The organism is Paenirhodobacter huangdaonensis (genome assembly GCF_004022465.1).
Lineage (GTDB): Bacteria > Pseudomonadota > Alphaproteobacteria > Rhodobacterales > Rhodobacteraceae > Rhodobacter > Rhodobacter huangdaonensis.
Map to the genome: position 1 here is coordinate 441,228 of NZ_SAVA01000002.1, position 55,801 is coordinate 497,028.

53 protein-coding genes and 2 tRNA genes (1 of these 55 running past the window's edge) are annotated in these 55,801 nt (G+C 65.2%); 32 read left to right on the forward strand and 23 right to left on the reverse strand.

Annotated features, from left to right (window positions below; translation table 11 throughout):
- The 10 genes from EOW66_RS05270 to EOW66_RS05315 form a co-directional block, all read left to right on the forward strand.
- A protein-coding gene (locus EOW66_RS05270) for a tyrosine-type recombinase/integrase (RefSeq protein ID WP_128155387.1) crosses the window boundary here: on the forward strand, window positions 1-224 show its end. 1,057 nt of this gene lie to the left of the window's left edge; only the last 224 of its 1,281 coding nucleotides appear in the window; its start codon lies off the left edge, out of view; it ends in the stop codon at window positions 222-224.
- On the forward strand, window positions 224-502 hold the full coding sequence (locus tag EOW66_RS05275; RefSeq protein ID WP_128155389.1) for a hypothetical protein: 279 nt from the start codon (window positions 224-226) through the stop codon (window positions 500-502). Before EOW66_RS05270 ends, EOW66_RS05275 begins: the two co-directional genes overlap by 1 nt.
- 104 nt (window positions 503-606) lie before the next feature.
- Window positions 607-834 (forward strand): helix-turn-helix transcriptional regulator, encoded by a 228-nt coding sequence (locus EOW66_RS05280; RefSeq protein ID WP_275402041.1) that lies wholly within the window; start codon window positions 607-609, stop codon window positions 832-834.
- A gap of 111 nt (window positions 835-945) precedes the next feature.
- Window positions 946-2,430 (forward strand): DUF3987 domain-containing protein, encoded by a 1,485-nt coding sequence (locus tag EOW66_RS05285; protein WP_128155392.1) that lies wholly within the window; start codon window positions 946-948, stop codon window positions 2,428-2,430.
- 282 nt (window positions 2,431-2,712) lie between these two features.
- Window positions 2,713-3,285, forward strand: coding sequence for a hypothetical protein (locus EOW66_RS05290; RefSeq protein WP_128155394.1), 573 nt, complete (start codon window positions 2,713-2,715; stop codon window positions 3,283-3,285).
- Between the two features lie 156 nt (window positions 3,286-3,441).
- Window positions 3,442-3,729 (forward strand): hypothetical protein, encoded by a 288-nt coding sequence (locus EOW66_RS05295; RefSeq protein ID WP_128155396.1) that lies wholly within the window; start codon window positions 3,442-3,444, stop codon window positions 3,727-3,729.
- Window positions 3,730-3,826: 97 nt separating this feature from the next.
- A complete protein-coding gene (locus EOW66_RS05300) occupies window positions 3,827-4,090 on the forward strand; it encodes a hypothetical protein (RefSeq protein WP_128155397.1) in 264 nt (87 codons plus the stop codon).
- Window positions 4,090-4,470, forward strand: coding sequence for a hypothetical protein (locus EOW66_RS05305; protein ID WP_128155398.1), 381 nt, complete (start codon window positions 4,090-4,092; stop codon window positions 4,468-4,470). Before EOW66_RS05300 ends, EOW66_RS05305 begins: the two co-directional genes overlap by 1 nt.
- Window positions 4,457-5,158, forward strand: a complete 702-nt coding sequence (locus EOW66_RS05310; RefSeq protein WP_128155399.1) for a hypothetical protein — start codon at window positions 4,457-4,459, stop codon at window positions 5,156-5,158. The genes EOW66_RS05305 and EOW66_RS05310 overlap by 14 nt, the downstream gene beginning before the upstream one ends.
- The gene (locus tag EOW66_RS05315) at window positions 5,158-5,631 is read left to right on the forward strand and encodes a hypothetical protein (protein WP_128155400.1); all 474 of its coding nucleotides are present in this window, start codon (window positions 5,158-5,160) and stop codon (window positions 5,629-5,631) included. Before EOW66_RS05310 ends, EOW66_RS05315 begins: the two co-directional genes overlap by 1 nt.
- A 104-nt stretch (window positions 5,632-5,735) precedes the next feature.
- Here EOW66_RS05315 and EOW66_RS20320 read toward each other — a convergent pair whose 3' ends face one another.
- From EOW66_RS20320 to EOW66_RS05330, 4 genes are all read right to left on the reverse strand, one after another.
- Window positions 5,736-5,912: a hypothetical protein gene (locus tag EOW66_RS20320; protein WP_164881030.1), complete on the reverse strand. Its 177-nt coding sequence runs from the start codon at window positions 5,910-5,912 to the stop codon at window positions 5,736-5,738.
- A 125-nt stretch (window positions 5,913-6,037) separates the two neighbouring features.
- The gene (locus tag EOW66_RS05320; protein ID WP_128155401.1) at window positions 6,038-6,619 is read right to left on the reverse strand and encodes a hypothetical protein; all 582 of its coding nucleotides are present in this window, start codon (window positions 6,617-6,619) and stop codon (window positions 6,038-6,040) included.
- Entirely contained in the window at window positions 6,619-7,524 is a 906-nt protein-coding gene (locus EOW66_RS05325) for a hypothetical protein (RefSeq protein WP_128155402.1), read from the reverse strand. The genes EOW66_RS05320 and EOW66_RS05325 overlap by 1 nt, the downstream gene beginning before the upstream one ends.
- Before the next feature lie 239 nt (window positions 7,525-7,763).
- Window positions 7,764-7,853, reverse strand: a tRNA-Ser gene (locus EOW66_RS05330).
- 189 nt (window positions 7,854-8,042) lie between these two features.
- Between EOW66_RS05330 and EOW66_RS05335 the strand changes: the two genes are divergently transcribed.
- From EOW66_RS05335 to EOW66_RS05350, 4 genes are all read left to right on the forward strand, one after another.
- Entirely contained in the window at window positions 8,043-8,882 is an 840-nt protein-coding gene (locus tag EOW66_RS05335) for a DUF2059 domain-containing protein (RefSeq protein ID WP_128155403.1), read from the forward strand.
- Window positions 8,883-9,146: 264 nt separating this feature from the next.
- Window positions 9,147-9,740, forward strand: a complete 594-nt coding sequence (locus EOW66_RS05340; RefSeq protein WP_128155404.1) for an outer membrane protein — start codon at window positions 9,147-9,149, stop codon at window positions 9,738-9,740.
- Between the two features lie 192 nt (window positions 9,741-9,932).
- On the forward strand, window positions 9,933-10,379 hold the full coding sequence (locus EOW66_RS05345; protein ID WP_239017502.1) for an Lrp/AsnC family transcriptional regulator: 447 nt from the start codon (window positions 9,933-9,935) through the stop codon (window positions 10,377-10,379).
- Window positions 10,380-10,381: 2 nt separating this feature from the next.
- Complete coding sequence (locus EOW66_RS05350) at window positions 10,382-10,993, forward strand: LysE family transporter (protein WP_128155405.1); 612 nt, start codon at window positions 10,382-10,384, stop codon at window positions 10,991-10,993.
- 81 nt (window positions 10,994-11,074) lie between these two features.
- Here the strand turns inward: EOW66_RS05350 and EOW66_RS05355 are convergent, their stop codons facing one another.
- From EOW66_RS05355 to EOW66_RS05380, 6 genes are all read right to left on the reverse strand, one after another.
- Complete coding sequence (locus EOW66_RS05355; protein ID WP_128155406.1) at window positions 11,075-12,247, reverse strand: pyridoxal phosphate-dependent aminotransferase; 1,173 nt, start codon at window positions 12,245-12,247, stop codon at window positions 11,075-11,077.
- A 14-nt stretch (window positions 12,248-12,261) separates the two neighbouring features.
- A complete protein-coding gene (locus EOW66_RS05360; protein ID WP_113901453.1) occupies window positions 12,262-12,879 on the reverse strand; it encodes a TetR/AcrR family transcriptional regulator in 618 nt (205 codons plus the stop codon).
- A complete protein-coding gene (ppk2, locus tag EOW66_RS05365; RefSeq protein WP_128155462.1) occupies window positions 12,872-13,810 on the reverse strand; it encodes a polyphosphate kinase 2 in 939 nt (312 codons plus the stop codon). Before ppk2 ends, EOW66_RS05360 begins: the two co-directional genes overlap by 8 nt.
- Before the next feature lie 88 nt (window positions 13,811-13,898).
- The gene (locus tag EOW66_RS05370; RefSeq protein WP_128155407.1) at window positions 13,899-14,819 is read right to left on the reverse strand and encodes a homoserine O-succinyltransferase; all 921 of its coding nucleotides are present in this window, start codon (window positions 14,817-14,819) and stop codon (window positions 13,899-13,901) included.
- 55 nt (window positions 14,820-14,874) lie between these two features.
- Window positions 14,875-15,735, reverse strand: a complete 861-nt coding sequence (locus tag EOW66_RS05375) for an ATPase (protein ID WP_128155408.1) — start codon at window positions 15,733-15,735, stop codon at window positions 14,875-14,877.
- Between the two features lie 137 nt (window positions 15,736-15,872).
- The gene (locus EOW66_RS05380) at window positions 15,873-16,982 is read right to left on the reverse strand and encodes an OmpP1/FadL family transporter (RefSeq protein WP_128155409.1); all 1,110 of its coding nucleotides are present in this window, start codon (window positions 16,980-16,982) and stop codon (window positions 15,873-15,875) included.
- A 527-nt stretch (window positions 16,983-17,509) separates the two neighbouring features.
- Between EOW66_RS05380 and EOW66_RS05385 the strand changes: the two genes are divergently transcribed.
- The 4 genes from EOW66_RS05385 to EOW66_RS05400 all read left to right on the forward strand — a co-directional run bounded on the left by EOW66_RS05385 (window position 17,510) and on the right by EOW66_RS05400 (window position 23,889).
- On the forward strand, window positions 17,510-18,475 hold the full coding sequence (locus EOW66_RS05385; RefSeq protein ID WP_128155410.1) for a TDT family transporter: 966 nt from the start codon (window positions 17,510-17,512) through the stop codon (window positions 18,473-18,475).
- Window positions 18,476-18,544: 69 nt separating this feature from the next.
- Window positions 18,545-19,993 carry an IMP dehydrogenase gene (guaB, locus tag EOW66_RS05390; RefSeq protein ID WP_128155411.1) on the forward strand — a complete coding sequence of 483 codons (1,449 nt, stop codon included), beginning with the start codon at window positions 18,545-18,547 and terminating at the stop codon, window positions 19,991-19,993.
- A gap of 319 nt (window positions 19,994-20,312) precedes the next feature.
- Window positions 20,313-21,485, forward strand: coding sequence for an RsmB/NOP family class I SAM-dependent RNA methyltransferase (locus EOW66_RS05395; RefSeq protein WP_128155412.1), 1,173 nt, complete (start codon window positions 20,313-20,315; stop codon window positions 21,483-21,485).
- Window positions 21,486-21,705: 220 nt separating this feature from the next.
- On the forward strand, window positions 21,706-23,889 hold the full coding sequence (locus EOW66_RS05400; protein ID WP_128155463.1) for an ATP-binding response regulator: 2,184 nt from the start codon (window positions 21,706-21,708) through the stop codon (window positions 23,887-23,889).
- Between the two features lie 15 nt (window positions 23,890-23,904).
- Here EOW66_RS05400 and EOW66_RS05405 read toward each other — a convergent pair whose 3' ends face one another.
- Window positions 23,905-24,498: a hypothetical protein gene (locus tag EOW66_RS05405; protein ID WP_128155413.1), complete on the reverse strand. Its 594-nt coding sequence runs from the start codon at window positions 24,496-24,498 to the stop codon at window positions 23,905-23,907.
- A gap of 193 nt (window positions 24,499-24,691) precedes the next feature.
- Here EOW66_RS05405 and recA point away from each other — a divergent pair, with 193 nt between their 5' ends.
- The 4 genes from recA to EOW66_RS05425 all read left to right on the forward strand — a co-directional run bounded on the left by recA (window position 24,692) and on the right by EOW66_RS05425 (window position 29,700).
- On the forward strand, window positions 24,692-25,759 hold the full coding sequence (gene recA, locus EOW66_RS05410) for a recombinase RecA (protein ID WP_113901444.1): 1,068 nt from the start codon (window positions 24,692-24,694) through the stop codon (window positions 25,757-25,759).
- Between the two features lie 114 nt (window positions 25,760-25,873).
- Window positions 25,874-28,531, forward strand: a complete 2,658-nt coding sequence (gene alaS / locus EOW66_RS05415) for an alanine--tRNA ligase (protein WP_128155414.1) — start codon at window positions 25,874-25,876, stop codon at window positions 28,529-28,531.
- Window positions 28,531-28,821 (forward strand): DUF1330 domain-containing protein, encoded by a 291-nt coding sequence (locus EOW66_RS05420; RefSeq protein ID WP_128155415.1) that lies wholly within the window; start codon window positions 28,531-28,533, stop codon window positions 28,819-28,821. Before alaS ends, EOW66_RS05420 begins: the two co-directional genes overlap by 1 nt.
- Before the next feature lie 84 nt (window positions 28,822-28,905).
- Window positions 28,906-29,700: a class II glutamine amidotransferase gene (locus tag EOW66_RS05425; RefSeq protein ID WP_113901441.1), complete on the forward strand. Its 795-nt coding sequence runs from the start codon at window positions 28,906-28,908 to the stop codon at window positions 29,698-29,700.
- A gap of 3 nt (window positions 29,701-29,703) precedes the next feature.
- Here the strand turns inward: EOW66_RS05425 and EOW66_RS05430 are convergent, their stop codons facing one another.
- Complete coding sequence (locus EOW66_RS05430) at window positions 29,704-30,648, reverse strand: alpha/beta hydrolase family protein (RefSeq protein WP_128155416.1); 945 nt, start codon at window positions 30,646-30,648, stop codon at window positions 29,704-29,706.
- 240 nt (window positions 30,649-30,888) lie between these two features.
- On the opposite strand from EOW66_RS05430, the gene cysS reads away from it, so the two are divergent.
- The 6 genes from cysS to EOW66_RS05460 all read left to right on the forward strand — a co-directional run bounded on the left by cysS (window position 30,889) and on the right by EOW66_RS05460 (window position 39,489).
- Window positions 30,889-32,277, forward strand: coding sequence for a cysteine--tRNA ligase (gene cysS / locus EOW66_RS05435; protein WP_128155417.1), 1,389 nt, complete (start codon window positions 30,889-30,891; stop codon window positions 32,275-32,277).
- Window positions 32,278-32,323: 46 nt separating this feature from the next.
- Entirely contained in the window at window positions 32,324-33,946 is a 1,623-nt protein-coding gene (gene cimA, locus EOW66_RS05440) for a citramalate synthase (protein WP_128155418.1), read from the forward strand.
- Window positions 33,943-34,716, forward strand: a complete 774-nt coding sequence (locus EOW66_RS05445; RefSeq protein WP_128155419.1) for a squalene/phytoene synthase family protein — start codon at window positions 33,943-33,945, stop codon at window positions 34,714-34,716. The genes cimA and EOW66_RS05445 overlap by 4 nt, the downstream gene beginning before the upstream one ends.
- A 117-nt stretch (window positions 34,717-34,833) precedes the next feature.
- Window positions 34,834-37,890: a methyl-accepting chemotaxis protein gene (locus tag EOW66_RS05450; protein ID WP_128155420.1), complete on the forward strand. Its 3,057-nt coding sequence runs from the start codon at window positions 34,834-34,836 to the stop codon at window positions 37,888-37,890.
- Between the two features lie 58 nt (window positions 37,891-37,948).
- Entirely contained in the window at window positions 37,949-38,956 is a 1,008-nt protein-coding gene (gene cheB, locus EOW66_RS05455) for a chemotaxis-specific protein-glutamate methyltransferase CheB (RefSeq protein ID WP_239017503.1), read from the forward strand.
- Between the two features lie 20 nt (window positions 38,957-38,976).
- Entirely contained in the window at window positions 38,977-39,489 is a 513-nt protein-coding gene (locus EOW66_RS05460) for a chemotaxis protein CheD (RefSeq protein WP_239017513.1), read from the forward strand.
- 23 nt (window positions 39,490-39,512) lie between these two features.
- On the opposite strand, the gene EOW66_RS05465 is transcribed toward EOW66_RS05460, so the two are convergent.
- The 5 genes from EOW66_RS05465 to EOW66_RS05485 are packed head-to-tail and all read right to left on the reverse strand — an operon-like array spanning window position 39,513 to window position 45,006.
- Window positions 39,513-40,517 carry an ABC transporter ATP-binding protein gene (locus EOW66_RS05465; RefSeq protein WP_128155422.1) on the reverse strand — a complete coding sequence of 335 codons (1,005 nt, stop codon included), beginning with the start codon at window positions 40,515-40,517 and terminating at the stop codon, window positions 39,513-39,515.
- Window positions 40,514-41,485 (reverse strand): oligopeptide/dipeptide ABC transporter ATP-binding protein, encoded by a 972-nt coding sequence (locus EOW66_RS05470; RefSeq protein ID WP_128155423.1) that lies wholly within the window; start codon window positions 41,483-41,485, stop codon window positions 40,514-40,516. Before EOW66_RS05470 ends, EOW66_RS05465 begins: the two co-directional genes overlap by 4 nt.
- A 1-nt stretch (window position 41,486) precedes the next feature.
- Entirely contained in the window at window positions 41,487-42,392 is a 906-nt protein-coding gene (locus tag EOW66_RS05475) for an ABC transporter permease subunit (RefSeq protein ID WP_239017504.1), read from the reverse strand.
- Between the two features lie 25 nt (window positions 42,393-42,417).
- Window positions 42,418-43,341 carry an oligopeptide ABC transporter permease OppB gene (gene oppB / locus EOW66_RS05480; RefSeq protein ID WP_128155425.1) on the reverse strand — a complete coding sequence of 308 codons (924 nt, stop codon included), beginning with the start codon at window positions 43,339-43,341 and terminating at the stop codon, window positions 42,418-42,420.
- Window positions 43,342-43,395: 54 nt separating this feature from the next.
- The gene (locus tag EOW66_RS05485; protein WP_128155426.1) at window positions 43,396-45,006 is read right to left on the reverse strand and encodes a peptide ABC transporter substrate-binding protein; all 1,611 of its coding nucleotides are present in this window, start codon (window positions 45,004-45,006) and stop codon (window positions 43,396-43,398) included.
- 256 nt (window positions 45,007-45,262) lie between these two features.
- Between EOW66_RS05485 and EOW66_RS05490 the strand changes: the two genes are divergently transcribed.
- From EOW66_RS05490 to EOW66_RS05500, 3 genes are all read left to right on the forward strand, one after another.
- Window positions 45,263-45,721: a GNAT family N-acetyltransferase gene (locus EOW66_RS05490; RefSeq protein WP_128155427.1), complete on the forward strand. Its 459-nt coding sequence runs from the start codon at window positions 45,263-45,265 to the stop codon at window positions 45,719-45,721.
- Between the two features lie 52 nt (window positions 45,722-45,773).
- Window positions 45,774-45,850 (forward strand) — tRNA-Arg (locus EOW66_RS05495).
- Between the two features lie 412 nt (window positions 45,851-46,262).
- A complete protein-coding gene (locus EOW66_RS05500; protein WP_128155428.1) occupies window positions 46,263-46,946 on the forward strand; it encodes a hypothetical protein in 684 nt (227 codons plus the stop codon).
- Window positions 46,947-47,172: 226 nt separating this feature from the next.
- Here EOW66_RS05500 and EOW66_RS05505 read toward each other — a convergent pair whose 3' ends face one another.
- The 5 genes from EOW66_RS05505 to EOW66_RS05525 are packed head-to-tail and all read right to left on the reverse strand — an operon-like array spanning window position 47,173 to window position 53,500.
- Window positions 47,173-49,197: a GAP1-N1 domain-containing protein gene (locus tag EOW66_RS05505; RefSeq protein ID WP_128155429.1), complete on the reverse strand. Its 2,025-nt coding sequence runs from the start codon at window positions 49,195-49,197 to the stop codon at window positions 47,173-47,175.
- Window positions 49,194-50,057, reverse strand: coding sequence for a TRAFAC clade GTPase domain-containing protein (locus EOW66_RS05510; protein WP_128155430.1), 864 nt, complete (start codon window positions 50,055-50,057; stop codon window positions 49,194-49,196). Before EOW66_RS05510 ends, EOW66_RS05505 begins: the two co-directional genes overlap by 4 nt.
- On the reverse strand, window positions 50,054-51,085 hold the full coding sequence (locus EOW66_RS05515) for a TRAFAC clade GTPase domain-containing protein (RefSeq protein ID WP_128155431.1): 1,032 nt from the start codon (window positions 51,083-51,085) through the stop codon (window positions 50,054-50,056). The genes EOW66_RS05510 and EOW66_RS05515 overlap by 4 nt, the downstream gene beginning before the upstream one ends.
- A gap of 4 nt (window positions 51,086-51,089) precedes the next feature.
- A complete protein-coding gene (locus EOW66_RS05520; RefSeq protein ID WP_128155432.1) occupies window positions 51,090-52,166 on the reverse strand; it encodes a GTPase-associated system all-helical protein GASH in 1,077 nt (358 codons plus the stop codon).
- A gap of 20 nt (window positions 52,167-52,186) precedes the next feature.
- Complete coding sequence (locus EOW66_RS05525; RefSeq protein WP_128155433.1) at window positions 52,187-53,500, reverse strand: metallophosphoesterase; 1,314 nt, start codon at window positions 53,498-53,500, stop codon at window positions 52,187-52,189.
- A gap of 456 nt (window positions 53,501-53,956) precedes the next feature.
- Here EOW66_RS05525 and EOW66_RS20915 point away from each other — a divergent pair, with 456 nt between their 5' ends.
- Window positions 53,957-54,070, forward strand: a complete 114-nt coding sequence (locus EOW66_RS20915) for a glycoside hydrolase family protein (RefSeq protein ID WP_380710179.1) — start codon at window positions 53,957-53,959, stop codon at window positions 54,068-54,070.
- A 230-nt stretch (window positions 54,071-54,300) separates the two neighbouring features.
- Here the strand turns inward: EOW66_RS20915 and EOW66_RS05535 are convergent, their stop codons facing one another.
- Complete coding sequence (locus EOW66_RS05535; protein WP_128155434.1) at window positions 54,301-54,972, reverse strand: DUF2726 domain-containing protein; 672 nt, start codon at window positions 54,970-54,972, stop codon at window positions 54,301-54,303.
- Window positions 54,973-55,801 lie beyond the last annotated feature (829 nt).

Consider the following 55,801-nt stretch of genomic DNA (forward strand, 5'->3'; position numbering starts at 1 on the left):
ACGGTTTGCGTTCGACCTTCCGCGACTGGACCGCCGAACGGGGCATTGAACGCGACATGGCCGAAATCAGCTTGGCGCATACTGTGGGCACCGAAGTTGAACGCGCTTACCGCCGTAGCGACATGCTGGAACGTCGCCGCGCTCTCATGGAAACTTGGGCCGCAGCTTGTCGCGGCGAAGCGCAAACCGGCGTTGTCGTGCCGATGAAGGCGGGGGCCGCGTGATGACCGAGTATCGTATCGCTTTGTTTTCGCCCGAAGTTATCGACATGATTGAACGCCGCCGCCCGGGTCGAAAAGCCGGGAAGCCCGGAAACACTGGCCCCCGAAACACCGACAAAAGCGAAGTCGCGAAATCCGCCGCAGCCGCAATCAAATCGGGGGCCTGTCCGAGCGTCGAAGAGGCCGCCGAAATGTTTGCCGAAGCGTATCTTGGACGGGCCGGAAGCTTGACCAAAGACCAACTTCGTTACTTCCGAAAGCGTATCAAAAACTTCCTCTAACTAGCTGACGAAGCTTTGTTCTTCACGCTCTGGTTTCTCGGGGCTGGCCTGTAGGTTCGGGGCAACAGATGCAGCCCCCTACAGGTGCCCACATGCAAATCCTTATGAAGACCCCCGATGTTTGCGCAGCGACCGGCATGAAACGCCCGACGCTTTACGAACACATGGCGAAGGGCTTGTTCCCGCGCCCGATCAAGCTTGCCCCGAAGCTGGCGACATGGCCCAAGGATGAAGTCGCGAAGATCAATGCGGCGCGGATTGCCGGGGCTGACGACGAAGCAATCAAAGCATTGGTCATCGAACTGACCGAAGCCCGTAAGTCGGCGGTTTGACCGCGTAAGGCTTACATAGCGGTCATGTGATCCGCCAAACATCATTGAAATCACTATCGAAAATCAAGCGAAGTAATTCGTAATGACTTCGTATTGCCAATAGGCCGAAAGATGCCCGTTCTACCCACAATATTCGATGCATCGAAGCACACGCCCTGGCTTGGCGATGCTGCAGTTTGGCATGACGTGTCGCCCTTCGCATACGATCTTTTGCCCGCCGAAGACATGCCGGACTTTCCCGAATGGCCGGTCGGTCTTATCGGCGAAGTTATGCGGTTCATCTTCGATTCCGCGCCGCACCCGATGCGCGAAGCTGCGATCATCGGCGGGCTTGGCTTTATCGCCGGGATTGTGGGCAGGGCATGGAACGTCGAAAGCTCGGGCTTGAACGACTACTTCACCCTAATCGCGCCTTCGGCGTCGGGGAAGAACGCGGCGACCGAAGCGCCCGAAAAGCTTATCAGCGAAGTCAGCAAGGTTTTGCCCGAAGCGACTGCGTTCATCGGTCCCGGCGACGTGTCTTCGAAGGCCGCTTTGGCGCGCTATCTGTCGAAGGCCGATCCGCCTAGCTTCGCCATGTTCATTCCCGAAATCGGCGAATGGCTGGAACCTATCGTTTCGCCGAAGGCCAGCGAAGCGCGGCAAAGCCTTCGTAAGATGCTTCTGGACCTGTCCGAAAAGGCCGGAAAGGGCAGGGTGCTGCGCAAGTCAGCCTATGCCGACAGCGCAAACAACATCGAAGACGTGAAGTCGCCCGCCGTCACTATCGTTGGCGACAGTAACCCGGCGACCTTCTTCGAAATCGTCACCGAACGGAACACCGCGAACGGCTTCTTCGCTCGCATCGTGATCTTGCAGAACTCGGGCCGGGTTGCCGACTTCAACGCCCATCATGCGAAGGTCAGCCCGTCCCGCCAGTTGATCGAAAACCTTGCATCGCTTTGCGCCCAATCGCTGAACCTGAACCACGCCGGGGCCGTCCAGAACGTCGAAATCTCTGACGACGCCGACGCCGAACTTTCCGACTTCCGCAACACCTGCGCCGAAGGTCGCGACCACTCCGAAGACGACTATAAGCGGGCGGTTTGGGGCCGGGCATATGTTCATGCGCTTCGGATTTCCGCCGTGCTGGCCGTCGGTCGCAACCCGTTCATGCCCACAATTTCTATCGGCGATGCGCGTTGGTCGATTTCGCTTGTGACATGCAGCGTCGAAAAGCTGTTGGGAAAGTTCGAAGACGGCGAAGTCGGCAACGTGTCGCAAAGCGAAGTCGCGCGATTGAACGAAGTCAGGCGGGTAATTCGTCGGTATATCAACGCCGCTTGGCCCGAAGTTGAAGCCTATGCAGGCGAGCGAAATTCAAACCTGCATAGCGCGAAGATCGTTCCGTATGGCTACATTCAAAGGTCGGTCTATAAATTGAAGCCGTTTAAAGATGCCGCATTCGGAAAATCATCGCTCGCCGTGCGCGATACGATCCGAATATTGATCGAATGTGGCGAACTGACCGCAATGTCAAAGGCGGTTTTGTCGAAAGATTACCGCTATTCGGGCGACGCTTACATGATCGAACGCCCGGAAGCGTTCTTGGAGTAGACGGGTAGACTTTTGCGGTAGATCGTAAGTGATTGATTTTGCTGAAAAGTAGAGCGGTAGAAAAAGTAGACAGGGTTCCCCTTTCCTTCATCTAATAGGTTGGAACGGTATTAAATAATACGCTGAAAACTTGCTTCTCCCCTTATGTCTACTTCTTCTACTTTTCTACTTCTTTAAAATAAGTAAGTAAAATCAGGATGTTAAAAAGTAGACCTGTCGATGCGGCGATTTCTACCCGTCTACTTCGACAATCGCCAATGTGGGAATGAAAGGAGCGTCGTAATGAGAGGCAAAATTGAACATCATACCTTCGACACGAAGGCCGATGTTGTAATCCGAGAAATTCGCAATCGTTGCGAAGACGATCTTGTTCGCAAGAACGTTTGCTGCATCGAAGATGCCGACGAATATTTGTGTCGCGATTACGTCAGGCAAGTTTCAAGCGTCGTTCAAGGTGCGCAGTCTTTCTTGCCAGGCGACGCCGTAACCGGGGCCGAAATCTTCCTGTCGCGAATGGTCGGCGATTACGGCATGGGGAAATATTGGCGGTTCTCGGAACGTTGCGGAAAACAACTGTCGCTTTATGCCGACTATTACTTCCGGTGCTACTATGAAGTTCTGTCCATGATGTATGTCGAAACCATGCAGGCGGCTGACGACAAGCAAATCATCGAACTTGCGCACAATGGGACAATCCTTCTCGCCGCCGCATCGCTTCCCGGTGTTGTCAACGAACTGCGTCGCGAGTTTCGCCGTAGGGGATTGAACTATGATCGTTTTCTTGTCGCGAACAAGGATTTGGACATGCGCTTGGGCGTCCAGCGGCGACGGCAAGGATTGATCGGGAAGGCATAGCCGCAGCGCCGCGCAGGACGGGCCTGTGGCGCGTGTCTCGGGGGCGGTTGGCACCGACGGCGCGGAAGGCAGAAAGCCGCTTCACGGCCCGGAAATCGGCCCCTGCGGCGATGCCTGATTCGATCGCCTGCGGGCTGGATATGTGGGAATGACGAAATGGACAAAGAAACTTTCAGCGAAGTTCGCATCGCGAATGCGTTCAAACCGAACGTCGAACTATCGGATCAGGATATTGCCGAAATGCGGCGTCGTATGGCTGCATCAAATCGCGAATGGAAGAAAAGAAAGAAGCGCGAAGAAATCGAAGGCGGTTTTGACCCGAAAGAAGCTGACCGTCAACGTCAATTTGCGGCATCGAAAAAGCGTCGTAATAACAAAGGAATGCGTCGCGATTTATCGGAATTGGAGATTGCGCAACTTAAATCGGCTTGGGTTGCTGAATAAGCTTGACGGATCAATATTCGCGCCCCTTATGCTGATTCGAGATTGCCGGTTAACTGGCAATATTCGACCTGTTATCCCCGGATAAGGAACCCCAAATATGGCAAATATTGCCACGCCAGCTTGGCCGAACTCGCCTAACCCCCCTATGGGTCAGCCCGAGAAGAAACGGGTTCGGGTCAAACTTGATACCGTGTCGGACATTAAAGCCGAAGCTGCGAAACTCTATCGGCTTTGCCGGTCTGGCGAAGTTGATCCGTCGGAAGCCGGTAAACTCGCCTATCTTCTGCAAATCGTCGCGAAGCTGACCGAAACTTCCGACCTTGAGGCGCGCCTTGCCGAACTGGAAACGGAACGAAGCTAATGGCCGTAGCTTCGTTGAAATCCCGCATCGCAAAGCTTGAAGCCAAGCGAAACATTGCCCCCGCCGAAATCTGCATCGTTGGCGGGCAGTATCTTGAACTTATCGTTGATCCCAACCGGCCCGGCCATTTGATCCAGCAAGAGCCGCCCGGCGGTTTTGCCGAATGGTGCCGCAAACAGCAAGACCGCCTGCAAGCGCAAATCGTCGAACTGTTGGCCGACATGGGCAACGAAGCCGAAGAACAACCCGCCCCTGTGGGCATCGCTGCCAACCGCAAACCGGACGGCTTTGTTTTCGAACACAACGGCGTCGATTTCGTCGTGGTCGAAGGCGAGGCGCAGCCCGTTCGCAACCGAAGGAAAAATCATGCCTCTCGTTAACACGCCCCGCGCCAAGCAATTCCTGTCGAACATGGGTATCGACGCAGGCCGTCGCGCCTATCTTGGCAACCCCGCAACGTTGCCCGCCGAACCGGCAACGGTTGTGACGAAACTTCACTACGTCGTCGCCGATGCCGTGAACCGCGTCAACAATCTCGAATTCGACAAGACCCGCACCCCGACGCAACAGCACGACGCAGGGCGGCAAATCGCCGAGGCCGTTGACGCCGAAATCACCAAGGCCCGCGCGTCGTTGAAGCGTTGGTCTGATCGCGCAACCGATGCCGCCATGACCGAAATCGAAACCGTTTTGGCGTCGGAAGCCGGGAATTCGGCGCTTATGTCGGAACTGCGCAGCTATCTGCGGTCGAAGGCGGGTGATGCTGAATTTCAAGCCAAGCTTCGCGGGTTGGTCGAAACCGATCTGCGCTTCGCCGCCGCTATCGGATCGGCTCCGGCGGAACTGTCGGGCCTTTCGTCGGACCGGGCTGCGCAACTTCGCGTCTATGCTGCGGCCAAGCACGCGCCGGAAGCTTCGGAACGGGTGCAGGTTGCGCAGGAAGTCGCCGCGCTGGACGCAAAACTTGCCTCTGCGCAGGCCGAAGTTGCCCCCGCGTTCTACAACGCGGGCGTTCAAGAGGGGATGCGAACCGCCGTTGATGTTTCCGCGCCGCTTGGGGGTGAATGATGCCCACAACTGCCGAAGACCAAATCGCCGAACTTACGGCTTGGCTTGCCGCGTCGTCGCGCAACGACGTTTCCCCCTGCGGTGATCCGATCAAGCGCGGGCCGTTCGCCGAGATTGTGGGCATCGGCCTTGATGATCCCGCGCCCGACCTGACGGCAGAAATCGCCCTGGGCTGCCTGCCGCTTCTGACGCCCGCCGATGTGCCTGCACCGGCCTTCGCAGAAGCGCAGGGGCAAGCTGTGGTGATGGACCGGGCCGCGCATGTGATCTGGAAGGCAGGCGCAGCCAAGGCGCGGCCCGAAGGCTTCCCTGCGGTCGCTGTGGTCGGGCTGGAAGCGGGGCAGACCATGCGCGACGCCTGCGCGGCTGCGGGTGTCGATCCTGACGCCGACCGGGCCGTGATCGGCCTGCCGCTTTACGCGATACTTCCCGGCGTTGCGCTGAAACTGCGCCCGATGTTGCCGGTGCGCTGACCTTCGAATTCGGGCGGCATGGCCTGTATGCCCGATGGCCGTTCGTTCTTCGGGATTGTTCCGAACGGCCTTGCCCCCGGCGCTTCACCGCGTCGGGGCTTTTTTCATTTAGTCACGGTTGCGACCACTTTTCTTGTCGTGTCTTCAATGATTTTTGCGGTGTCTGCGCTGTGGCAGATCAATCCAGAAGATGCAACTTTCTTCGTATCATCCAGAGATGCGCTCCAAGGTGTCGAACCGACTACCCGGCCACTTTCTGAATATTCGATGATATAAGACATTTCCATTTTACTCCATTTTTGACGCATCATGTCATGATAGTTTGAGGCTGGTAATCCAGATAAATTTCGCGCCGCTATTATTCCGGTCGCCTCGGGGGGGTAACGCGATTGGACGATACAGCAACCTATTCGACAGGCTGATCCGGTGCTTTGGAAGCGGGAATTTTATTGCTCTTAAAGCGCAATGGCTTTGCGTATTCCGCATCAAAAATTTCGTGAGCGCGTTTCAAGATCATTGCGACGGTGAGGAGAAAGTGAAGATAGACGGCGATAAGTATTGCAGCCTCAAGCCTATCGGGAACGGGTGCCGCGAAAAAAACAAGAAAGATCGTGACTGCCGCGCAAGATAGAAAGATAAGATATGAAACATTTGCATTTATTTCGCGAAGCAGTTCTCTGGTTTCCTCAGCGAGCTTTCTTTCCTCACCGTCAAGGATGCTGTCGCCCGTTGCCTTTCGGTCTGATCGAAAAACGCCATACATGGCCACTTGAACGCTAAAGAGAAGTGCCGAAAAGATAGCGAAAACCGAAATCGAGACAGAAAACACATCCTCAGAAAGATGAATGCACCAAAGCCAGCTTAGGAAACCTGCGATGATCGGAATTCCGAAGAAAAGTAGCATATCCCAAAGGCTTAAGCGTTCTTCGCCGAGGTTCTTCAGAGTTCCGAAATGGGCTTTGAGTATCGCAGTCAAGCTAACTTTCATTACCTCATCCCATACTGTGCGCGGAAGTTCTCGATCACATTAGCCGAAATTTCTGAAACTGACTGGAAAGTCGGATGCTGATCCGCGCCAAGTTGGACCTCTTCGGATATGTCGATTACACCGGCATTGTTCGAAGGACCGACGATACCAACTTTCATGTATGAATTTCCAATTGCGACCATCGCGCTTGCTTCATCAAACTCAATTCCATCGAAGACGAAGGCTGCGCCACCCCGCGCACCGCGAATTTGCGGAGCCACGTCGGAGAAGACGCCAAATAGTCCGTTTCTTCTCACTGAGAAAGAAAGCTCCACATTCAACTCATCTGGTGGCAGGTTTCTCAGAATTTCCGCACGGTCTTTCGGAACTCGTTTTTTTGAAAGTATAAGCTTTTTAACCTGAGCATTGCGATACATTTCATCAGCCGTCGGCATAACTTTTCTTGGTGTAAGGCGAATGTGGTTGTATCTGCGGTTGAACTCGCTGGTAAGTTCCCCAAGGACTTGGCTTACACAAGAACGGTCCCTGAAAGACTGTAGGGTAGCAAACCCGAAGTTGCCTGCGTCGGGGACCCAGAAGCGATAGTAGAGCGGAATTTCTTCAACATCAGTAGCATTTCTATTGAAGAGAACTTCGTTGTCATCTGGATTGATAATGTTTGAACTGTAACCGTAGGTGCCATAACGCACGATGCCGTGTCTGCTTCGGCCTTCGTCCTGCGCTGGCTCGAGTCTCCAACTGCGTTCGATGTTGTTGTTTTGTAACGCGGCGACCTTTCCACGAACAAACTGTGGAAGGAACTCGTAGAGTTCCGAGCCTATACCGGCGTTCGCGAGCGGAATTTGCTGGTAGTTTTGCGCGTTGAAGAGGCAAAGCTGATAGACGTAAAGGCCGATTTTGCTCATTTGTTTTCCGAAATTGCTTTTGTAGTTCGGAGCCTAAGACGTTCGTGATTAAGGTTCAACTTCGACGTGAACAGGTAAGAAGCTTCCATGTCGGGGCGAAAAGACGCAGGCTTCACGTTCCAGTGAACATATAAGCGCGAAACCCTTGTCGGCACCCCAAATCTACCGCGCGAAAACTGTCACTAGATCGGCAATAGATTTCCCTGATCGGGAAATTATTCAATGATTTCAAGGAAATATGGCGGAGAGACAGGGATTCGAACCCTGGGTGGGCGCAAACCCACAACGGTTTTCGAGACCGCCCCGTTCGACCGCTCCGGCACCTCTCCGCGTCGGTGGTCGTTTTGTGAGGGCGGATTTAGCCTGCCGCGCGGGGGCATGCAACCGCTTTTTTCATCTTTCTCGCAGCGATAGGCGGAAGCCGCGAAAACGCCTGTGCAGGCAGTGCGGCGGGGCCTTGGCAGCGGAGCCGGGCGGACTATGCTGCGCCTCGTTCCCCGCGCGAAAGGCCCGCGACGATGCTCCGATTCTTCCTCCCAGCCCCTCTCCTGCGCCGCGCGGCCCTCGGCCTTGCGCTTGTTCTCGCCGGGCAGGGGGCTTTTGCCGACCCCGCGCGAATCTCGCATCTGCTGCACACCGATGCGCTTTTCACCATCTTGCAGAAGGAAGGCGTCGCCTATGGCCGCGATCTTGCCGAGGAAATGACCGGCGAGGCCTCCGATCCCGGCTGGGTCGCCGAGGTCGAGGCGATCCATGCCCCGGCACGGCTGCGGCCGGGCTATGACAAGACCTTCGCCGATGCGCTGAAGGGCGCCGATCAGGCGGCGATCGAGCATTGGCTGGCCTCAGACACCGGCAAGCGGGTGGTCGAGCACGAGATCTCGGCGCGCGAGGCGCTGCTCGATCCCGAGGCCGAGGATGCCGCGATTGCGGCGGCCGAGACCGCGCAGGCGCGCGGTGACCATCGTTTCGCCGCCGTGCAGCGCATCATCGAGGCTGCCGGGCTGATCGAGCCGAACGTGGTCGGCGGGATGAACGCGAACCTCGCCTTCTACCGCGCCATGGCCGCGGGCGGCGCCTTCCCCTATGAGGTGACCGAAAGCGACATGCTCGCCGATGTCGCCTCGCAGGAAGAAGAGATCCGCGCGGATGTCACCAGCTGGATCGAGGGCTATCTGTTCCTCGCCTACAGCTCGCTTTCGGCCGGCGACCTCGAACGCATCGTGCGGTTTTCCGCCTCGGCGCCGGGACAGGCGCTGCTGCGCGCGCAATTCGAGGGATTCGATCTCGTCTACGAGGAAAGCTCTGCCGCGCTCGGGGCGGCACTTGCGCGGCGGATGACGGCGGCCGAACTCTAGGCACGGCGCGCACACGCGCTTTCAACTCGATGTGACGGCCGGGTGAACGCCGCCGCGTGCGAAACCCGCCGCGGGGGCGTTTCCGTACAAGGCACCAAGGCCTTGCGGCGGGTGGGGGAATTGGCCCCGGCTCACGCGTCGGCCGGGATTGGCCGATCGGACCGCGGCGGGGGATTGATTGTTTTCCAGGGACTTATAGCTCGGTGGTGCGGACAGAAGACCGCAACCAGATCCACGGGGGACAGCCCCGAAAGGAGGACGAAAATGAAACGCATCCTGATGGCTTCGAGCGCCTTTGCCGTGGTCGCCGGTTCCGCCTTCGCGGGTGGCTATACCGCGCCCGTGACCGAGGCCCCGGTTGTCGCGCCGGCGCCCGTCGTGACCAGCAATGTCGACTGGACCGGCTTCTACGCCGGTGGTCAGCTCGGCTATGGCAAGACCAACAGCGCTCTCGGTGTCGACGGCGCCTATGCGGGCGTGAACGCCGGCTACATGAAGGATTTCGGCAAATACGTGCTGGGCGGCGAGCTCGCCTATTCGGGCGCAAGCATGAAGTCGGGCTCGGGGGAAACCGAGCAGAAGGTGAAGGACTTCGCCGATCTCAAGCTGATCGCCGGCGTTCCCACCGGCAAGTGGCTGCCCTATGCCGGGCTCGGCGCTTCCCACGTCTCCGTCAAATCGGCCGGCACCGATTATTCGGACACCGTGCCGATGGCGCTCGTGGGGGTGAAATACCAGCTCAACGACCAATGGGCGGTCGGCGGCGAGCTTGACTACCGCAAGGGCAACAACTTCGACGGCTCCAATCAGGACCTGAACCTGACCACCGTCGGCATGACCGCGTCCTTCCGCTTCTGAAAACGTGCCTTCGGGCAGGATCTGAACGGCCGGGCAGGGCAGGCGCCTTGCCCGGCCGCAAATTTTCCGGGTTTTGCCGGTTCTGGCAGGGAAGAACCGCAGATTTTCCGGACCTGAAAAATTTCCGTTGCGAAGCGATGATTTTCGCAAAACATTCGGTTTATCTGCTGAATGACCGCAATGGAGCCTGCCGTGGATGAAACCGATCGCAAGATTGCCGTGCTTCTGTCCGATGACGCCCGCGCCTCGCTGGCGCAGATCGGCGCGGTGGTGGGGCTTTCGACCTCGGCGGTGAACGACCGGCTGCGGCGGCTGATCGAGCGCGGCGTGATCCGTCGGATGAGCGCCGATATCGCACCCGAGGCGGTCGGCCTGCCGGTCACCGGTTTCGTCTGGGTGGCGCTCGCCCCGGCGGCCGACGAGGGCGCCTTTCGCGCCGCAATGGCACAGTTGCCGCGGGTCACCGCCTGCCACCACGTCACCGGGCCCTGGTCCTATCTCGTGCAGATCCGCGCGGCGAGCCTTGACGCGGTCGAGGATTTCCTCGCCGAATTGAAATCGGGCGGCTGGATCGCGCGCTCGGAAACCATGCTGGCGCTCTCGACCGTGGTCGAGCCGCCGTTCCGCTATCGGGGGTGATCATGCTGTTCCTGAAATCGCTGCTCGTGGGGCTCGCCATCGCCGCACCGCTCGGTCCGATCGGGGCGCTGTGCATCCAGCGCACGCTGGCGCGCGGCTTCTGGGCGGGGGCGGCAGGCGGGCTGGGCACCGCCGCGGCCGATGCCACCTATGCCGCCGCCGCCGCCGCGGGCTTTGCCGCCTTCTCGGCCTTCCTCGCGCGGATCTCGCTGCCGCTCGGGCTCGGGGGCGGCGCTTTCCTGCTCTGGCTGGCCTGGCAGGGCTGGCCGCGCGGCACCGTCACCGCCACGCCCGCCCGCGCGGCCGAGGGGCGCGGCCTCCTTGCCACTGCGGCCACCACCTGGGCGCTGACGATGACCAACCCGGCGACCATCCTCAGCTTTGCCGCGATCTTTGCAGGCCTCGGCCTTGCCGATGCCGCGGGGCCGCTTGCCGCACTCCTCGTCGTCACCGGCATCTTCGCGGGCTCGATGCTGTGGTGGGTGTTCCTCTCGGGCACCGTCGCGGCGCTGCACCATCGCCTGCCCGCCGCCTTCGCCACCTGGACGGCGCGGCTCTCCAGCCTGATGATGGCGGGCTTCGGTCTCTGGGCCCTCGCCAGTGCCCTGACCTGACCCGGCCCCGTTCTTCCTGGCCGAAATACCTCGGGGGTGAGCGGCGAAGCCGCGAGGGGGCAGCGCCCCCTCACCGTCCTCTCAGCCCGCCAGCGCCTCGGCAAAGGCGCGCAGCCGGATCAGCGCCGCCTCGAGCGCGCCATCCTCGAGCGTCAGCGCGATCCGCAGATGCCCCGCCGCCGGTGCGCCGAAACTCTCGCCCGGCATCACCGCGATCTTCTCCTCGTCGAGAAGCCGTGCGGCGAATTCCTCGCCCGAGAGCCCGGTGCGGCGGATGTCGAGCATCGCATACATCGCGCCGGCCGGATGGGTCAGCCCGACGACCGGGCTGTCCGCCATCACGTCGCGCACGATGTCGCGCCGCCGGCCGAAGGGCGCGGCCACCGCCGCCTCGAAACCCGCGCCCCGGCGCAGCGCGAAGAGCGCCGCATCCTGGATGAAGCCCGGCACGCCATAGGTGGTGTTGATCGCAAGCTCGTGGGCGGCGTCGATCACCGCCTCGGGCGCCACCATCCAGCCGATCCGCGAGCCGGTCATCGCATGGCTTTTCGACAGCGAGCCCAGCACCACCGTGCGCTCGGCCATGCCCGGCAGGCTGCGCGGGCTGATCGCCGGGCCTTCCCAGACCTGGGTCTCGTAGACCTCGTCCGAGATCAGCCACAGGTCCGCCTCGGTGCAGGCCCCGGCGATGCCGGCGATCGTCTCGGGGGTATAGATCACCCCGGTCGGGTTGTTCGGCGAATTGATCAGCAGCGTGCGCGCGCCGGGGCTGGCCGCGAGGATGTCGGCCTTGGCCGGCTGGAACCCGGCCTCGGCCCGCGCCTCGACCGCCCGCGCCTCGGCGCCGCTGGCGCGGATCGTGCCGGTATAGGTCGGGTAGAACGGCGAGATGTAGAGCCCGGCGCACTGCGGGTCGAGCAGCACCTGATGCGCGGTGTAAAGCGCGGCCTGACCGCCCGGGGTGACGAGCACGTTCTCGGCCCGGGTCTCGACCCCGGTGCGGGCGGTGACGCGGGCGGCGATCTCGGCGCGCAGGGCGGGGATGCCGGGGATGTCGGTATAGCCGGTGTGGCCGTTCGCCGCCGATTGCGCCATCGCGGCGAGGATCGCCGGATCGGTCTTCACGTCGGGCTCGCCGATCGTCAGCATCACCACCTTCTCGCCCGCCGCGATCATCGCCCGCGCGCGATAGAGAATGCCCCAGCCATTGCCGCCGGTGCCGCGCATATGCGCGACGCGTGCTGCCAGTTCCATTGTCCTGTCTTCCTTCAATTGTCCGGGGGCAGGATGCCCAGCCCCCGCAGATAGATGCCGATGCCGCTTTCCAGCAGGTCCTCGGGCGCCCAGGGCCCGGCGCTGCCGGGGGCGGCGCGGGCGAAAAGCTCGACCACGCCATGGCTCATCGCGCGCACATGGGCGGCGACCATGCTGGCGGGGGGGCGGCGGGCGGCGGGCAGGGAGGAGAGCAGCACCTCGGTGGCGCGCAGCATCACCGCCTCGGCCCGTGCCGCCCCGGCCGCAAGCTCGGGCGAGCGGTTCGGCGCGATGCCGCTTTCGAACATCGCCACGTAATGGCCCGGGAAGCGGCGGGCGAAGGCGAGATAGGCCCGCCCGGTCGCACCGAAGGCCGCAAGCGGCGCCGGCGCGCCGCCGTTCCAGGCGTGCTCCATCACGTCGGCGAAGATCGCATAGCCCTGCCGCGCGCATTCGGCGATCAGGTCCTCGCGCCCGGCGAAATGGCGATAGACCGCGGCCGGCGTCACGCCGGCGCGCTTCGCTGCCTCCGACAGCGTGAAGCCGCCCGGGCCCTGCGCCTGGATCAGCTCGAGCGCGGCCTCGACCAGCGCCTGGCGCAGGTTGCCGTGATGGTAGCCCTGCTTAGCCATTCAGGATGTCGAGACCGCCACAGATCCTGCCGTCGATCTCGCCGATCGCCTTGCGGTCCTTGCGCGCGAACTCGACCGCGCCGAGCACGGTCTGGATCGCGGCGATGCGGGCGCGCATCTTGTCGTCCGAGCGGATCACCGTCCAGGGCGCCGAGACGGTGTGCGAGCGTTCGAGGGTTTCCCTGATCGCCGCGGTGTAGTCGTCCCATTTCTTCAGCCCCTCGACGTCGACCCAGCTCAGCTTCCACTGCTTGAGTGGGTCCTTCTCGCGGTCGAGAAAGCGCTTGAGCTGCTCGGCGCGGTCGACCGAGAGCCAGATCTTCACGAGGATCACCTCCTCGTCGACCAGCATCTTCTCGAAATCGGGAAGCTGGGTGAAGAAGCGTTCGCGCTGCGCGTCGGTGCAGAAGCCGAAGACCTTCTCGACCACGCCGCGGTTGTACCACGAGCGGTCGAAGATCGCGATCTCGCCGGCCGCCGGCAGCCAGTCGACGTAGCGCTGGAAATACCATTGCGTCGCCTCGCGCTCGTTCGCCTTGGGCAGGGCGACGACATAGGCCGAGCGCGGGTTCAGGTTCTCGCGCAGCCGGTCGATGGTGCCGCCCTTGCCGGCGGCGTCGCGGCCCTCGAACAGCACCACAAGCCGTCGCCCGGTGGCCTTCAGATCCCACAGCATCTTCACCAGCTCGATCTGAAGCGCCGCCATCTGCGCCTCGCAATCCTTCTTCTTCATCTCCTCGCGGTAGGGGTAGGACTTCGACAGGATCTCGTCCTTGTCGGCGGTCTCGATCGCCTTGCGCACCGCCTCGGGCGCCTCGGTCTTCAGGTATTTGGTGATATCGCCGACGAAGGGGATGCCCTCGCCCTTCGCCGTCGCGGCCACCGCCTTGGGCAGGGCGACCTTGTCGTCGGGTTTCTTGTCCTTGCCCATGGTGCCCTCCCGCGGTGATGTGAACATGCATCACTATAGGCCGCGGGCGGGCGGCCGCAAGCCGGGCGCCCCGCGCCCGGCCGGGGGCTCAGCAGCCGATCTTCGCCAGATCGTAGGGCGTGTCCTGATAGATCTGGTTGATCCAGTTGCCGTAAAGCAGATGCGCATGGCTGCGCCAGCGGTTCAGCGGCATCTGCGTCGGGTCGTCGTCGGGGTAGTAGTTCCTCGGCACGTTGATCGCCTTGCCGGCCTCGACGTCGCGGTCATATTCTTCCTTCAGCGTGCCGCTGTCATATTCGAAGTGGTTGAAGATGTAGAGCGCACGATGCGCGCCATCCTCGACCAGACAGGGGCCGGTCTCGTCCGAGGCGATCAGCGTGGTCAGCCCGGCCGCGTCGATCTCGTCCTGATGCATCTCGGTCCAGCGGCTGACGGGCACAAGGACGTCGTCCGAGAAGCCGCGCAGATAGGGCGAGGTCGGCGCGAGGTTGCGGTGGCGGAAGCAGCCGAAGGCCTTGTGGGCAAGGGCGTGCTTCTGGATGCCGTGGAAATGATAGGCCATCGCCATGCCGCCCCAGCACACGCCGAAGGTCGAGAAGACATGGCTCTGCGTCCAGTCGAAGATCCGGCTGATCTCGTCCCAGTAGGTCACCTCCTCGAACGGGATCTTCTCGATCGGGGCGCCGGTGATGATCAGCCCGTCGAATTTCTCGCCGGTCGCCTCGACCTCCTCGAACGAGCGATAGAAGGTCTCCATATGCTCGGCCGCGGTGTTCTTCGTCTGATGCGAGGTGATCCGGATCAGCTGAAAGTCGATCTGGATCGGCGTCGCGCCGATCAGCCGGGCGAACTGGTTCTCGGTCTGGATCTTCTTCGGCATCAGGTTCAGCAGGCCGATGCGCAAGGGCCGGATTTCCTGTCGCGCCGCGCGTTCGGGCGTCATCACCATCACGCCTTCCCGCGACAGGATCTCGAATGCGGGGAGGGTTTCGGGAAGGGTGACAGGCATGATGTTTCCGATACTTGCAGTGAGATCTTGAAGTGATGCTTGAACTGGTCCGGGGTCAGGCGGGAAGGGTTTCTGCGATCAGGGATATAAAATCCTTCTCGTCGCGGACAAGGGCGACCTGCTCGGCGGTGACGGTCACGCCCCAGTTCCGCGCCATCGCCGCATAGCGCGGCTGGCGGTGATCGAGCGCCTGCCGGTAGGTCCAGCGCACGAAATCGTCGGGGTCGACCTCGTCCTCGCGCAGGCCGCGCTCGACGCGGTACTGCACCCATTTGCGGTCGAGGAAGTCGGGCGAGTAATACATCGGCTTCGGCGCGCGGTCGAAGCGGCGCACGAGCTCGTCGGTATGCGCCGCCGAGCCCTCGATCCAGACCATCAGCAGGTTCTTCGACAGCGCGGTGAGGATCGGGTCGGCCGGGTCGGCGGGGTCCACCACCTCGCAGATCGAGCCCCCCGAGTCGCAGACGAAATTCGGGATCCGGTAGATCTCCTCGGCGCGGCGGATGAAATAGGGGGTGTCGAGCAGCGCCGCCTGTTCGGCCAGCCGGTGCTGGGTCTGGCGCCGCTCATATTCCTCGAGCTCGAGCCCGCCGCGGGCGGCCGAGCCGGGCTTGCCGAGATAGGTGGAGAGCGGCGCGAGATTGTCGAAGGTGATGTTCGAGGCGATATAGACCGAATCCGACAGCAGCAGTTCGGCGAGGAAGGGGTTCTTCATCGCCTCGCGCTTGAAGTTGTCGGCGATGTATTCGCCCATGTAGCGCGTGCCGATGCGGTAATCGACCGAGTAGTGGAACCAGCCCGACCCCGCGCCGCGCAGCATTGACGCCAGATAGGTCTTGCCCAGCCCCGACATGCCGAACAGAAGCACCCGCTTGCGCGCGCTCGCCAGCCAGTCCGCCCGATTGCGATAGATCATCCGAACCCCCGTGTTTCGCCCCGTTTAGCGCGCGCGGCGGGCGCCGTCACGGGGTTTCGGGCAAAGGCGAAGGCCCCGCCGGGGCGGGGCCTTGCCGGTTTCGTGCCGGTCCTTGCGGATCTGCCAGCCGTCGTGGATCAGAAGGTGATGCCGACGCGGACGCCGGCGGCGACGGCATGGTTGTCGGTGAAGTTCGCGCGGGCCGTGTCGCGGGTCTGGGCATCGGCATCGCCGAGCCACAGATAGCGCACCGCACCGGTGACCTTGACGTTCTCGTGGGTGTAGACCGCAGCCAGGCCGATGCCCTTGTAACCGCGCGTCGGCGCGAGCGGCGAGACGAGCTTGTTGTCACCGCCACCGCCCTCGTACATCAGGAAGGCCGAGCCGGACCAGGCATCGGTGAACTTGTGCCCGACGCCGAGCGTGTAGCTGGTCGAGTTGTTCAGGTTGACGAGGCCACCGCCGGTGGTGGCGGTGAACCAGGCCGGGTCGATCTGGAACTGGCTCCAGTGCACCCAGCGGACCGAGCCGAAGACCAGCCAGTCGGGCGCGACGCCGGTCTGGAAGTCGAGCGTCACCGCCTCGGGCGTGTCGACTTCGGTCGTGCCGGCGGCAACGGTGGTGGTGCCCATCCTCTCGGTGGTGTCGAACTTGTGGGTCACCTTCGACTGGTAGGTCAGGGCGACGCGCAGCGCGATTTCCGGCTTCTCATAGGCGGCGCCGAGCGAATAGCCCGCGGCCCAGTCGTTCGAGAAGCGGGCGCTGTAGCCAGAGATCGCGCCATAGGCGAGCCCGTTCAGCTTGATCACGGCCGAGGCGTCGGACAGCCGCACGCCGCCATGCACCGACCAGTTGTCATCGAACTTGTAGCGCATCAGCGCGGTGTAGCCCTCGGACTGCACGTTCACGTTGGTGCCGGCGAATTCAAGGGCGCCGCTGGTCGGATATTCGATGTTCGCGCCATAGAAATGGTCGTACATCAGCGCCATCGACAGCTTGTCGTTGAACTCATGCTTGTAGGCAAAGCCGGGCAGGTAGTGGTTGCGCGCCACGCCGCCGGTGTCCTGACCGGTGATCACCCCCACGCCATCCACCGACGGACGGATCCGGCCATAGGACAGTTCGACGTAATTCTTGCCTTTCTCGAACAGCACGCCGACCGACTGCGTGGACCGTTCGATCCCGCCGGCGGACACCGCTCCCGCGCTGAGGGCGAGCAGGCTTGCCCCCATAAGAATGTGTTTCATTTGAACCTCTTCCCTAGAGTGTGAGACCTCTCTCCACGCCCGACCGTAGCATGACGCAAAGGTGAATCAATTCGGCCTGCGGCCTTACGTCGCGTCGCGAGGGGATGCTGCAGTGCAGCTTGTGACCGCCGCGCCACGACAAGTGTGAAAACGCGGCATGCCGCCCCGGTTGCGCGGCTGAAAGCGGTCGGGGCGAGGCGCGACAGCGCGCCCGCAGCCCGGGCTGGCCGGTGGCGTGGCGGCCGGCGCGGGAAGGGATGTCATCCTGTCTCTCCTGACTCCGGGGGCCGTGGTGGTGCGTCCGATCAAGCCTGAAGGAGGTGACTCATCGCTTAACGGATGCCATGGAGCCGATCGCCGTCACGACTTTCGACATCCAGCCAACAGCGCGGGCCTCGGCGTGCCGGGGCGGGCGGTCCGGCTGCGGCGATCGGCCCGGCTTTTCCTTGGCGGCGAAATATTGCAGTCTTCCGCGCGTCCGCCGGCAAAATCCGCACGGGCAGGCACAGACAGCGCACGAGGACAGCATGGCCTTCCACCCCCCGAAACCCACGCCCAAGGGGCTGTGGCGGCGCACGCCGCCGGCGATCTTTCCGGCGACGCTCGGCCTGCTGGGCCTTGCGCTCGGCTGGCGTCGCGGCGTCGGGCAGTTCGCGCTGCCGCCGGGGCTGGCGGATCTGTTCCTCGGCGCGGTGACGCTGTTCGCGCTCTTCGCGCTGCTGACCTATGTGGTGAAGCTGATGCGCCGCCCGGCCGTGGTGCTCGAGGATCTGCGGATCCTGCCCGGCCGTGCTGGGCTGGCGGCGGCGGTGCTCTGCCTCTACCTGCTGGCGCTTGTCTTTGCGCCGCTCTCGCCCGCGCAGGCCCGGCCGATCCTGATCCTCGGCATCTTGGCCCATCTCGCGCTCACCGCCGCGGTGCTCTGGACCTTTGCCCATGGTCCGGCCGAGCAGCGCCGGGTGAACCCGGTCTGGCATCTGACCTTCACCGGCTGGATCGTTGCCGCACTCGCCGCGCAGGGGCTGGGACTCGAGACGCTGGCGCTTGCCCTGTTCTGGTTGGCACTTCTGGCCGCGCTGGCGATCTGGAGTCTCTCGATCCGGCAGTTCGCCCGCGAAAGCGTGCCGGCGCCGCTCCGCCCGCTGCTGGCGATTCACCTTGCCCCCGCCGCGCTTCTGGGCAGCGTGGCGACCGGGTTCAATGCCGAGGGCATGGCGCTCGTCTTTGCCGCGCTGAGCGTGCTCCTGCTCGCGCTCTTCGTGATCCGCGCGCGCTGGCTGTTGTCGGCCGGCTTCAGCCCGCTCTGGGGGGCGCTGACCTTCCCGCTCGCCGCGACCGCGACCTTCTGGCTGGCACTTGGCGGCGCCTGGACGCTGCCCGGGGCGGTGCTGCTGGTGGCGGCGACCGTGATCATCGTGCCGATCGCGCTGCAGATCGCCAAGCTCTGGGCAAAGGGGACGCTTGCGATCAAAACCAACGCCGCCATCGCCTGAGGGGGCTTGCATCCGGCACCGATGCGTGAAACAGGGGCGTGCCAAACGTAGCCTGCCAAGGAGATTCCGATGCAGATTCGCGAGGCGCTCACCTTCGACGATGTTCTTCTCGTTCCCGCCGCTTCCTCGGTCCTGCCGTCGGAGGCCGATGTTTCGACCTTCGTGACGAAGACGATCCGGCTGAACATTCCGCTCTTGTCCTCCGCCATGGATACCGTGACCGAGGCGCCGATGGCCATTGCGCTGGCGCAGGCGGGCGGCATGGGGGTGATCCACCGCAACCTCACCGTCGCGCAGCAGGCCGAAGAGGTCAGCCGGGTGAAGCGTTTCGAAAGCGGCATCGTCTACAATCCGATCACGCTCACCCCCGAACAGACGCTCGCCGATGCGAAGGCGCTGGTCGCGCGCTACAACGTCTCGGGCTTCCCGGTGGTCGATGCCTCGGGCAAGGTCGTGGGCATCGTCACCAACCGTGACATGCGCTTTGCCACTGATGACCGCACCCCGGTTGCGGCGATGATGACGCGCGACAACCTTGCGATCCTGCACGAGCCGGCCGACCGCGAAGAGGCGATGAACCTGATGAAGGCGCGCCGGATCGAGAAGCTTCTGGTCACTGACGGGCAGGGCAAGCTCACCGGGCTGTTGACGCTGAAGGACAGCGAGAAGTCGGTGCTGCACCCGCTCGCGACGAAGGACGGCAAGGGCCGGCTGCGCGCCGCCGCCGCCTCGACCGTGGGCGATGCGGGTTACGAGCGCAGCTGCGCGCTCGTCGATGCCGGCTGCGACCTGATCGTGATCGACACCGCGCACGGCCATTCGGCGGGTGTCGCCATCGCCGTCGAGCGGATCAAGAAATACCGCGAGGACGTGCAGGTGGTGGCCGGCAACGTGGCGACGGCGGGGGCGACGAAGGCGCTGATCGGCGCCGGAGCGGATGCGGTCAAGGTCGGCATCGGCCCGGGCTCGATCTGCACCACGCGCATCGTCGCGGGCGTCGGTGTGCCGCAGCTCACCGCGATCATGGACGCCTGCTCGGGCGCGGGCGACGTGCCGATCATCGCCGATGGCGGCATCAAGTTCTCGGGCGATTTCTCGAAGGCGATCGCGGCGGGCGCAAGCTGCGCCATGGTCGGCTCGGCGATTGCCGGCACCGACGAGGCGCCGGGCGAGGTGATCCTGTATCAGGGCCGGTCGTACAAGTCCTATCGCGGCATGGGAAGCCTCGGCGCGATGGCGCGCGGCTCGGCCGACCGCTACTTCCAGAAGGACGCGGCGTCGGACAAGCTGGTGCCCGAGGGGATCGAAGGGCAGGTGCCCTACAAGGGGCCGGTCGCAACGGTGCTGCACCAGATGGTGGGCGGTCTGCGCGCCTCGATGGGCTACACCGGCAACGCCACGATCGCGCAGATGCGCGGCGGCTGCGAGTTCGTGCGCATCACCGGCGCCGGGCTGAAGGAAAGCCACGTGCACGACGTGCAGATCACCCGCGAAAGCCCGAACTACCGGATCGGGTGAGAGAGGACCGGGGCGCGCATCGGCGCCCCGATGAAACGCTCCGGTGGAGCGGTTCACCTCTCGGCCGCCCGGCGCGCAGGCGCCGGGCCGGCTGCCACCGCAAGCCCCGCATCCCGGTCGCAAAGCGCCCCGCATCGGCCTTGCGACACCGTCCAGAGAGGGGGCGCTGCCCCCTCGCGGCCAAGGCCGCTCACCCCCGAGGTATTTCGGCCAGGGAGAAAGCCCCTTTGGCTTTTTCTTGGCAAAACTACTCCGGGGGGTGAGGCCGCAGGCCGAGGGGGGCAGCGCCCCCCTTCTTCCCGTCCCGAAAGGATCACCGATGACCCCCGCCGCCCGTCTTGCCGCCGCAATCGCGATCCTCGAGCAGGTGCGGGAGGGCGCGCCGGCCGAGCGTGCGCTGACGAACTGGGGCCGGGCGAGCCGGTTTGCCGGCTCGGGCGACCGGGCGGCGGTGCGCGACCACGTCTTCGACGTGCTGCGCTGTCGCGGCAGTTTCGCCGCGCTTGGCGGTGGCGAGAGCGGGCGGGCGCTGGTGCTGGGGCTCGCCCGCGCGCAGGGGCTCGATATCGCGGCGCTGTTCACCGGCGAGGGCCATGCGCCGGCGCCGCTTTCCGCGCAGGAGGCGGCGCGGCTGGCGCAGCCGCTGCCCGACGAGGGCACCCTTGCCGATCTCGACTGGCCCGACTGGCTGCGCCCGCAGCTGCAGGCCGATCTCGGCGCCGCTTATGCCGCGGTGAGTGCGCGGATGCGCGCCCGCGCGCCGGTCTTCCTGCGGGTGAACCTCGCGCGCGGCGACCGCGCCGCGGCGCAGGCGGCGCTGGCCCTCGAGGGCATCGCGACCCGCCCCGATCCGCTCGCCGAGACCGCGCTCGAGGTGACCGGGGGCGCGCGGCGGGTTCAGGCATCGGCCGCCTATCGCGACGGGCTGGTCGAGCTGCAGGATGCGGCCTCGCAGGCGGCGATCGCGCAGGTGCCGGTCGCGGCCGGGATGCGGGTGCTCGACTATTGTGCGGGCGGCGGCGGTAAGGCGCTGGCACTGGCCGCGCGCGCGCCGAAGGCGCGGATCGAGGCGCATGACATCGATCCCGGCCGGATGCGCGACATTCCGGTGCGTGCGGCGCGCGCGGGCGCGCGGATCTCGACCGTGGCGCCCGGGCGGCTGGGGCGGGACTATGACCTGGTCCTGGTCGATGCGCCCTGTTCGGGCTCGGGCACCTGGCGGCGCACGCCCGAGGCGAAATGGCGGCTGACGCCCGAACGGCTGGCGGAGCTTTGCACGCTGCAGGCGCAGATCCTGCGCGCGGCGGCGGCACGGGTGGCGCCGGGCGGGCGGCTGCTTTACATGACCTGTTCGCTGCTCGATGCCGAGAACGCGGCGCAGGTCGAGGCCTTCGTGCGCGAGACCGGCTGGCAGGTGGCCGAACAGCGCCGCTTCACCCCGCTGGACGGCGGCGACGGGTTTTTCGCGGCGCAGCTCGAACGCAGAGATTGACACGCCCGGAGGGTGTGTCTTCCATCGCGTTAAGGGGGCCTTAAGCCTTTTGTCCCCGAATGCTGGAAAGACGAATCTGCAAAGGACGAGGCACGTGTCGCACACCGATCAGCCCCTGCTGCCCTTCGGTCGCGCTGCCGCGAAGCTCGCGCCCGGCGCGATCTATCTTCTCGGCGGTGCGCTTGTCGCGGCGGTCTCGGCAGTCCTGGTGCCGGAGCGGATGACGACGCTGTTGCTTGCCTCGGTCGCCGGAACCCTTGCCGTTCTGGCCGGGGTGGTGCGGCTTGCGGGCTTTGCCCTGGCGCGCCGGCAGGCCGGGCTGCGCGCCGCGATCTCGCAGTTCGTCGAGCAAGATGCCGCGCCCTCCTTCACCACCGATCCCGAGGGCGAGATCACCTTTCAGAACGCCGCGGCGCTCGAGCGCTTTGGCTCGCGCGGCGGGCAGACATTGTCGCATGCGCTGAACGAGGTCTTTGCCCATCCGGCAGCGATGCTGGCCCGGATGCAGCAGAAGGCTGCGGCGCTTGGCGCGACACGCGAGGATCTGGTGACCCGGCGCGGCCACGTCCGGCTGTCGGTGCATCAGATCGGCGAGGAAGGGTTCCTGTGGCGGCTTGAAGACATGGCCGAGCGGCCGATGGGCGGGCGCGGCGCCGAGACGATCAGCCTGCCGATGCTCACCGCCTCGCGCAGCGGCACGATCCTGTTCATGAACGAGTCGCTGCGCCGGATCGTCGGCGAGCGGGTGCGCACGCTCGACCGGATCTTCATCGACCTGCCGCTGCATCCGGGCGAGGAGCACGAGATAGCCACCCCGGACGGCCCGCTGCGCTGCATCATTGCCGAGATCGAGGGGCCGGGCGGGCGCAGCGAGATCTATCTGCTGCCGTTGCCGGCAGGGCGCGTCGCGTCGCATGACCCGGCCTCCTTCGAGGCGCTGCCGGTGGCGCTGATGCGGCTTGGCGCCGACGGGCGGGTGCTGGCGGTGAACCGTGCGGCGCGCGCGCTGCTTGGTCAGATCGCGCCCGAGGCACGGCTGTCGGATCTGTTCGAGGGGCTCGGCCGGCCGGTCACCGACTGGGTTGCCGATGCCGTTGCCGGCCGGGCCGACCGCCGCCCCGAGGTGCTGCGGGCCCGCCGCGGCGACCGCGAGGTCTATCTGCAGGTCACGCTCAGCCGGATGGTCGAGGAGGGCAAGGTCGGCCTTGTCGCGGTGCTGTCGGACGCGACGCAGCTGAAGACGCTCGAGGCGCAATTCGTGCAAAGCCAGAAGATGCAGGCGATCGGCCAGCTTGCGGGCGGCGTGGCGCATGATTTCAACAATCTGCTGACGGCGATTTCCGGGCATTGCGACCTGTTGATGCTGCGCCACGACAAGGGCGATCCGGATTATGCCGATCTCGACCAGATCAGCCAGAACGCGAACCGCGCGGCCTCGCTGGTGGGCCAGCTGCTTGCCTTCTCGCGCAAGCAGACGATGAACCCGCGGATCATCGACCTGCGCGACACGCTTTCCGACCTCACCCATCTGCTCAACCGTCTGGTCGGCGAGAAGGTGGTGTTGCGGCTGAGCCATGACCCGGATCTGAAACCGATCCGCGCTGACAAGCGCCAGCTTGAACAGGTGATCATGAACCTCGTGGTGAATGCGCGCGACGCGATGCCGGGCGGTGGCGAGATCCGGATCGAGACCGAGAACGTCACCCTGACCGAGGACCTGAAGCGCGACCGCGCCACCGTCGCCAAGGGGGACTGGGTGGTGGTGCGGGTGATCGACGAGGGGGTCGGCATCGCCGCCGACAAGCTGCAGAAGATCTTCGAGCCGTTCTATACCACGAAACGCACGGGCGAGGGCACGGGGCTCGGTCTCTCGACCGCCTATGGCATCGTCAAGCAGACCGGCGGCTATATCTTCTGCGACTCGGTGGTGGCCAGCGGCAGCTGCTTCACCCTCTATCTGCCGGCGCACGAGCGGCTGGCGCTGGCCGAGCCCGGGCCGGTCGCGGCGTCCGGGCCTGCCGTCCCGGAGGAGGCGGTGAGTGCGACGATCCTGCTCGTCGAGGACGAGGCGCCGGTGCGTGCCTTCGCCTCGCGGGCGCTGAAGCTGCGTGGCTATACCGTCTTCGAGGCCGAGAACGCCGAGGAGGCGCTGCGCATCCTCGAGGACAGGAGCCTCGCCTTCGACGCCTTCGTCACCGATGTCATCATGCCGGGGATGGATGGGCCGAGCTGGGTCGCCGAGGCGCTGAAGGCGCGCCCCGACACCGCAGTGATCTTCGTCTCGGGCTATGCCGAGGACGTGTTCCGCGACGGTCGGCCGCCGGTGGCGAATTCTGTCTTCCTGCCGAAACCCTTCTCGCTGAGCGAACTGACCGCGACGGTGCAGAACCAGATCCGCCGCTGAGCGGCCGGCCCGGTCTCAGCCGAGCTGGCCATAAAGGGTGACATCGGCCGCCATCGCCTCGCGCAGCTTCGCCTCGCTCTCGCGCGTCAGCTTGACGTCGGCCGCGGGCGGCACGTTGACCCGGGGCAAGGTGATCGCGCAGTCGAGCCGGTCCTCGAGGAAATGCACGAAGCGGTCGATCGCCTCGTAGCGGAAGATCCGGTCGACGAGCGGCTTGCCCTCGGCATCGGCCAGCACGTCGGATTGCCGCCCGATCTCGGCATGCAGCGGATCGGCGGGGTCGACATAGGCGCGGGCGAAGGTCTCGAAACTGTGCCGGCGGATCGCCGCCTCCTCGCCGTCGAAAGCATCGCGCTGGCGGAAGCGATACCACGACATCAGCCAGCCCACCGGCTCGCGCATCAGCGCGACGGTGGTGAAGCGCTCGCCGCTTGCGGCCTCGAGATAGGGCGCGAAATGGGAAAGATAATCCTGCGCGGACATATGCTTGAGCGGATCAGGCCGCTTCATCGCCACGGAGGCGAGCGGTTCCAGCGCGGCTTCGACCGCGCTCGAGCCGGCTTTGGGCGTTGCCAGAAAGACCAGTCGTTGATCCCAGAAGATGAGCATCCTGCCCTCGTTGTCTTGCCTCGTTCCTGCCCCGGGACGGGGGCGTGATGCAATCTTTTGCGGTCCGCATCCGGCAATAAACTGTTGCAATGTTCTCGTATTGTGCTCATAAGAATAAGAACGAAATGAGAACGAATGGCGGACGGCCCCGTGATTGCCGCGGTCGGCGCACTGTGGGATAAGGATGCGATCGATGTCAACGGCGGGCCTTTTCGAGATGAACGACAAACGCAGTGCGGACAAGCAGAAGGCGCTCGAATCGGCGCTGGCACAGATCGAACGGCAGTTCGGCAAGGGTGCAATCATGAAGCTCGGGGGCGACAATCCCGCCACCGAGATCGAGTCGACGTCGACCGGTTCGCTCGGGCTCGATATCGCGCTCGGCATCGGCGGTCTGCCGAAGGGGCGGATCATCGAGATCTACGGGCCGGAAAGCTCGGGCAAGACCACGCTGACGCTGCATTGCATCGCCGAGGAGCAGAAGAAGGGCGGCGTGTGCGCCTTCGTCGACGCGGAACACGCGCTCGACCCGCTCTATGCCCGCAAGCTCGGGGTGAACCTCGACGAGCTGCTGATCTCGCAGCCCGACACCGGCGAGCAGGCGCTCGAGATCGTTGACACGCTGGTGCGCTCGGGGGCGGTCAGCATGGTGGTGGTCGACTCGGTCGCGGCGCTGACGCCGAAGGCCGAGATCGAGGGCGACATGGGCGACGCGACCGTCGGCGCGCAGGCCCGGCTGATGAGCCAGGCGATGCGCAAGCTCACCGCCTCGATCGGGCGCTCGAACTGCATGGTGATCTTCATCAACCAGATCCGCATGAAGATCGGCGTGATGTTCGGCAGCCCCGAGACCACTTCGGGCGGCAACGCGCTGAAATTCTATGCCTCGGTCCGTCTCGACATCCGCCGCATCGGCTCGATCAAGGATCGCGACGAGGTGGTGGGCAACCAGACCCGGGTGAAGGTGGTGAAGAACAAGGTCGCGCCGCCGTTCCGCCAGGTCGAGTTCGACATCATGTATGGCGAGGGCATCTCGAAGGTCGGCGAGCTGATCGACCTTGGCGTCAAGGCCAGCGTGGTCGAGAAGTCGGGCTCCTGGTACAGCTACGGCGACGAGCGCATCGGCCAGGGCCGCGAGAACGCCAAGCAGTTCCTGCGCGACCACCCCGACATGGCCTATGAGATCGAGGACAAGATCCGCGCAAGCCACGGGCTCGACTTCAGCACCAGCACCGACGACGAGCCTCTCACCGAGGAGTGAGAGCGGGGCGAGCCCCTTGTGACGAGGCCGGGCAGTCGCCCGGCCTTTTGCTTTCTGGACAGGGGCGGGCGCGAAGGCTAAACGGAAAGCAAATTGCCCCGGAAGGCCAGAGATATGCCCAGCCTGAACGATATCCGATCGACGTTCCTCAACTTCTTCGAGCGCAACGGCCACCGCGTCGTCGAAAGCTCGCCGCTCGTGCCGCGCAACGACCCGACGCTGATGTTCACCAACTCCGGCATGGTGCAGTTCAAGAACTGCTTCACCGGCGTCGAGAAGCGCGATTACGTCCGCGCCACCACCGCGCAGAAATGCGTGCGCGCCGGCGGCAAGCACAACGACCTCGACAATGTCGGCTACACCGCGCGCCACCACACCTTCTTCGAGATGCTGGGGAACTTCTCCTTCGGCGATTATTTCAAGGAAGGCGCGATCCCCTTCGCCTGGGAGCTTTTGACCAAGGACTTCGGCATTCCGAAGGACAAGCTTCTGGTCACCGTCTATCACACCGACGACGAGGCGGCCGAGATCTGGAAGAAGGTCGCGGGCCTGCCCGACGAGCGCATCATCCGCATCCCCACCAAGGACAACTTCTGGCAGATGGGGCCGACCGGCCCCTGCGGCCCCTGCACCGAGATCTTCTTCGACCACGGCGACCACATCTGGGGTGGCCCGCCCGGCTCGAAGGACGAGGACGGCGATCGCTTCATCGAGATCTGGAACCTCGTCTTCATGCAGAACGAGCAGTTCGAGGACGGCTCGATGCGCACCCTCGACATGCAGTCGATCGACACCGGCATGGGGCTCGAGCGGATCGGCGCGCTGCTGCAGGGCAAGCACGACAACTATGATACCGACCTGATGCGCGCGCTGATCGAGGCCTCGGCCAATGTCACCTCGCAAGACCCCGACGGCCCGGGCAAGGTGCATCACCGGGTGATCGCCGACCACCTGCGTTCGACCTCGTTCCTGATCGCCGATGGCGTGATGCCCTCGAACGACGGCCGCGGCTATGTGCTGCGCCGCATCCTGCGCCGCGCCGCGCGCCATGCCCACATGCTGGGCGCCAAGGACCCGGTGATGCACCGTCTGGTGCCGGCGCTGGTGCGGCAGATGGGCGAGGCCTATCCGGAACTCGTGCGCGCGCAGGCGCTGATCGAGGAGACGCTGAAGCTCGAGGAAACGAAGTTCCGCGTGACGCTCGACCGCGGGCTGAAGCTGCTTGACGACGAGGTCGAGGGCCTGCCCGAGGGCGGCGTGCTGCCGGGCGATGCGGCTTTCAAGCTTTATGATACCTACGGCTTCCCGCTCGACCTGACGCAGGACGCGCTGCGCGAGAAGGGGATGACCGTCGACACCAATGGGTTCGACGCCGCGATGGCCGAGCAGAAGGCGAAGGCGCGCGCCGCCTGGGCCGGCTCGGGCGAGACCAAGGACGCCAAGATCTGGTTCGAGATCGCCGAAGAGAAGGGCGTGACCGAATTCCTCGGCTATGACACCGAGAAGGCCGAGGGCCAGATCCTTGCGCTGGTGCAGGACGGCGCCGAGGTGAAATCGGCGAAGGGCACGGTGCAGATCGTCGTCAACCAGACGCCCTTCTACGCGGAATCGGGCGGTCAGGTCGGCGATGCCGGCATCATCCGCACCGAGACCGGCGAGGCGCATGTGACCGACACCCGCAAGGTCGCGGGCGTCTTCCTGCACATCGCCGAGGTGACGATGGGCGAGATCTCGGTCGGGCAGGGCGCCCGGCTCGAGGTCGACCACATGCGTCGTTCGGCGATCCGCGCGAACCACTCGGCCACCCACCTGCTGAACGAGGCGCTGCGCCGCACGCTGGGCGCGCATGTCGCGCAGAAGGGCTCGCTCAACGCCGAGGACCGGCTGCGCTTCGACTTCAGCCATTCGAAGGCGATGAGCGCCGAGGAGATCGCCGCGGTCGAGGCCGAGGTGAACGCCTTCATCCGCCAGAACGCCCCGGTCGAGACCCGGATCATGACCCCCGACGACGCCCGCGGCCTTGGCGCGCAGGCGCTGTTCGGCGAGAAATACGGCGACGAGGTCCGCGTCGTGTCGATGGGCGAGCTGATGGGCTCGGGCAAGGGCCCGGCCGGCAAGACCTATTCGCTCGAGCTGTGCGGCGGCACCCATGTGGCGCGCACCGGCGACATCGGCGCCTTCGTCGTGCTGGGCGACAGCGCGTCCTCGGCCGGCGTGCGCCGGGTCGAGGCGCTGACCGGGCAGGTGGCGCTCGATTACCTCAAGGGCCAGGCGGCGCTGGCGGCGGAAGCCGCGGCGACGCTGAAGACCTCGACCGCCGATCTGGTCGAGCGTGTCCATGCGCTGGCCGAGGAGCGCAAGCACCTGGCGAACGAGGTGGCGCAGCTGCGCCGCGAGCTCGCCATGGGCGGCGGGGCTGCGGGCGGTCCCGAGGCTGAGGACATCGGCGGGGTCAAGTTCCTTGCCCAGATCGTCACCGGCGTCTCGGGCAAGGACCTGCCGGCGCTGGTCGATGCGCTGAAGGACAAGGTCGGCTCGGGCGCGGTTCTGGTCGTCGCCGATACCGGCGGCAAGGCCGCGGTCGCGGCGGGCGTCACCGCCGACAAGACCGGCACCGTCTCGGCCGTCGATCTGGTCAAGGCGGCGGCGGCGGCGCTTGGCGGCAAGGGCGGCGGTGGCCGTCCCGACATGGCGCAGGCGGGCGGGGCCGATCCGTCGAAGGCGGCCGAGGCGGTCTCGGCCGCGCGCGCCGTGCTTGCGGGGACGGTGTGATGCCCGGCGCCTACTGGATCGCGCATGTGACCGTCACCAACCCCGAGGCCTATGGCAAATATGCCGAGGCCGCGGGGCCGGCGATCGCCAAGGCGGGCGGGCGGTTCTTGGCCCGCGGCGCGCGCTATGTGCAGCTTGAGGGCAAGGAGCGGGCGCGCAATGTCGTCGCCTGGTTCCCGAGCCTCGAGGCGGCCGAGGCCTGCTATCGCGGCCCCGAGTATCAGGCGGCACTTGCCCATGCCAAGGGTGCGGCCGAACGCGATCTGGTGATCGTAGAAGCGATCGAGTGACTTTGCGCGCCGTCATCGCCGTGTTACATTGCCGCAATGCAGCATGAGTGAGGGCGGCGCGTTTCGTGCCGTGTGAGAGCCAGAATGTGCCGTTGGGCCGCCTATATCGGACAGCCGACCTTCCTTGAGGACATCGTCAGCCGGCCGGGGCATTCGCTGATCCATCAAAGCCATTGCGCAACGCGCTGCCACACGGCGATCAACGCCGACGGTTTCGGCGTCGCTTGGTATGGCGAAAAGCCCGAGCCCGGGCTTTACCGCGACGTGATGCCGGCCTGGTCGGACCCGAACCTGCGCTCGCTCACCGCGACGGTGAAATCGGGGCTGTTCCTCGCCCATGTTCGCGCCTCGACCGGCACCGCGACCTCGCGCAACAATTGCCATCCCTTCGTCGTCGGCCATTGGAGCTTCATGCACAATGGCCAGATCGGCGGTTTCGACGCCTTCCGGCGCGACGCCGAGATGATGATCCCCGATGCCCTCTATCCGCAGCGCAAGGGCGCGACCGACAGCGAGGCGCTATTTCTGGTGGCGATCGGCGAGGGGCTCGAGGCCGATCCGAAATGCGCGCTCGAACGCGCCGCGGCGCGGTTCGAGGCGCATGCGCGCGAACGCGGCCATGCGCCCTATCTGCGGCTGACGGCGGCGCTCTCGGATGGGGTGCGGCTTTATGCGGTGCGCTATGCCAGCGACGCGGCGGCGCCGACGCTCTATCACCGCTGGTCGGAAACCCGCCGCGGCCGCGCCGTGGTGTCCGAGCCGCTCGAGGATGACGAAGGCGACTGGCAGGAGATCCCGCCCGGATCGTTTTGCACCTTCGAGGGCAAGTCGGTGCGGATCGAACCTTTCGCGCCGGCGCTGTGGCAGGCCGCGGCCTGACCCTCAGCCGGCTTCATCCTTTTCCTGAAGAGCGTCCAGCAAAGCCTTGCGCTGATTTCGTAATTTCCAGTTCTTGAGGCGCGGAAGAGCTTCGTCGACCGCCGCCAGGCCAAGGGCAAAATGGCCACGGGCGCGGGCGTTCTCGAGCAGCAGGTCGACATAGCGCACCGAGTCGCGCCGCGCGCGCAGCATCTGCGCGAAGCTCTCCTCGGTCAGTTCGCCGCGCAGCGCGGCAAGGGCGATCGGCTTCAGAAGCTCCATCCGCATCAGCACCGGCGGCAGCGCATGGCCGCAATGGCGCAGCTTCAGCTTCAGCAGGTTCGGCGCCCTGATCCGGGCGACATGCGCCTTGTCGGGGGCGATGAACGGGTCATAGAAGATATATCCTCCCGCCAGCGCCTTTGCCCCGCGCGCGGCATCGGCCTCGGGCACGGTCCAGTCGCCAAGCCCCCGGCCATAGCGATAGCGCTTGTCGAAGGGCGCAGCGCGGCGGTTCAGCGTGGATTGCGGCGCGAAGGCCACGGCATGGGCGCGCGGAAAAAGCGGCGCCAGCGCCAGCGCGCCATAGCCGCCCATCGAGCTGCCATAGGTCGAGATCCGGGTGAACTCATCGTAAAAGCCACTGTCGCGCAGCTCGGCCAACACGGCGAGGATCTCGGGCTCGCGGAACCAGTCGCCGCGCTTGTTCATCACGCCGAGGACCGACCAGCCCTGTTTCGCGATCAGCCCGTAGGCCCAGGGCAGCCGCTCGCCCTTCTCGTGATAGGAGGAAAGGTTGCCGAGCGTGATGACGAGGTGGCGCGCCGCCGCCCCGGTGCCCGGCAGATAGCAGAGGCTGTGGTGGGTGTAGTCGCGCAGGAAGCCCCCGTGCGCCTCCACCAGTTCGAGACAGCGGGCATAGCTTTGCCCCTCGGCGGGGACGGGCACATCGGCGGGACGGATCGTCATCGAAAAGATCGCACTGGTTATGGTCGTTGCCCGGCAGCGTGACCGAGGCCGGGCGCAATGTCCAGATCCCGAAGGGGCTTCACAGCGGCGCGGCGGCGCGCTAGAAACGGCGCATGAAGAACCGTGCCCCCCTCATCTGCATCATTATTTGCCGCTGACATCCGTCACGCGGGCCGTTCTTCGCATTTCCACAGATCGATGAACCTGCTAAGCCCGCGCCGGGAAAGCCTGCGAGGACTTATGACCGAGATCCGCCTGCACAACACGAAGACCCGCACCAAGGAGGTTTTCGTCCCGCTCGATCCGCAGAACGTGCGCATGTATCTGTGCGGCCCGACGGTCTATGACCGCGCGCATCTGGGCAATGCCCGGCCGGTCGTCGTGTTCGACGTGCTGTTCCGCCTGCTGCGGCTGGTTTATGGTGCGGCGCATGTGAAATATGTGCGCAACTTCACCGACGTCGACGACAAGATCAACGCGACGGCGCGCGCGCGCAAGGAAGCGGGGGCCGCGGGCACGCTCGAGGAACTGATCCGCGCCCGCACCGAGGAAACCATCGCCTGGTATCACGCCGACATGGATGCGCTTGGCGCGCTGCGCCCGACGCTCGAGCCGCGCGCGACCGATTTCATCGGCGCGATGATCGCGATGATCGCCGGGCTGATCGAGAGTGGGCACGCCTATGCCAAGGACGGGCATGTGCTGTTCCGGGTGCGCAGCTACACGAACTATGGCGCGCTCTCGGGCCGTTCGGTCGATGACATGATCGCGGGCGCCCGGGTCGAGGTGGCGCCGTTCAAGGAAGACCCGATGGACTTCGTGCTGTGGAAGCCCTCGGACGCCGATCTGCCGGGCTGGGACAGCCCCTGGGGCCGTGGCCGGCCGGGCTGGCATATCGAATGCTCGGCGATGAGCTATGAACTGCTTGGCGCGAGCTTCGACATCCATGCGGGCGGCATCGACCTGCAATTCCCGCACCACGAGAACGAGATCGCGCAAAGCTGCTGCGCCCATCCCGAGGGGCAGTTCGCCCGCTACTGGCTGCACAACGAGATGCTGCAGGTCGAGGGCAAGAAGATGTCGAAGTCGCTCGGCAACTTCTTCACCGTGCGCGACCTGCTCGACAAGGGCATCCCGGGCGAGGTGATCCGCTTCGTCTTCCTGCAGACGCATTACACCAAGCCGATGGACTGGACCGCGGAAAAGGCGGCGCAGGCCGAGGCCACGCTGCGCAAGTGGCGTGCGCTCACCGCGGGCATCGAGCCCGCGCCGAGCGCCGCGCCCGAGGTGATCGCGGCGCTTGCCGATGACCTGAACACCGCGGGCGCGATTGCCGAGCTTCATGCGCTGAGCGCCGATCCGGCGCGGCTTCTGGCCTCGGCGCAGCTGATGGGGCTGCTCGAGCCCGCCATGGGGGCCTGGGCCGCGGCGCCGCAGGCGGATCTCTCCGCCCATGCGGCGCGGCTGTCCGATCTGCGCGCGGCGGCGATGGAGACCAAGGACTTCGCGCCGGTCGACGCGATGAAGGCGGCGTTGCTTGCCGCAGGCGTCGAGGTGCGGATGTCGAAGGCGGGGGTCGAGCTGCTGCCGGGGGCGGGGTTCGACGCGGCGAAGCTGCCGCCGCTTTGAGCGGGCACGGCAACCAGCGGAATTGACGGGGCGGGAGGAGCCAGCCATGGGTCGCGAGCGACTGTATCTTTACGACACCACCTTGCGCGACGGTCAGCAGACCGCCGGCGTGCAGTTCGCGGTCTCCGAGAAGATCGCCATCGCGCGGGCGCTCGACGCGATCGGCATCGACTATATCGAGGGCGGCTGGCCCGGCGCGAACCCGACCGACAGCGAGTTCTTCGCCGAACGGCCCGAGACCCGCGCGACCTTCACCGCCTTCGGCATGACCAAGCGCTCGGGCCGCTCGGCGGCGAATGACGAGGTGCTGGCCGCGGTGATGAACGCCGCGACGCCGGCGGTCTGTCTGGTTGGCAAGACGCATGACTATCACGTCACCACCGCGCTTGGCCTGGCGCTCGACGAGAACATCTCGAACATCCGCGCCTCGGTCGAGCATGTGGTGGCGGCGGGGCGCGAGGCGCTGTTCGACGCCGAGCATTTCTTCGACGGCTACAAGGCGAACCCGGGCTATGCGCTCGAATGCCTGCGCGCGGCGCGCGATGCCGGGGCGCGCTGGATCGTGCTGTGCGACACCAACGGCGGCACGCAGCCGCCGGAGATCGGCGCGATCGTCACCGCGGTGATCGCGGCGGGGATCCCGGGCGACCGGCTCGGCATCCATTGCCACGACGACACCGGGCAGGCGGTGGCGGGCTCGCTTGCCGCGGTGCTCGCAGGCGTGCGGCAGGTGCAGGGCACGCTCAACGGTCTGGGCGAGCGCTGCGGCAACGCGAACCTGACCTCGCTCATTCCGACGCTGCTGCTCAAGGAGCCGTTCCGGTCGCAGCTCGAGACCGGGATCACCGATGCGGCGCTGGCCGGGCTGACCAAGCTCTCGCGCCAGCTCGACGACATCCTGAACCGGGTGCCGCTGCGCTCGGCCCCCTATGTCGGCGCCTCGGCCTTCACCCACAAGGCGGGGCTGCATGCCTCGGCGATCCTCAAGGACCCGACCACCTACGAGCATATCGACCCGGCGCTGGTCGGCAATGCGCGGCTCATCCCGATGTCGAACCAGGCCGGGCAGTCGAACCTGCGCGCGCGTCTGGCCTCGATGGGGATCGAGGTCGATCCGAAGGACGCCCGCCTCGGCGCGATCCTCGACGAGATCAAGGACCGTGAGGACCGCGGCTATGCCTATGACGGCGCGCAGGCCTCGTTCGAGCTGCTGGCACGGCGCGAGCTGGGCCTGCTGCCCGAGTTCTTCTCGGTCGAGCGCTATCGCGTGACGGTCGAGCGCCGGCGCGATGCGCGCGGCCGGATGGGGCATCTCTCCGAGGCGGTCGTCGTCGTCAACATCGGCGGCGAGCGGCGGCTGAGCGTGTCCGAAGGGATCGTCGCCGACGGCTCCGACGGCGGTCCGGTCAACGCGCTCTCGAAGGCGCTGGCGAAGGACCTCGGCCCCTATCAGTGCCATATCGAGGACATGAAGCTCGTCGACTTCAAGGTCCGCATCACCCATGGCGGCACCGAGGCGGTGACCCGCGTCATCATCGACAGCGAGGACAGCAAGGGGCTGCGCTGGTCGACGGTGGGGGTGAGCCCGAACATCGTTGACGCCTCCTTCGAGGCGCTGCTCGACGCGATCACCTGGAAGCTCGCGCGCGACGGGGCGCAGCCGGTATGAGCGATCTCGGGCAAAGCGTGGCCGCCGCCGCGGCGCGGGTCGAGGCGGGCGATCCCGACCGTTTCGCCGCGACGATGGCGGTGCCGGCGGCGGAACGCGCGCGGCTGTGGCCGCTTTATGCCGCGAACCTCGAGATCGCCCGTGCGCCGTGGGCCTCGAGCGAGCCGATGGTCGCCGAGATGCGGCTGCAATGGTGGGTCGATGCGCTCGAGGCGCTGGCGGAAGAGGGCCATGCCCCGCGCCACGAGATCGGCGCGGCGCTGGTGCCGCTGCGTGCGGCCGCCCCGCATCTGATGGCGCTCGCCGAGGCGCGGCGGCGCGATTGCTGGAACGAGCCCTTTGCCGATGCCGCGGAGCTTTCGACCTATCTGGCCGAGACCTCGGGCACCCTGTTTCGCGCGGCGGGCGTGGTCTTCGGCGCCGATGCGGCGGCGCAGGCGGCACTCGCGCGCTATGGGGCGGCGGCGGGGCTGGCGGCGTGGCTGCGCGCGGTGCCCGAGCTGCGCGCCCGTGGCCGTGCGCCGCTGCCCGATGCGGCGCCCGAGGCGATTGCCGGGCTGGCGCGGGCGGCGCTGGCGGAGCTTGCCGCGGCGCGCGCCGAGTTGCGCCGCGCCCCCGCGCCGGTGCGCCGCGCCATGCTGCCCGGCTGGCAGGCCCCGGCGGTGCTCGGCCTGGCGGCACGCGCGCCCGGGCGGGTGACGCAGGACGGGCTTGGCCGTTCGGAATTTTCCCGCCGCTTCGGCCTGTTGCGCGCGGCGCTGACAATTTGACGCCAGGGCATCGAGCTTAAAGGAATCTTCAGCAGTTCCCGCCATCGTCGCTCGCGCGGAGTCCGCGAAGTGGTGATCGGCGTGCGCAAGGCTGTGCGCGCCCTCGGAGGCGAAGGCATGAAGGTTCTGAAGGGCATCAAACTTGGTATTCGGCTGCCGCTGATGCTGGTGGCGATCTCGGTGGTGGCGCTCGCCATCATGGGCGTGTCCTCCTATGGGGTGGCGCGCAAGATCCTGACCAGCGAAGGCACCGACAGGCTGCAGCAGAGCCTTGACACGCGGGTCGGCACGCTCGAGGCTTGGGCCGCTGGGCTGACGTCGGACCTGCATGCAACCGCCCGCAATGCCGGCACCGCCCGCTCGCTGCGCGAGTTCAGCGCGGCCTGGGACCGGCTTGGCGAGACGCCGCAGGACGCTCTGCGCAAGGCCTTCATCGAGGCGAACCCGAACCCGCCGGCCGAGCGCTACAAGCTCGATTATCCGGGCGAGGTGAACGATTACACGATCCTGCACCGGCGCTATCATCCCGGGTTCGTGGCGCTGGCCGAGCAGAAGCATCTGGTTGACATCTATCTCGTCAGCGTCACCGGCAACGTGATCTACTCGCTGGGCAAGCAAGATGATTTCGCCACCAACCTGCGCGAGGGACCGGCCCGCGGCGGCCCGCTGGCGCAGATCGTCGAGGCGGCACAGCAGACGACGGGCGAGGCGCCGGTGGCGTCCGGCTTCCTGCGTGACCCGGGGCATCCGGGCACGCCGGGGGTGGTTTTTCTCGCCCGGCCGCTGCGCAGCTCCGAGGGGCTGCTGCTCGGCGTTCTGGTGTTCGAGGCTTCGGCCGATCCGCTCTCGGCGGTGATGGCCGATCCGCGTGCCCTGGGCGAGAGCGGGCAAGGCTATGTCGTCGGCGCCGGCCAGACGCTTGAAAGCACGCTGCGCCGCACCCCGGCCGCCGGCGGCCCGGATCTGCAGACCGCGGCGGTGCGACGGGCGCTGGCGGGCGAGAGCGGGCATGTGATCGAGGCCGGCGTCGACGGCGCCGAGGTGATGGCGGTCTTTGCGCCCTTCACGCTTTTCGGCAAGGCCTATGCCGCCGTGGTCGAACAGAGCACGCAGGAGCTGTTCGAGCCCGCCCGCGCGCTGGCCCGGCGGCTGACGCTGAACGGCGCCTTGCTGCTGGTGCTGCTGGGCGGGCTGTCGGCCTGGATGGCGCGCTCGGTCTCGAAACCGCTCGGCCGGCTCACCGGCACGATCGGCAAGATCTCGGAAGGCGTCTATGACGCCGAGGTCCGCGACGGCGAGCGCGGTGACGAGATCGGCGACATCGCCCGGGCGCTGACCGCGCTGCGCGACGACCTCGCCGAGGCCGAGGTCGCCCGGCGTGTGGCGGCGGCACAGGGCACGGCCTTCCGTGCCTCCTCGGCGGCGATGATGATGGTGGATGCGGAGTTCAACATCCGCTACGTCAACGAGGCGGTGGTGAAGATGATCCGCTCCCGGATCGAGGACTTCCGCCAGGTGACCCCCGAGATCGACGCCGAGGCGCTGGTCGGCAAGTCGATGGACATGTTCCACCGCACCCCCACCTATGCCCGCGCCATCCTGAGTGACTCGGCGAACCTGCCCTATCGTGCCGAGATCGTCGTCGGCGAAGGGCGCTTCGGTCTCGACATCACCGAGATCACCCAGCCCGAAAAGGGGCGTATCGGCTATGTCGTCGAATGGCGCGATGTCACCGAGCTGCGGATGAACCGCGCGTTGCTTGCGGCGATCGACGATTACCAGCTGATCTTCGAATTCGCGCCGGGCGGCGAACTGACACGGGTCAACCGGAACCTTGTGACGGCGCTCGGCGTCGAGGCCGAGGCGCTGCTCGGTCTGCCGCACGAGGCGGTGCTCGAGGGCAGCGATGGGCTCGAAGGGTTCTGGCCGCGGCTTGAAAAGCACGAGCCGATCGTCGGGCGGTTCCGGCTCACGGCCCCCGGCGGGCGCAGCCTTCTGGCCGAGGGCAGCGTCACCCCGGTGCCCGACCGCAACGACCGGCTGCTGAAGATCGTTCTGATCGCGAATGACGTGACCGAGGCCCAGGCGGAGTTGCAGCTTGAGCACGAGCGCAACGAGGCGATGCAGGCCGGGCAGAAGCAGGTGGTCGAGGGGCTGCGTGTGGCCTTGCAGCGGCTGGCGACCGGTGACCTGTGCAGCCTGCTCGACGCGGAATTCCCGCCCGAATACGAGCAGTTGCGGCAGGATTTCAACCGCGCGGTGACGACGCTGTCGCAGGCGGTGCAGGTGGTGATCGACAATGCCGCCGAGATCGACGGCGAGGCGCGCGAGATCTCCAATGCCGCCGAGGACCTGAGCAGCCGCACCGAACGCCAGGCCGCGACGCTCGAGGAGACGGCGGCGGCGCTCGATCAGCTGACCTCCTCAGTCAGTTCGGCCGCGGCCGGGGTGGGCGAGGCGAACATGGTCGTCGTCCAGGCCCGCGAAAGCGCCGAGAGCTCGGGCCAGATCGTGCAGCAGGCGGTGGCGGCAATGGGCGAGATCGAGGAATCCTCGCGCAAGATCTCGCGCATCATCGGGGTGATCGACGACATCGCCTTCCAGACCAACCTGCTGGCGCTGAACGCGGGCGTCGAGGCGGCGCGGGCGGGCGAGGCGGGGCGCGGCTTTGCCGTCGTCGCCTCCGAGGTGCGGGCGCTGGCGCAGCGCTCCTCGGAAGCCGCGCGCGAGATCGACACGCTGATCACCGCCTCGTCGAACCAGGTCCGGCGCGGTGTCGATCTGGTGGGCGAGACCGGCAGCGCCTTGCAGCGGATCCTCGGCTCGGTGAATGACATCGCCGCGCGGGTGTCCGAGATCGCCGCCTCGGCGCAGGAACAGTCGGCGGGGCTCGCGGAGATCAACACCGCGATGAACCAGCTCGATCAGGTGACCCAGCACAATGCCGCGATGTTCGAGCAGACCACGGCCGCGAGCCACGCGCTGACCCGCGGCGCGCAGGCGCTGACCGTCACCACCGCGCAGTTCCGCACCGCGGGCGGCACGGCCAAGCCTGCCCCCGCCACGGCGCAACCGATCGACCTTGCGCGGCACAAGGCCTCGGTGGCGCGCGCCGCAGCGGCGACGGCTCAGGCGGCCGTCGCGATCGAGGAGGAGGACTGGGAAGATTTCTGAGCTGCGCCAGACGAGCGGCGCGCCGGGCCTGGCCCGGCTGCCGAAACGGGTGCTGATCGTGGACGACTCGCCGACGATCCGCGGCCTGATCCGGGCGGTGCTGCGGCCCGATCCGCGGCTCGAGGTCGTGGGCGAGGCCGCCGACCCCTACGAGGCGCGCGAGCTGATCAAGGCGCTGCAGCCCGATGTGCTGACGCTCGATGTCGAGATGCCGCGGATGAACGGCCTCGCCTTCCTCGAAAAGCTGATGCGGCTGCGGCCGCTGCCGGTGGTGATGGTCTCGAGCGAGACGCAGAAGGGCTCGCGCGCGGCGCTCGAGGCGCTGGCACTCGGCGCGGTCGAGTGCATCGGCAAGCCGGTGAGCGGGCGCTTTGCCGCGGCCTTCGGCGATCTGGCCGACCTGCTCGTCGCCGCGGCCGGGGCGCGGTTGCGCCCGCCCGGCCCGCGGCGGCAGGTGAGCCCGGCGACGGGTTTTGACTGGAACGGCCGCTTCGTGCTGATCGGCTCCTCGACCGGCGGCGTCGACGCGCTCGAGACCCTGCTTGCCGGCTATCCGGAAAATTGCCCGCCGACGCTCATCACCCAGCACATGCCCGAGAGTTTCCTGGCGAGCTTCGCAAAGCGGCTGGCCGGGCGGATCGCGCCGCGCATGGTGCTGGCGCGCGAGGGCGAGCCGCTCGTGCAGGGCATGGTGGCGCTGGCACCGGGGGGCGAGACCCATCTCGAGCTGGCCCCGGGGCTGCCGTCGCGCTGCCGGCTGCGGCGCGGCGACAAGGTCGGCGGCTATCGGCCCTCGGTCGACGTGCTCTTTCGCTCGGCGGTGCCGGTCGCCGAGCGGACCGTCGCGGTGCTGCTGACCGGCATGGGCCGCGACGGTGCGGCGGGGATGCTGGCGTTGCGGCAGGGGGGGGCGCGCTGCCTCGCGCAGGACGAGGAAAGCTCGGTCGTCTTCGGCATGCCGCGCGCGGCGCTCGAGACCGGGGCGGCGGAACGGGCGGTGGCATTGCCCGAGATGTCGGCCGCGATCCTCGATCTGTGCCGCGCCCCCGACCGACGCCTGGCCTAGGGAGAATGCCGCCCGTGGAAATGCCGGTCCGCCCGATCTACATCGCGCAAGGCGAGTTCGTCGTCGGCGCGGACGAACGGCCGATCTCGACCATCCTCGGCTCCTGCATCGCCACCTGTCTTTTCGACGCGGAGGCGCGGATCGGCGGGATGAACCACTTCCTGCTGCCCGAGGGGCGCGGTGACGCGATCCAGGCGGCGAGTTTCGGGGTCAATGCGATGGAGCTGCTGATCAATGCGCTGATCAAGCGCGGCGCGCATCGGCCGAACCTGCACGCAAAGGTGTTCGGCGGCGCGCGGATGATCGCCGGGCTCTCGGACATCGGCCAGAAGAACGTCGATTTCGTGCTCGACTTCCTCGACCGCGAGGGGATCGCCTGCGTCAGCCGCAGCCTTGGCGGCACCCAGGCCCGGCGGATCGAGTTCTGGCCGACGACCGGGCGGGTGCGGCAGCGCCTTCTGGGCGAAGCCATGGTGATCCAGTGCCCGCCGCCGGTCGCAGTCGGAAACGGGGTCGAGCTGTTCACCGACTGACCCCGCCGTCTGTGCCTGCGGCGTCAGCCGATCATTTCGGCGGCAGGGCCGGGGAAATGGCACAGGGTGTGATGGCGCGCGTCCGCCGTCGCCTCCTCGGGTGGGGGGCTGGTGCACAGCCCGGCCGCGCGCGGGCAGCGGGTGCGGAAGACGCAGCCCGAGGGCGGGCGCAGCGGGCTTGGCAGGTCGCCCTCGAGCGCGATCACCCGTTTCGTCCGTTCGACCTGCGGGTCGGGGATCGGCACGGCCGAGAGCAGCGCCTGCGTGTAGGGGTGGCGCGGATCGGAGAACAGCGTCGAAGACGGCGCTTTCTCCATCATCCGGCCGAGGTAGAGCACCATCACCTCGTCCGACAGATGCTTCACCACGCTCAGGTCATGGGCGATGAACAGGATCGTCAGGCCGAGGTCGCGGCGCAGCTCCTCGAGCAGGCCGATCACCTGTGCCTGGATCGAGACGTCGAGCGCCGAGACCGGCTCGTCGCAGATCAGCAGTTTCGGTTCGACCACCAGCGCCCGGGCGATGCCGATGCGCTGGCACTGCCCGCCCGAGAATTCATGCGGATAGCGGTTGATCTGATTGGGCAGCAGGCCCACCCGCTCCATCATCGCGCGGACCTTTTCGCGCCGCTCGGCCGTGCTCATCCGCGGCCGGTGCGTGCGCAGCGGCTCGGCGATGATCTCGCCCACCGTCATTCGCGGATCGAGCGAGGCGAGCGGGTCCTGGAAGATCATCTGGATCTCGGCGCGGTAGCGCAGCATCTGCCGTGGCGAGAGGGTGAAGAGGTCGGTGCCGTCCTCCCAGATCACCGAGCCGCTCGCCGGCAGCATCCGGATCAGCGCGCGTGCGAGGGTCGACTTGCCGCAGCCCGACTCGCCGACGATGCCGAGGGTCTGGCCGCGCTCGAGGCGGAAGGAGATGCCGTTCACCGCCTGCAGCAGCGCGGGCGGCGTCCAGGGCAGATCGGAGGGGTGGCGGATCTCGAAGCTGACCCGGACGTCGCGGGCCTCGAGCAGGGGGCGGGTCATCGGGTCACCTCGAGGATCGGGCGGTGGCAGGCGCGGGTGCGGCCGGGGCCGAAGGGGGCGAGCGGCGGCATCGTCTGCCGGCACAGATCGTCGGCCAGCGTGCAGCGCGGCGCGAACGGGCAGCCCATGGGCGCGCCGGTCATGTTCGGCGGATTGCCCGGGATCGCGTGCAGCGCCGCGTCGGTCGCATCGAGCCGCGGGATCGCGTCCAGAAGGCCCCGGCTGTAGGGATGCGTCGGCTCGGCAAAGAGCGGATCGACCGGCGCCTCCTCCATGATCCGCCCGCCGTAAAGCACGATCGCGCGTTCGCAAAACCCGGCGACGACGCCGAGGTCATGCGTGATGAGGATCGTCGCCATGCCGAAATCGCGCTGCAGATCGGCCAGAAGCGCCATGATCTGCGCCTGCACGGTGACGTCGAGCGCAGTCGTCGGCTCGTCGGCGATCAGCAGGTCGGGGTGGCACAGCAGCGACATCGCGATCATCACCCGCTGCCGCATGCCGCCCGAGAATTCGTGCGGGAAAAGCCGCACCCGGCTGCGCGCGTCGGGGATGCGCACCGCGTCGAGCATCTGCACCGCCTCGGCCACCGCGGTGCGATGGTCGAGGCCGCGGTGCAGCTCGAGCACCTCGGCCATCTGGTCGGAGATCCGCATATAGGGGTTGAGCGAGGTCATCGGGTCCTGGAACACCATCGCGATGCGGTCGGCGCGCAGCTTGTTCAGCGCGCGCTCGGGCAGGTTCAGGATCTCCTCGCCCTCGAAGCGGACCGAGCCGGTGGCGCGGCCGTTCTTCGCCAGAAGTCCCATGATCGCGAAGCTGAGCTGGCTTTTGCCGGAACCGGATTCGCCGACGATGCCCAGCGTCTCGCCGCGCTCCATCGAGAAGGAGACCTCGTTGACCGCATGCACCATGCCCTCGGGCGTGTCGAACCGGACGGAGAGGGCGTTCACATCGAGCAGCGCCATGTCAGCGGTCCTTCGGGTCGAGCGCGTCGCGCAGCCCGTCGCCGACGAAGAAGAAGCCGAAGAGGGTGGTGACGAAGAAGAGAAGCGGGAAGGCGAGCTGCCACAGCGTGCCATAGGCGATGGTGCCCGAGCCCTCGGAGATCAGCGCGCCAAGCGAGGTCATCGGTTCCTGCACGCCCAGCCCGAGGAAGGAGATGAAGCTTTCGGTCAGGATCATGTTCGGCACCAGAAGCGTGGCGAAGACGGTGACGACGCCGATCAGATTGGGCAGGATGTGGCGGCGGATGATGGTGCGCGCCGGCACGCCGATCGCCCGCGCCGCCTCGATATAGTCGCGGTTCTTCAGGGTCAGGGTCTGGCCGCGCACGATCCGGCTCATCTCGAGCCAGGAGATCAGACCGACGCCGGCGAAGAGCATGGTGATCGAGCGGCCATACATCACCAGCAGCAGGATCAGCACGAACATGTAGGGGATGGCGATCAGGATATCGACGGCGCGCATCATGATGTTGTCGATGCGACCGCCGAAATAGCCCGCCGTTGCACCCCAGAGCGTGCCGACGACGACCGCGATCGCCGAGCCGATGATGCCGACGGCAAGGCTGATCTGCGTGCCCTGCACGGTGCGCGCGAAGAGGTCGCGGCCGAGGTCGTCGGTGCCGAAGTAATGGCCGGTCTCGAGCGAGGGACCGCCGAGCTCGGCCGCCTGGCCCATCACGGAAAAGTCGATCTCGTCATTGCTCCAGCGCGCGAGGCTGTTGCCGAAGAGCGCGAAGAGCACGACGCAGACAAGGAGCAGAAGGCCGAAGAGCGCCGCCTTGTTGCGCAGGAAGCGGCGCCGGGCATCGGCCCAGAGCGAGCGGCCGGCGATGTCCTCGCGCGCGGTGGCGGCGGCGAGGGACTGCATTTTCTGGCTGTCGATGACCATGGGCTCAATACCGGATCTTCGGGTCGATCCATCCGTAGATGATGTCGACGACGAGGTTGAAGAGGATGGTGAGGGCGCCGACGAGGATGGTGATCCCCATCATCACCGCATAGTCGCGGTTCAGCGCGCTGTCGACGAAGGCCTTGCCGATGCCGCCGGTCGAGAAATAGATATCGACGATCACCGAGCCGGTGATCATCGCCACGAAGGCGGGCCCGAGATAGGAGATCACCGGCAAAAGCGCGGGTTTCAGCGCGTGGCGCAGCACGATGCGCAGGCCCGACAGGCCCTTCGCCCGCGCCGTGCGGATGTGGTTCGAGGTCAGCACCTCGAGCATCGAGGAGCGCATGATCCGCGCGATCGAGGCCATGTAGGAGGTCGAGAGCGCGATCACCGGCATCACCCAGAAATGCGGGTCGTTGAAGCGCCAGCCGCCGCCCGGCAGCCAGTGCAGGGCGAGGGTGAAGATCAGCACCAGAATCGGCGCCATCACGAAGTTCGGCAGCACCTGCGCGCCGATCGACAGGCCCACGGCGAAATAGTCGATCATCGTGTTGTGGCGCACCGCGGCGATGGTGCCGAGCGTGACGCCCACCAGAACCGCGGCGATGAAGGACAGGAAGCCATAGGTCAGCGTCACCGGGAAGCCCTGCGCGATGATGTCGTTCACCGAACGGTCCTTGTAGACGAAGGAGGGGCCGAAATCGAAGGCGCTGACGATGCCCCAGACATAGGAGGTGATCTGCCGCCACAGCGGTTGGTCGAGCCCGTATTTGGCGTTCAGGTTCGCCAGCACCTCGGGCGGCAGGCCGCGCTCTTGGGTGAAGGGGCCGCCCGGCGCCGCGTGCATCAGCAGGAAGGACAGGACGATGAGCAGCAGGAGCGTCGGGATCGCGATGGCCAGACGCTTGAGGATGTAGACGATCATGCGGAAGTCCGGGTGGCTGGGTGCGGGGAAGGGGCCCCGCACCCGGGCTGCGGTTTACTTGGCGACGCGGAAGAGGTCCTTGCCGTACCAGGTTTGCATCACGTTCTCCGTCGGCAGGCCCTTGATGTCGGCCTTCACCATGTCGACCTTGGCATAGTGATAGATCGGCAAGAGCGGCATCTCGTCGGCCAGGATCTGCTCGGCCTGGGTATAGAGCGGCTGCGGATCGGCCGCGGTCTTCGACTCCTTCATGATCCGGTCATAGTCGGCGTTCAGGAACTTGCCGTTGTTGTGGCCGGAGTAGGAGGTGAAGAAGTCGAGATAGGTCGAGGCCTCGTTGTAATCGCCGCACCAGGCATAGCGCGCGAGGTCGAAGTCCTGGTTCTGCATCTTGTCGGTGTGCACCTTCCACTCCATGTTGTTGAGCGTCAGCGCCACGCCGAGCGGCTTCCAGAACTGCTGCACCGCGATCGCGATCTTCTTGTGATCGTCCGAGGTGTTGTAGTTCAGCGTCAGCTTCAGCGGGTGGTCGGGGCCATAGCCCGCCTCCGCGAGCAGTTCCTTCGCCTTCTCGGTGCGCTCCTTCTGGGTCCAGTGCGCATAGTCGATATCGGGCATCTTGAAGCCCGCAGTCGCCCAGTGGGTCCAGTTGTAGGCGGGCTTCTGGCCGCCCTGCAGCACGTTGTCGACGATCACGTCACGGTTGATCGCATAGGACAGCGCCTTTCGCACCCGCACGTCCTTCAGCGCCTCGGGCCCCTTGTCGGACAGGTTCACCAGATAGGTGTAGCTGCACGAATAGGGCGAGGAGATCGCCTGATCGGGATATTCCTTCTTCAGCCGCGGATATTGCCCGGCGGGGATCTCGACCCGGTCGAGCTCGCCCGCGAGATAGCGCGTCAGCGCGGCATTCTTGTCGTTGATCGTCAGCGCGGTGAGATGGGTCATCACGGTGTGCTCGGCATCCCAGTAGGTCGGCGCCTTGTCCATCTCGATGCGCTCGCCCAGCAGGTGCTGGCTCAGCACATAGGCGCCGTTGCCGACGAGATTGCCGGCCTTGGTCCAGTCCTGGCCGTATTTCGCGATCACGTCCTCGCGCACCGGGAAGGTCGAGCCATGCACCAGCATCTGCGGGAAATAGGGCAGCGGCGTCTCGATCGTCACCTCGAGCGTGTGGTCGTCGACCGCCTTCACCCCCAGCTCCTCGACCGGCTTCTCGCCCGCGGTGATCGCCGCGGCGTTCTTCACCTGCATCAGCTCCATGTACCAGGCGTATTCCGAGGCGGTCTTCGGATCGGCGAGGCGGCGCCAGGCATAGACGAAATCCTGCGCCGTCACCGGCTTGCCGTCCGACCATTTCGCCTCGGGGCGCAGGTGGAAGGTGTAGACCGTCTTGTCGTCCGAAAGGTCGAACCCCGTCGCCACGCCCGGCACCAGCTCGCCCTTCGGTCCCTCGTTATAGAGCCCCTCGAAGAGGTTGCGCACGACGTCCGAGCCCTCGACATCGGTGTTGATCTGCGGGTCCATCGACTTGATCGCGTCGAGCAGCCAGAAGGTATAGCTCTGGTTGGCGGCGAGTTTCGTCCCCTCGGGAACGGTCGCGGCGATCCCCGCGGGGGCGGCGGCGAGAAGGGCAAGGGCGGAAATGGCGGCAGAAAGTTTCATGAATCCTCCGGGATGGGCACGGGGCGGAAATGACGATGCGCCGTGCGGGATCGGGTGAGGGATGCTAGCCGCCGTCGGCTGCCCGCGGCAAGGGGGCGGGCCGGCAGTGACGCTACGGCCGCGCGGATCTTCGCCCGGTGCGCAATGGCGCGGCACGCGATGGTGCGCGGTGCCGCATTGCCCGTCTTCCCTTCGCCTGCGGAAGCGGCGAGAATGGCTGTGGCAGAGGCGACGGATCGCCGCGGGGAGGAGAGACATGATCACCATCACGCTGGAACACCCGGTGCAGGAGGAGCTGGCGCGGCTGCACGCGCGCCATACCGAGGCGATGCACGCCGACACCCCGCCCGGGTCGATCCACATGCTGCCCGCCGACGCGCTCGCCGCGCCGGGCATCCTGTTTTACGTGATGCGCGAGGAGGGGCGGCCCATCGGCATGGGGGCGCTGAAGCGCATCGACGCGGCCCATGCCGAGATCAAGTCGATGCATGTGCTCTATGAGCTGCGCGGGCGGGGGCTGGCGCGGATGCTGCTCGGCCATCTGGTGACCGAGGCGCGGACGGCGGGGTATTCCCGGCTCAGCCTCGAGACCGGTTCGCAAGACAGCTTCGCCCCGGCGCGCGGGCTCTACCTTGCCGCAGGCTTCGAGACCTGCCCGCCGTTCGAGGGCTACCGGCTTGATCCGATGAGCGTTTTCATGACGATCGCGCTTTGAGCCCAAGCGGGCTTGCACGCGCGCGCCGCTTCGCGCAAAACGGGGAGCATGCGGCCCCATAGCTCAACTGGATAGAGCAAGCGCCTTCTAAGCGCTAGGTTCCGGGTTCAAGTCCTGGTGGGGCCGCCAATCTTCCGGCAACATGCTGAAATTGAAGCGTTATCGGCTGCGTTTACGGGGATTTCCGGGGCCGTTTACTGCGTTCCCGGCTTGTTCCGGGGCGGGTGGCCCCGCAGATTTTGTAAGTATGAGCTGTCTCCACGGCCCCCCTCTCAGCCCGAGCTTCCAGTCGGGCCTGGCGGTGGATGCCGAAGCTGGCCCATAGCCGCCGTCCGATGCCCAACCTCGGTGCCGCGCTACGGCACGTCATTGCGGACCTTCGCCGCAACCGAAAAATTAGGTGATAGGCGAACTCACACGTTGTGGGGCAGAGCTGTCGTTTCTAGTCTCGGGATCAATGACCAAGGCTTTTCGAGCTCATCCTTGGTTGCCCGAGCCGTCAATATGTTCTCGACACGAGGGGCGTTATCGGAGGGAAGTGATGATCAACCTGAGTGCGGGCGAACGAGATGCCATTGAAGACATGGATGTGGATGCTCTTCGAATTGCCATCGAGGAAGCACGGAAAGCGCACAGCTCGACTGCAGTGACCCGCCTGCAGCTTTATCGCCTTGGCGCCTACGTCCAGGAAGCCGAACGGCGGTTCGACTTGGCATTGGCCAACCTGCGCAAGGCGAAGGCCGCGGCGAAGATCGCGAGTACAGAGCAAGCAACCATTCGTGCCGGATGGGATCTCGCCTCAGCAGTCGATCAGATGAAGGATCGGGCAAGACAGGAGAGGCGCGATGGTGAGCGCTTTTATGTCGATGACCACATCCACGAACCCTTCACGTTCCAACCAGAGATGACCGTCTCGGTTTCGTACCGCTGGCGGGCCACGGAAGACGACGGCTGGTCTTATGGTCGCATAGTCTTCCATCACCACCATGTTGCCCGGCCCCAGCCCTGGGATTTCGCTGATCGGCGCAGGCTCACCGCGCGTCAGCGCGAGAAAGAGCTATCGGAGACGCTCCAGCGGGAGTGGTATCGCATGCGCGATCTAGCCCTTTTCAGCGTGAGGGATTTTTTTCGCGATGGTGGCAACGGGGCCGACATCCCGGAGACGTTCGATGCCGTCGCTGATCGCGGCAGCTTGAATAACTTCAGTCTGAACTTCTGGGCGTGACAACCTCGCAGCTGCCGATCTCCACACTGCAGTGTTTCGTGGGGCCATGACCGGGCAAATCCGTTGTTCACGGCCCATTCCCGCAAGCGGACGTTCAACGCGTGGCGCAGGAAATCACCAATCGAAAGGTCGGCGTTGCAGACAAAGCCGCCTCCCCTTTGCCCGATCAAGAACGTGGGGTACCCACGCACACCTCCGCCTCCGTGCGTGTATCAAATTTGAATCGTTACTTTATCTTCTTGGCAATGTAGTTGGCCCTCGCCCTGATACCTTTATCCTGCGCATCCTCAATCTGCCTTTGCACTTCAGCAAGATATCTCCTTCCACGGCCGCTCTGAGCTGCTTCGTCGATCAGCGAGATCGCGAGAGCGCTATCGTCCGTGAGACGTCCAAATGTCTCTGGATCGAGGTGGCGATCGACGAAGGCGTTTACGACGGTTTCTCTGAACCGCGCGCAATTGTCCCATGCGAACCATCCACCCCAATCGAGCCGCTCGGTTACGAGACGCTCAGCGTCGCGTGGCAAACGGTTCTGCTCGAGCGCACGATAGACAGTTGCATAGGCGAAGCGGATGAGTTCTGCCTGCGATCGCGACCTTCGGCCGAGCGCGCGAGAGACCAGAAAAGCCGAAAGGAAGTCCTCGTCCGGCTGACTGACATCATTTCTAGCGGCGCGCTCCGCGATTAGCCATGGATCCTCCCCATAATCGTTCGGCACGCCATCCGGCTCGCTCATCCGGGCCAACCGAATGACTATTGCACGGTCGCCGATGCGCCCAGAGGCAAGCACACCCGCTGCAACCTCGGATCTATTCGCCAATGCCCTCAACCACGCGTCGAAGGCCGGTCGACCGATCGCGTTGGCAAGGACCGCCGCAAGCGGCTCCGGTTGCATCCTCGCGATAATCACTGGGGCGGCTGCGTCGACTCCAGCTTCTAACAGCGCTGGGGCGACCCGCTCCGCCTGATCGGCGTCGACATCGGCCAAAAGATCGACATCCACGGAGTCCAGTAGCCAGAATTCCGCGCGGGACATGACGTCGGGGCGGCGGGCGGCAACGCGGTGCGTCAGATGTGGGGCGGCGGTGAGCCCTCTCACGAGTTCATCCGCGGACAGGGCCAAGAGAGCTTCGCTCGCTCCTTGTCCAATCGCTCCGCCGGAACTCAAGGCGTCGAAGAAACGATCGGGTGACCGACGCCAAAGCGTCATGGCGATCCGCTCGGCGGAGATGGCCGGATCGGCCTGCCCGCCGGTCTGCTCAAGAGACTCGACGACGAAGTCGAACACCGCGTCATCAAGATCTTCGACTTCCTCGACCGCCCTGCGCGCCACAAGCGCCCTCACCGATCGCGCTTGACGTGAGCCAAACGGGTCGAGGCTAGCGAGGGCCGAAACCGCCGCCCGCAAATCAGGACGGCCGCCTGAGAAGAGCGACGAGTACATCCTGCAAAAGGGGAGCATCACCTGACGACCGCCTTCGACATCGCCGCCGGTTCTGCGGAGGAACTCCCGCATCTGGGTCGGTTCGCTGGCCTCCAGGTCGACAAGCAGCGGCTTCAGCGCTGCCTCCAATCCGACGTCGGATGGAACGATGGAGTCCGGAAATTTCGAGCGTATATGCCGGTCGAGCGAGGGCGTGAGCAGGATGTCCAATCTGGCCCCCTTCTTCGAACGATCCATTCCCGCCAAGGTGCAGAAGCCAAAAGTGCGACGGAGGCGAGGCCATTGCTGCATCCATATCGCCGTCAGCAAGCGCTCGTCCGCCTCGGCATCGTCGGCCTCCGCAACGATCACGCCGTCCGGCTTGGCATACAGGGCGTTGACGATGTCACGCTCGCGCTGCGCCAACGGGACGCCGCGCGTCAACGCGTTTCCGGGCGAAATCCCCTTCGGCACCGAATAGTCTGTCGTTTTCTGCGCCCCCTCAGGCCGCCTAAACAGGGCGAGCAGCCCCGTTGCCGACTTCAACGCAGCCAGGTCAGCGTTCTCAATGATGAGCGAATGCGTCCAAACGCATCCCGGCCGCGGCATCTCCGGCGCCGCCCAAGTGCGGGCAAGAACATATCTACCGGCGCCTTCAAGGGGATATCCAGTAAGATAGCCCGAGACCTCAGGTTTCACGCCAGCTCCGGAGAGATCGCTCATCACGATCATCGTCCGCGCGTCGGCGCTGGTCAGCGACACCGAACTTGCGATCAGGCGGTGTCCGTCATTGTAACCATGCAGAGCCTGATGGATCGTTGGCGTCATCGGCCGATCAGCCATTCCAACGGCAGAGTTATGTCCGTGCTCTCCGTCCTTCCATCCATGACCTTGATGCGATCGGAGGGACGATCCAGCTCACGCAGCGCAGCGGTTGCCTCGAGCTGCTCGCCCTTGTCCTGATCCTCGTAGACACCACCTTGTGCGCTCACCCCCCAGACGCGCCATGTCCAGGGATCGCGCCCGTTCCGCAGATACTGGTCCAGAAGTGGCAGCTTCGTGGAAAGAATTTGCTCAGGATCGAGCCCATCGCCTGCGACCTCGTCCCATGCGGAAATGAGCACCGCCAGCCGGCGAGGCCCCACGAATAGATTGCCAGTCATCAGGAATTGGAGAAGCTCGACAACCTGCACCTGCGTGGGTGCAAGATGGGGGCTCCAATCGACCAGATCCGCTGCGGGCGGATCGATCCCGGCACCCTTGACTATGGCCATCTGCTCGACGATCCATGCGGGAAACTTGATCGTATCCCCGTTTACGATCAGCACGATAGACGTCGCCCTCAACGTCCCGACCATCGCCTCGTCGACCTCGCGCTTCTCCCACATCCCGCTGAAGTCCTCTCCCGGCATGTCGGGAAAGGACACTTCCACCGAGTGGCCCTGCGCGGTCTTCAAACGCATCGAGACGATTTTCATCCCATTCGTCTGCGTGCGTTGCTGCTTCTTTCCCGCGCGCCACCGCTTGGCAAGTGCGCTGACGTGCTCGTAGTTTCCTTGGCTGAGGCCGTCAAACTTCAACGCCGTCACAGAGCCGGCCTCCCGCACCATGTGCCAGATGGCAGCGAGAAGGGTCGTCTTGCCTGATTCCGGAAGGCCGATGATCGATATTTCGGAATCGCCGCTCATCCAGCAGTCTCCTCGTTCGCATCCAGAAGATCTATCATCCGACCGCTCTCCGATTTTCGGCGCGGAACTGCACTCGGCGCCGGTACGGCCTCAAGCCAATAGAGCAAAAGCCGATCGACCCCTTCTCCTCGCTTCACTTGAGTTGATTCCTTGGGCGACGCGGCAATGATGAAACTGCCGATCTCGCCGAGATAGCCGCCGTGTTTGAGCCTCACGGACTCGACCAGTTCGTCAAAATCACGGTGGGCGCGATCCACATGGGCGGAGGCAAGTACCGAGTCTTTCTTCGTCAGGACGATGGCCAGATGACAACCAGGGCGAAGGGAGCGCGCCTCGACCAAGGCATCGACGATCTGAGGTGTCGCGGCCTTGGCCTCGTGCCGATGCTCCGACGAGACCAAGTGCTCGCCGTTCACGAGAAGGGTGACCACATCGGCGCGCCTGATCTCAAAGAGGTCGCCAGCACGTGCGAGATCGTCCGCAGCGGCAAGGTAATCCTCACCAGACCGATCGCCAATGAAGAGGGAGACGACCTCGCCTTCGGACGGTCGGAGGTCGAGATGGAAAAACGTTGCCTCCGCCCCGGCGCTCGTCCGCTCGGTGTGCGGCGCATCCCTGCGCGATGCAGCACGCGCATCGTGGCATATCTTCTCGAAGCCGATCAACGTGGACGAACCCGCAAAGCCCACACCAGCCACGGGACCACCCTGTAGAAGATCGTACACGCCTGCCACCAAGCTGGTCTTTCCAGCATCATTGGGGCCGATGATGCCTATCGTCCGTGACACACGGCGGCATTGCAACGCTGAAGCATCCTCCCGATCGAGCGCATCGCCCAGTGAAAGGTTAAGCACCGCCGGCTGCGTGGCGGAGACGGCCTTTTCCTCCACCTCCTCGATGTCTTCGATGTCCTCGACACTGAGGCGCGTCGCATGCGGGCACTCGTCAAGTGGCAGGCCCTCGACGCACTTGCCATCGACCGCGACCTTGCATTCCTCGTTCGAGCATCCCGTCGGTTTGGAAGCCATCGCCTCAGGTACCCACGTAGAGGAAGACGTGCTCGCGGTAAAAGAGTTCGGCGAGCGTCACAGCAGGTAGCTGCAGATCGACCGGCAATCCAGTCAACCCCGCCCACGTCGCCTGCCAGGTGTCTGTCGATTCAAGTTCAGCCCGCTGCTCAAGCGCGAAGTGGATCGGCGTCGTCACCGGGGACACGAGCGTCGAGACCGACACCTCCGTCGCCCATTTGGCGCTGGGTGCGTTGACAGCGTCCACCAGCTTCAACTTCGTTGTCCCAACGCCCGCCCGGAGCAGCAGCGCACGGACAGAGCCGGGGCCCGGCGAGACAGCCGTCATCTTGGCGAGTTCATGCGCCAGAGTCAAAGGAAGCAGCTTATCCTCGATCTTCGCGAAGGGTTTCTCGCTGACGTGGCTGTACCCACCCGTCAGCCACCACAGCATCTGCAACTCCTCCTCGTCGAGCTCTTGCCGATCGTGCAACACCTTGACGACCCGGTTCTGATCCGACACGACACGTTCGATGGCGGCGGCGGTTGCATCGCGAAGGCGGGCGAACTCAGCCTGGATTTTCCCAGCTTCCATTGCAGCCAAGATTTCGGCATCGAACTTGTATTCGACCGTCGGTGCTGCAAGCTTGATACTTGCAAATTCTTGCCGCACCTGCTTGCGCTCAGAGAGTTTGACGAGGGCGGCCTCGGCAAGTCCCGCGAGGTCCATCGGCAGTTCAGGCTTGCGGGAGCTACCCATCGAGGCCGTCGTCACCAATAGAGCCGCATCCGGCATGTTCGGTGCCAGCCGAGCAAGAACTGCCGCGGCGAGCACCTGTAGTTCGCGAGCGGAATGGGTCGGATCGAACGCGGTGTCACCGCCCGAGATCGTCTGCACGAGCTTCGAATGAACGGCGGCCAGCGTCTCGCTTTTCCTTCCCGACGCTGGTATAGGCGTTGGGAAGGCAAGCCGGGTCAACACTTCGACGGTTTCGTAATCCGCGGTCGCGGCCACTTCCACCACGCCGTTCCAACGCTGCTCCCGTCGCGCACCCTCATCCATGAACGCCTCGGCGTACCAGCGGGCGAAGTCAGCGGTCATCTGAGGCGGTCTGGTCATGATCAGTTCTCCAGCTTGGCGACCGCGGCCGCGACGTCATTGATCTGCTTTCGCTCGCCTGCCCGAATGAGCGCCCGCCCGTAACGCTCCGGTTCGGGAAGCAGCATCTCGCCCTCTTCCAGAAGGCCCAAATCTTGCGCTATCGTGCGCCGCTGGCCGCTTGTCAGCCGCCAGAAGCGATAGAGCAAGTCCCGCGTATCAGCTTCACCCATGGCAGCCTCTGCATCCGGCACCGCAGCCGCCTCGATTATCTCGCCAACGACAGCTACCTCGGAAATTGCGTTCGGAACACCTATAACAGGGAGATCGGCTTCCACCGGAATAGGGATGTTCGTGCGGAAAACGGGCTGACCCTGGTTATTCGTAATCGCGACGAAGATCTCCGGCGCGTCCTGCAGGCGTCTCTGGTGCAGTTCGACCCTGATGTGCCGCGCGGTGCCTTCCCCGGCCACTTCCAGATCAATGAGATTGTAGCCCGGCTGATAGGGTTGTTCCCCGCGAGAAGGATTGACCGCGCCCGCGCCGATGCGGACGTATGTGTCCGCCAAGACCGCGCGCTGCTTGTGCTTGTGCCCGAAGAGGTGGAAAGCGGCGCGGTTCGTGAGTACGTCGTCCACGTCCTCCCCATCCGACAGCCAGTCGAGCGGATGATGAACCAGGACTAGGTTCGCCGTATTGGGCACCGGATCTAGAACGGTCTGCCTGGGGCTAAGATAGAGGCTGCCCGACACGTCATCCTCGCCGTCCTTGCCGGACAGAAGAGTGGACGTGAGACCGAAGATGCGCAGCGTCACGCCGCCATTCAGATCAACGTCCTGATGCCAGAACGGCTTCTCTGGCCAGATGTTGCAGCCAAGCGGTGCCGCGAAGACATTGTATTCGGCATGAGGCTCTAGGAGCGACTGGCCGCTATCCTCATGGGCGAGCTGTTGGCTCAACCTCCATTCCCGCTGATGCTTCGGTGCGGACGCGATCATGTGCTGCGCTGACTGCGTCGGGATGTTCTGCCTCACAATAGCACGATCGACATCGTGATTGCCCGGCACGACGAAGATGCGCTCCATTGGACAACCCGAGATCTGCGCCAACTGCAGGATCCACTTCCAGGCGGTCTCGTACTCGTCCCTGGCACCCTTGAATGCCACGTCGCCTCCGATGAGAATGGCACCGACGTCACCAAGCAGTTCGACCTGCCTCATGAGATCCCGCATCATTCTCGTCCGGATCGGAAAATCGGGATCCTGCTGCGGATCCAAGCACTGAGGCGACTTAAAATGAATGTCGGAAATGTGCAGTATTAGCATCGACGCGATCAATTCCCCCTCACCTCGACCCAGCCCGGTTCAAAGTGTAAAGCTGTGATATCTCATTTGCCACAAACTGCAAGGCGGTGTTGAGAGGGCTCGTGGTCGGGTAAGTTTGGCTATCATTATCAGGAGCAACATAGTAATCAGACGCCAAGCCTGCCAAATCACGGCAAATCTACTTCGCGCCAAAAACGTGGCAGGTTCTGGCGGGAACTGCCATAGTAGCAACTGCTATCCAAGCATTCATGGCAAGCATCCGCCAATTGCGCCACGGGCTGTTCGACTGACTGCTTTCGCAGCGTCAATGCAACTGCCATGCCTCACCGCCGTCAGACTGCTTCCCGCCCTGAGCTGCTTGACCGGCCTCTCGCCCCGACCGGTTGCTCTCCGCCCTCTTGGTCGTTGCCGCTAGTCCTATCGAGTGGCAGCTTTCGGTCACCGCTCCGGGGGGCTTGAACGTCCGACATGGGGGGGGGGCGCGATGCGATGCGGTTCTGGACCAAGGCCGGCGGGCAGGTGGTGCACGGCCTCGTACGCCGGCGGGAGGTAGAGCGCACGTTGTGCCTGAGTGGGCTGTGAGCCGAGCAGGCCGCGCGCACCGCGGCCCAGACCTTCGGCACCCGACTTCACCTGATCTGCCAGAACAGGGCTTTGCAGTGCGCAGGTCGAGCTGATACGTCTCAGTGACTTCGATCAGTATCCACGCAAGAAACTGATCCGGCGCTTGCCGATCATTCACCTGCAGCACGACATGATCGCGCAGCACCACATTGTCGTTCCGGCCAGAGGCCGCGCGGGACTCTCGAAATCTATCCAGCAGCCCCGGTATTGGTCTCCCCACCATCCTCTTTGTCAGAACCTCCACTGGCCCTGCAATTGCGCCGGATCGCCCCCGCAATGAGGGCCCGGCGTTCCTCGGCACTGGCATGGTTCTGGATCTCGACCAGCTCGACACCAGCCAGACGCAGCGCCTCTTTCTTCACCGCATCACGGCCTGCCGCCGTATCGCCCAGATAGTGCCCGCCACCTTGAAATTCGACTGCGAAAGCGGGATGTCCAAACCCGTCGATAACGAGAAAATCCACACGCTTCGCCACGAACGCGGAAAACGCCTCCCGGTCTTCGGGCAGCAGATCACCACCGCCTCCGGTTGATAGAAACCCCCCCATCCCGACCTCGGCTAGAACCCGCGCCCGCGGCGCCCGCGCCCGCAGCTCGCGTTCCAGATCGACCATGACCCTGTAGGCCGTCTTGTTGATCGGCTTCTTCGGCACGATCTTGCTGCTGCGCAGCGCACTCAACTGTCGGTCCACACTGCCCTTCGGCGCTTCAATCGACACCGGCCTTTGCCAATTGCCCGTTTGTGATGTTGACCAGTTTCGCGATGACGGACGGAACTTCCCTCTCCTTGATGATCCCCGCCTCTCATTGAGCCAGATCGCGGTCACCCCCACTGCCGCGATCAGCAGAATGAGGCTCAATTCTCCATCCAAATCATACCCTCCAAATACCTATGGCCGCTGGCGGCCCGCAGCGCGGCCATAGGCCGCGTTCCTTCAATCCTGCCTCGCTTGCACTAACTCCACCAGAAAATCGCATGGCCGAGTCTGCAATGCAGGGCCAACATAGGGTGACGCCACCTGCTATACCAGACCACCATTCCTTCGCTCACTGTCCTCGAAAGCTCTGTGAAATCAGGCCGGAAGAGAAGAATCACGCCAGAATCTCGGGGCCGGGGCCGGGGCCGGGGGCGGTGGGGCGGCCGTAGAAATTTCGGGAAGCCAGTCCAGCAGTGTCCGGCCGAGAACCGCTTACTCCGCCTGGATCTGTGTCATGAAGGCCGGCTCCCTATAGGTGCCGAAATGCCGCGAGAACTGCTGGGCAGCGTAATGACGGTTGCCCTTTTCGGGCATGCGCCCCCCGGCCGGCGAAGGCAGGCCGGGGCGGTCCTTCCAGCCCCTAGTGAGCGTAATTCGCGGCGAGCCAGAGGAGGCCCACCATGCCGCCGACGGTGACGATCCAGCTCAGCAGGACGGTGCGCCTCTCGGGCGGGTGGTCCCGCGGGCAGGGTTCGCCGCAGCTGCAGTAGTTCTCGCCTGCGGGAACGGGCTTGCCGCATGTCGCGCAGATCGTCTGGGCCGCGGGGGCCGCTTTGCCGGGGCTTCCCCCGCGTTCGCCTGACGGCGGCGGGGCGTGCCTGGTCGCTTCGGAGGGGGCTGAGCCGCGGGCGGCAGAAGGTTGGCCGGAAGGGCCGGTGTGATGTCGCATGGTGTTTCCGTGGTGGCATGAACCGCGCGCCCGGGACCGTGG

Bases quoted from the DNA above. Each gene is read 5' to 3' on its own strand.
- EOW66_RS05290 (WP_128155394.1), top strand. From the start codon at position 2,713: ATGAGAGGCAAAATTGAACATCATACCTTCGACACGAAGGCCGATGTT.
- EOW66_RS05280 (WP_275402041.1), top strand. From the start codon at position 607: ATGAAGACCCCCGATGTTTGCGCAGCGACCGGCATGAAACGCCCGACG.
- EOW66_RS05445 (WP_128155419.1), top strand. From the start codon at position 33,943: ATGAGCGATCTCGGGCAAAGCGTGGCCGCCGCCGCGGCGCGGGTCGAG.
- EOW66_RS05460 (WP_239017513.1), top strand. From the start codon at position 38,977: ATGCCGGTCCGCCCGATCTACATCGCGCAAGGCGAGTTCGTCGTCGGC.
- guaB (WP_128155411.1), top strand. From the start codon at position 18,545: ATGCAGATTCGCGAGGCGCTCACCTTCGACGATGTTCTTCTCGTTCCC.
- EOW66_RS05510 (WP_128155430.1), bottom strand. From the start codon at position 50,057: ATGAGCGGCGATTCCGAAATATCGATCATCGGCCTTCCGGAATCAGGC.
- EOW66_RS05400 (WP_128155463.1), top strand. From the start codon at position 21,706: ATGACGACGCTGTTGCTTGCCTCGGTCGCCGGAACCCTTGCCGTTCTG.
- EOW66_RS05380 (WP_128155409.1), bottom strand. From the start codon at position 16,982: ATGAAACACATTCTTATGGGGGCAAGCCTGCTCGCCCTCAGCGCGGGA.
- EOW66_RS05375 (WP_128155408.1), bottom strand. From the start codon at position 15,735: ATGATCTATCGCAATCGGGCGGACTGGCTGGCGAGCGCGCGCAAGCGG.
- alaS (WP_128155414.1), top strand. From the start codon at position 25,874: ATGCCCAGCCTGAACGATATCCGATCGACGTTCCTCAACTTCTTCGAG.
- EOW66_RS05350 (WP_128155405.1), top strand. From the start codon at position 10,382: ATGCTGTTCCTGAAATCGCTGCTCGTGGGGCTCGCCATCGCCGCACCG.
- EOW66_RS05355 (WP_128155406.1), bottom strand. From the start codon at position 12,247: ATGGAACTGGCAGCACGCGTCGCGCATATGCGCGGCACCGGCGGCAAT.
- EOW66_RS05335 (WP_128155403.1), top strand. From the start codon at position 8,043: ATGCTCCGATTCTTCCTCCCAGCCCCTCTCCTGCGCCGCGCGGCCCTC.
- EOW66_RS05305 (WP_128155398.1), top strand. From the start codon at position 4,090: ATGGCCGTAGCTTCGTTGAAATCCCGCATCGCAAAGCTTGAAGCCAAG.
- EOW66_RS05320 (WP_128155401.1), bottom strand. From the start codon at position 6,619: ATGAAAGTTAGCTTGACTGCGATACTCAAAGCCCATTTCGGAACTCTG.
- EOW66_RS05395 (WP_128155412.1), top strand. From the start codon at position 20,313: ATGACCCCCGCCGCCCGTCTTGCCGCCGCAATCGCGATCCTCGAGCAG.
- EOW66_RS05505 (WP_128155429.1), bottom strand. From the start codon at position 49,197: ATGACGCCAACGATCCATCAGGCTCTGCATGGTTACAATGACGGACAC.
- EOW66_RS05425 (WP_113901441.1), top strand. From the start codon at position 28,906: ATGTGCCGTTGGGCCGCCTATATCGGACAGCCGACCTTCCTTGAGGAC.
- EOW66_RS20915 (WP_380710179.1), top strand. From the start codon at position 53,957: ATGGGGGGGGGGCGCGATGCGATGCGGTTCTGGACCAAGGCCGGCGGG.
- EOW66_RS05405 (WP_128155413.1), bottom strand. From the start codon at position 24,498: ATGCTCATCTTCTGGGATCAACGACTGGTCTTTCTGGCAACGCCCAAA.
- EOW66_RS05420 (WP_128155415.1), top strand. From the start codon at position 28,531: ATGCCCGGCGCCTACTGGATCGCGCATGTGACCGTCACCAACCCCGAG.
- EOW66_RS05315 (WP_128155400.1), top strand. From the start codon at position 5,158: ATGCCCACAACTGCCGAAGACCAAATCGCCGAACTTACGGCTTGGCTT.
- EOW66_RS05450 (WP_128155420.1), top strand. From the start codon at position 34,834: ATGAAGGTTCTGAAGGGCATCAAACTTGGTATTCGGCTGCCGCTGATG.
- EOW66_RS05490 (WP_128155427.1), top strand. From the start codon at position 45,263: ATGATCACCATCACGCTGGAACACCCGGTGCAGGAGGAGCTGGCGCGG.
- EOW66_RS05475 (WP_239017504.1), bottom strand. From the start codon at position 42,392: ATGCAGTCCCTCGCCGCCGCCACCGCGCGCGAGGACATCGCCGGCCGC.
- EOW66_RS05385 (WP_128155410.1), top strand. From the start codon at position 17,510: ATGGCCTTCCACCCCCCGAAACCCACGCCCAAGGGGCTGTGGCGGCGC.
- oppB (WP_128155425.1), bottom strand. From the start codon at position 43,341: ATGATCGTCTACATCCTCAAGCGTCTGGCCATCGCGATCCCGACGCTC.
- EOW66_RS05465 (WP_128155422.1), bottom strand. From the start codon at position 40,517: ATGACCCGCCCCCTGCTCGAGGCCCGCGACGTCCGGGTCAGCTTCGAG.
- EOW66_RS20320 (WP_164881030.1), bottom strand. From the start codon at position 5,912: ATGTCTTATATCATCGAATATTCAGAAAGTGGCCGGGTAGTCGGTTCG.
- EOW66_RS05470 (WP_128155423.1), bottom strand. From the start codon at position 41,485: ATGGCGCTGCTCGATGTGAACGCCCTCTCCGTCCGGTTCGACACGCCC.
- EOW66_RS05340 (WP_128155404.1), top strand. From the start codon at position 9,147: ATGAAACGCATCCTGATGGCTTCGAGCGCCTTTGCCGTGGTCGCCGGT.
- cimA (WP_128155418.1), top strand. From the start codon at position 32,324: ATGGGTCGCGAGCGACTGTATCTTTACGACACCACCTTGCGCGACGGT.
- EOW66_RS05430 (WP_128155416.1), bottom strand. From the start codon at position 30,648: ATGACGATCCGTCCCGCCGATGTGCCCGTCCCCGCCGAGGGGCAAAGC.
- EOW66_RS05360 (WP_113901453.1), bottom strand. From the start codon at position 12,879: ATGGCTAAGCAGGGCTACCATCACGGCAACCTGCGCCAGGCGCTGGTC.
- EOW66_RS05520 (WP_128155432.1), bottom strand. From the start codon at position 52,166: ATGACCGCTGACTTCGCCCGCTGGTACGCCGAGGCGTTCATGGATGAG.
- EOW66_RS05295 (WP_128155396.1), top strand. From the start codon at position 3,442: ATGGACAAAGAAACTTTCAGCGAAGTTCGCATCGCGAATGCGTTCAAA.
- EOW66_RS05485 (WP_128155426.1), bottom strand. From the start codon at position 45,006: ATGAAACTTTCTGCCGCCATTTCCGCCCTTGCCCTTCTCGCCGCCGCC.
- EOW66_RS05500 (WP_128155428.1), top strand. From the start codon at position 46,263: ATGATCAACCTGAGTGCGGGCGAACGAGATGCCATTGAAGACATGGAT.
- cysS (WP_128155417.1), top strand. From the start codon at position 30,889: ATGACCGAGATCCGCCTGCACAACACGAAGACCCGCACCAAGGAGGTT.
- EOW66_RS05275 (WP_128155389.1), top strand. From the start codon at position 224: ATGACCGAGTATCGTATCGCTTTGTTTTCGCCCGAAGTTATCGACATG.
- EOW66_RS05300 (WP_128155397.1), top strand. From the start codon at position 3,827: ATGGCAAATATTGCCACGCCAGCTTGGCCGAACTCGCCTAACCCCCCT.
- EOW66_RS05515 (WP_128155431.1), bottom strand. From the start codon at position 51,085: ATGGCTTCCAAACCGACGGGATGCTCGAACGAGGAATGCAAGGTCGCG.
- ppk2 (WP_128155462.1), bottom strand. From the start codon at position 13,810: ATGGGCAAGGACAAGAAACCCGACGACAAGGTCGCCCTGCCCAAGGCG.
- EOW66_RS05310 (WP_128155399.1), top strand. From the start codon at position 4,457: ATGCCTCTCGTTAACACGCCCCGCGCCAAGCAATTCCTGTCGAACATG.
- EOW66_RS05325 (WP_128155402.1), bottom strand. From the start codon at position 7,524: ATGAGCAAAATCGGCCTTTACGTCTATCAGCTTTGCCTCTTCAACGCG.
- EOW66_RS05370 (WP_128155407.1), bottom strand. From the start codon at position 14,819: ATGCCTGTCACCCTTCCCGAAACCCTCCCCGCATTCGAGATCCTGTCG.
- recA (WP_113901444.1), top strand. From the start codon at position 24,692: ATGTCAACGGCGGGCCTTTTCGAGATGAACGACAAACGCAGTGCGGAC.
- EOW66_RS05285 (WP_128155392.1), top strand. From the start codon at position 946: ATGCCCGTTCTACCCACAATATTCGATGCATCGAAGCACACGCCCTGG.